Source organism: Pantanalinema rosaneae CENA516, from assembly GCF_050753385.1.
In the GTDB taxonomy this organism is placed as follows: Bacteria; Cyanobacteriota; Cyanobacteriia; order Leptolyngbyales; family Leptolyngbyaceae; genus Pantanalinema; species Pantanalinema rosaneae.
Genome location: NZ_JBLZFZ010000008.1, coordinates 1 through 57,671, shown reverse-complemented (window position 1 = coordinate 57,671; position 57,671 = coordinate 1). Strand labels below are relative to the sequence as shown.

Here is a 57,671-nt window from a genome sequence, read left to right as displayed (position 1 = left end):
CAAACACCTGTTGCAGCGTGGGGATGCAGGTTCCGGGAACGAGTTGCTGGTCGGGAAATTGCTGGGGATCGGGATTGAGGGAGCCACAATCAAACGATTGGATCTCTTCGACCATGAGATCTTTGAGGTACAACGGGGGAAAGTCAGGCAAGCGATCGCCGCAGCCATCGATACAAAGTTGGGGATGGATGATCGGGTTATGGCAAACCACCACCACACCATCGGCGGAAATGCCCGTATCCAATTCCAGGGTGGTCACGCCAACCTCGATCGCATACTCGAAGGCGGGTAGGGTATTTTCGGGTCGTCGTCCTCGCGCTCCCCGGTGTCCCTGCACATCAAATGGTTTCATGATCGGAGGATGGCTGGGGCGGTTCGGCTAACATCCCACTTTGTTGCATCAGGCGGGGATAGAGGAGCAAAAAGAAGCCCATCCAGGTGAGAACGGGGATGGCAACCAGGATTGTGAGCCAGATGATCTGGGTCAGCCACCAGATGCCGCCAATCAGACCACAGCCGGTTAACAGAATTGACCAGGGTTGACACCACCAGGGTTTATAGTGCCAAACGCTTGCGGGTTGGTTAGTAGCCATGACAATTGCTAGATCACAAATTATAGAGCGTTCTGGCTTTTAAAGATAAATCATTCTTGATGCTGTGGTGATGATCGCTCTAACCTTCGCTATCCGGGTTGAAAGGCAGATGAATCCGTCGATCGGCAACTCGCTTTTTTGCTAAGATTCCTCCTACAATAAAAACAGACTAAGTACATATACACATAACGGGTACAGAAGTATGGCTAGTAGTGAATCTCAGGTGCAGGGTCCCCTCTCCGAACGAGAACTGCAAGTGATTGAACTGGTAGCCGCTGGCTTAACCAATCAGGAGATTGCGGAAAAGCTGGAGATCAGTAAGCGCACAGTCGATAATCACATTAGTAACATCCTGACCAAGACAGAGACGGATAACCGGGTAGCGTTGGTGCGGTGGGCGCTCCAGTGGGGCAAGGTTTGTATTGATAATGTTAACTGCTGTCCCCTGCCAAACTCTGGGACTGAAGCTACATCTTGATCTTTGAGGATGAGGTGCAGGTGGAGTAGTGGCATGAGTAGCCGTAATTTACGGTGGGGAGCAGACGGTTGAAATATCGAGTTCGATGGGCAAAGATGCCTCTGGCAATCTATCGGGAGGTGGCGGCACATCTCTGCTTGGTGGTTGGGGTGCAGGCAGAGTTACTACCCCAGCAGTCTCAGTCGTTTGACTACTATTTGAGTCAAATTGATAGTTTGCAGATTGAATACCCTGAGCATGAGCCAACCTGTCAGGCACAAGTGCAGCAAATTTTGGCATACTATAGCGATCGCTATGGAGCTTGGGAAACCGTGGAGCCATCCACGATAGAGAGGCAGGGCTGAGGAAGTAGAGAAACGCATGGGATTGATTCAAGCCGTTAAGGGAACGCGGGATATTCTGCCCGATGAAATGGGCTATTGGCAATGGGTTGAAGCGGTGGCGCGGGAAATTTTTGCCAAGGCGGTCTATCAGGAAATTCGTACCCCGATCGTGGAGCATACCGATCTGTTTGAGCGGGGGATCGGGGAGGCAACCGATGTGGTGGGCAAGGAGATGTATACCTTTAAGGATCGGGGCGATCGCTCGATTACCTTGCGTCCAGAGGGAACGGCTGGCGTAGTGCGTTCCTATATTGAACATGGATTAGCCACGCAGGGAAGTGTACAGCGCCTCTGGTATGTAGGGCCGATGTTCCGGTATGAGCGACCCCAGGCAGGTCGCCAGCGCCAGTTTCACCAGATTGGGGTGGAGGTGTTAGGTAGTCCGTCTGCCCGAGCAGATGCGGAAGCGATCGCGATCGCGACGGAAATTCTGCAAACTCTGGGACTGAAGAATCTGGAATTGAATCTGAATTCGATCGGCAGTCCGGACGATCGCCGCACCTATCGGGAAGCCCTGGTGGCATACCTCACACCTTATAAAGATGACCTTGACCCAGACTCGCAGGATCGATTGACTCGCAACCCTCTGCGGATTCTGGATAGCAAAAATGCTAGAACGCAAGAAATTTTAGCATCGGCTCCCAGCATTCTAGAGCAATTGAGTCCTGAGTCTGCCCAACGGTTTGCCCAGGTGCAACAACTGATGACGGATTTAGGCATTCGTTACACCCTGAATCCCAAATTAGTCCGGGGATTAGATTACTACACCCATACGGTGTTTGAGATTCAGTCGAGTGATCTGGGTGCCCAGGCTACCGTGTGTGCAGGGGGACGTTATGACGGACTGGTAGCGGAATTGGGGGGAGCGGCGACTCCGGCAGTGGGTTGGGCGATCGGGCTGGAGCGCCTGATTATTTTGCTGCAACAACTGAGTCCGCGACCGACGGCAACGATCGATTTCTATATGGTATCCCGTGGCAATCATGCAGAAGCCCAAGCATTGATGCTGGCACAACAGTTGCGGCGGCTTGACTTTAAAGTGGAATTAGATCTGAGTGGCAGTGCCTTTGGTAAACAGTTTAAACGTGCCGATCGCAGTGGGGCGGCGGCTTGCTTGATTTTGGGCGATGCGGAAGCCGAAACTAAAACAGTGCAATTGAAGTGGTTAGCCTCTGGGGAACAACAGGCGATCGCACAAGCGGATCTAATCGCTAAGGTGGATGACCTGCGGCAGCAGATTGCGGGGATTCGGCAGGGAAATTAAGGCATGGTTTCAAAGTGGGGGCAGGAGAAGGGTAAGACTCTAAAAATGTTGCTAGTAAAGGTAGACATTGCCTTGTTGACTAACGGTAATCACGAGGGTATGGCTATCCTCGGCTGCTCCCTCTTTTAATGTGACTTCTAAAATTCCAGTGGCATTGTTGGCTTTCAACTCTGCTCGGAGCGATTTTTGTTCAAATGTTTGTTTACTTTGGTAATAACAATTTAGGGTGGTGGGTAGGTTTAAACCCTGAAGCAACACCGATTGATTCATTCCCAACGATCGCTCCGGTGTATCTCCGATCGCAATGTAGTTAATTGGCTCAGAGGTGCGATTTATGAGGCGAATCGCCACCTGTTTATTTGTTACTCGGATGGTGGTAACTGGGGTAGATCTGGGGGGTAACAGGGTTGACTCCGGAGGGGGCACTGGAGGCACTGAGGGGGCAGGAACGGCTACACCATAACTACTTACGCCTAAGCTGACCGCGATCGTCCATAACACGAGTGATGATTTCATCGAATCAGATCCTAATCACCAAGAAACAACCGATTGAGGCATTGAAGCTTTATTAGCATCGGGCAAGAGAATAAACTTGTCAATCGGTAACTTACCTGATTAAATTGGCTCTTTCCCAAGATGGAAAGTGGCGATACCGTAGTGTTTTAGATCTCTACTGTTGTATGGATACACCTTTACTACAAATTTCATATTGTAGGGCTATACGGCAACGGACAAGGAGAGATGTAATGACTCAGGGTAAACCTGATTTGGGGGAACAGGCGATTAGTAAAGTCGCTGAGGTTGGCATTGCTAGTCAACTCGATGATGTAGAAGAGTTGAATGTGGATATTCGTACTGATCCTGGCAAGGTGATTCAGGGTCAAGTTGACTCTGTGGCGATCGCCGGTAAAGGCATGGTGATGCAACAGGATTTGCGGGTAGAGTCGATCGAAATTAACACGGATCAAATTGCCATTAATCCATTAAGCGTTGTCTTTGGCGATATTGAATTAACGCGTCCTACAGAGGCAGAAACCCATGTGGTGTTAACTCAGGTGGATCTGAATCGGGCGCTCAATTCAGACTATCTTCGCAGTAAAATGCAGAACTTGCAGATTACCGTAGAGGGTCAACCCGTCACGATCAAACCGGAACAGATTACGTTGCAACTACCGGGTGATGGCAAGTTTGTGTTGGATGCCACGATGTTGATTCTGCAAACAGGAGAAAGCAAGCAAGTTCATGCCACAACCATTCCCCATATTAAAGATCGGGGAGAACGGATTTCTTTAGAAATTCTGTCCGCCGAAGGTCAGGGACTGAATTCTGAATTGGTGACCGCGTTGTTGAATGAATTAACTCAACTGTTGGATCTACGCAACTTTGAGCTTCAGGGGATGTCTTTACGCTTAAAAGGTTTGGATGTTCAACCCGGTCGGTTAGTGCTGGAAGCTGAAACACTGATTAGTGAGTTCCCTTCCTAAGAAGGTCATTAAATCGGGTGAGTATTGCTTGATTGCTGAAGGAGATTTCCAGAATAGAAATTACCGGATAATTAGCGATTTTTTGTACGGGCGAACAGCCGTTCGCCCGTACAAAGGTAAAAATTTTCCTAGAAATCTCCTAAGTTCTTTACCCTCACCCGATCGCCTCGATGTTTAGCCCCAGGATTGATGGATGGTGATGTTGCGGCTCTGCATAGTGCGTTCAAACAAGTCAGTGGGGAGCGCTTGCTCAACTGCCCAGACACCAGGTTGCTTTAATTCTCCAGATAGCAGTAGTTCGGCAATGCTGCCTGTGCCCATCCCCGTTGCGATCGCGGCATTATCATGCACAAAGGTTGAATAATAGTTGACCGATTTACCAGCTTTTTGCCCCTGGACGGCGGCTCGCATTGCCACCCCTGTGCCACTAAATTGGTCGGTGACGGAAGTCATGGAGTGGCTGACATGGGACAGAAATTCAATAAAGTTCGGTTGCCGAATCAACATGGGTGGAAATAGATTCGCTGCCATCCAGGTGAGATGATTATAAAAATCAGGGGCAGAACCAAACTTAGTAATCACTGTTTTCACTGGAAATGTTTCTGCCAGCGTGAATGCTTCTGGCATATCAAACCAATAAACTCCAGTCCGACCGAAGGGAGCCGGAAAGTCGATCGTCTCGCGTCCGGTGTAAGGTTTAACGGTTTTCCAGCGATCGTCCATCCAAACTTCAAATGGACTTTGCAGACTCAGAAAGGTAGTTCGCATGACCGTCACCCCTGCCCCACCTGACCCTGCCACCACATAACTGAGGTGAATCGTTTCCGCACTGTCGAGTTGTTCAACTCCCTGCCGCACCATGCTATTTGAGATGCCAGGAAATACGCCGGTATTGACGATCGCGGTCACACCAGCCGATTCTGCTGCCTCCCGATAGTTAAAAACGGTACGAGTAAAGGTGCGATCGTCACTCACATCCAGATAATCCACCCCATGAGTAATACAGGCTTTGAGTACCCCTTCATCGCGATACCGAAAGGGCCCAGCGCAATGAATGACGAGGTTACTGGCAGCGATCGCCGCATCCAAGTTATCAGGATTGGCTAAATCCAGGGCTAAAAACTGCACTCTCGGGCTCCGCTCATTGCTGAATTGAGCATCAGCAGCCGGAGTTCGCCCCGTAATTGTGATTTCAGCCTGGGTATTTGCCAGCAGATCAGCAACGACACCGCTACCAATCCGCCCTCGTCCTCCAATCACTAAAACCTGACTTGTCATGGTTTCTGCATCAATAATGTTACCAACTTACTTACTAGTCTAGAAGCTTTACCAGACTCAATCTTAAAGTCTACAGAGAAGGGGAAATAGAGATTTGTAAATTACAGCATCTCTCCTTCTCTGTAGTTTAATTGTCGCCTAAGAGGATGTTCGGAAAATCGACCCTACTGTGGATTTGAGTGATTCCCCAGCATCTTTAAACATCTGGGCAACAGGTTGTTGAGTCTGAAGAAAGACGCGGGCACAATTGCGTCCCGGCATACCAGAGATTGAGCCGCCGGGATGGGTTCCGGCTCCGGTCAAAAATAATCCCTCGATCGGAGTTTTATAGTTGGCTAATTCGGGCAGAGGTCGGAAAAAGATCATCTGCTCCAGGGTCATGTCTACATGGTAGTAATTGCCTTTATAAGCCCCTAATCGCTCTCCTAACTCGGCGGGACTTTCCACTTGACGGGCAATGATGGCATTCTTGAGATTCGGGGCATAGGTGGCTAATTTATCTAGCACCCGATCGGCCACCCGATTTTTCAAGTCATCCGTCCAGCCAGTACCATGCAAACCCGTTCCTTCAACGTTTTCTACCTGATAAGGCGCAAAATATTCGATCCATAGCGTATGCTTGCCATCGGGAGCCATCGAGGGATCGAGCATGGTTGGCATCACCACATACATGGAGGGGTCAGCATCCGGAATTTTGCCAATGCTAGGGTCAGAGTGCGCCTGTTCCACCTGCTTAACCGAATCAGCGATCAACACAGAACCAATCAAATAATCATCCTGATGCTGGTGATGCTCAAAGCGGAGGGGTTCGGACAGGGCACAGTCAATTTTGAGAATGGTTTCGTTGTTGTTAACGATGCGGCGTTCTAACCGCTCTCGGAGTTCTGGATCCGCATCATCAATATCTGCTTGATCGACCATTTGTAAGAACAGTCGTTTTGCATCGATATTGGAAATCACGCCGCGAGTTGCCCGGTATTCATGACCACCAGCCACTCGTACCCCAACCGCCCGACCATCATCAATCAGAATCTTTTCGACTGACTGATCGACTAAGACAGTGCCGCCCAGGCTTTGAACTAGATTTAACAGGGCTTTTGTTAATGCTCCTGTGCCACCCTTGGGTCTTGCCATCCCAGGATCATGGCGCATTGCCATCATAATTGCCCCGATCGACAAGGTTTTTTGGCTGGGAGGGGCACCTAATTCTGAGGCTAACCGCGCTAAGGGTGCTTTCAAGAACTCGGAATCAAAATACTCGTTTAGGATATCCTCAGCACTGGTTAACATGGTGCGAAGTAAATCCAGCGTTTTATCCGGTCCTCCTAAAACCGATAGCAAATCCTTTAATTTTTTAAAGTCATAGTTACCCGCAATATCGACGAGTGACTTGGGTGGCGCGTTAAAGATCGGAATAATCCCTTTCAATAACCGTTGCCAGAAATCAGTAAACTCAGCATATTTCTGAGCATCCCGAGAATTGAAGCGGGCAATTTCAGCACAGGTTTTCTCAATCGATCGATGTCCCAGAAAGTAACTCCCGTCGGGGTGGGGGCAAAAGACGACCGGATCGCAGAAAAGATACTCTAACCCATACTTTGTCAGTTCTAATTCTTCAACTACAGGACCGAGATGAATAAATTCGTGATCGATCGCGCAACGGTTAAACTGAAAGCCTGGAGCCTCCTGCGGCATAATCTCTTCGGTAGTTGCCGCTCCTCCAGGTACGGAACGCTTCTCTAGTAACAGGACACTGTAACCTGCCTTTAATAAATAAGCAGCACAGACGAGTCCATTGTGACCTGCCCCAATAATGACAACATCAAATTCTTGCATCCATGCAACTCCAGCAACTTGATTTTACCATCTTTAAAAATAAAGAGTTCTAGTTCTGGCCAACTTCTGTCTAAAGTATAGGATTCCTCAGTATGGGCGATCGATCGGAGTAGATCACCTATTCTCCAACCCGTTGTCTTTCGTTTATTCAAAGATAAATTATCATAGGAATGGGTTGATTTTACCTGTGGTTAACTATCTCCAATAACTATTAGAGATACTGTCTGATGTTAAGGAACGAGAATCCAGTAATTTTGATCTTTTCTGGTACGGACTTTAGTGCAACTAGGCTGGCAGGCTAGACACCGTTCGCCTATTCAAAGGATAAAATATTCGGTCTTATTTAAGCGGCGATTCTCAGGAGTAAAAGATAATCAAGCTCAAAAGATTCTGATTTGAGCCCAATTAGTAGTTATAAGATTTTAGGGGATAACTATTTTAATAATTTTAGTTAAAATAGGATAGAGAGATTTTTTGTTAGAACAATAAATTGAGTAAAGTTGATCGTATTTCCTGAAGAAATACCTAACAAATATGACTGGCTAACTACTTCAAAATGGCTTGATTGATTAGTCATCAAGTATCCCGAAAGTAGTTAGCCAGCCTAGCTAGGAGAGATTACCGAGTAGTGTAAGGCAGCAGGTGAAGTAGGTCACGAACGACACTATAACCAGCCAGATCCCATAGCAAATAAGCTAAAAAACCGATCATCGCAAAGCGACCATTCCAAATTTCGGCTTGTGGAGTAATCCCAAATAGAAAGGCATTACGGTCTTGACCGTTATACGCATTAGCGACAGGAGGCATATTCGTTGTATTGTTGCGAGTTTCCATGATGTTGTACTCCTGAGTAAAGAATTGCAACGTTATGTTTCAAACGTTAATTGCTAATTTCGTTCATACTATCCATCTACGGTTATAGATTGGCAGCATCTCGCCCCAAAAAAACGATGAATAAAAGGTTTGATCAAGAATTAACCTGTTCATAACTTTCGCTGTAGTAATTCACACGTGATCTAGTCAATTTCTGATCAGTCCTATGGAAGATGAGGCAATGTAATTTATATGGCATTCCTTAAGGTATTGCGTTCTAAAAAAACGAGGAGAACATCAAAATGGTTACGACTCTTGATGATGCTAAACGCACAGCGATCGGTGCGAAATTAGCAGATATGAAATTAGTACAAAATCTGCTGATTGCAAATGAACAGAAATTGATGTCTAGCTGTGCTGATGACGATATCCGTAACGAGCTACAGCAAATGCTGGAAGCTGACCAGAAGAATATAGGGATTCTGGACACGGTAATCGTGCAGTATGGCATCAAAGCAGAGGCTAACCAAACCACTCGGAAGATGGTTGAAGAGGTGCAACGGCTGATGCAAGGTTCAGAGTTAACTGTATTTGAGAAAGCGGCTCAACACGAATTGCTGAAGCATAAGCAAACCATGACGGGGCTGTTGATTCATAAAGCGGCTCAAGTTGTTGGTGCAGATATTGAAGCTGCCATTACTCCGCTCAATACCATTAACTTTGAGAACCGTGCCCATCAGGAAAAAATGAAGGGCATTCTAGAAATCCTGGGTGTCCGTGAACTGACGGGTCAGGAAGCGAAGCAAGGAATTTGGGCGCGTGTTCAAGATGCGATCGCAGCATTTAGTGGTGCGGCTGGCGCGGTGATCACCCGTACAGATGATGAAATGAATATTCAAGACGTCATCCGGATGGATCATAACAAAGCGAACATGTTGTTTGCTCAGATCGACGGTAGCAACGATCCCCAAAAGATCCAAGAATACTTCGGTCAGCTTTACAAAGACTTGAGTGTCCATGCTGAAGCTGAAGAAGAAGTGGTTTACCCGGCAGTTCGTTCCTTCTACGGTGAAGATAACGTCCAAGAGCTGTACAGTGAACAGGCTGAAATGAAGCAGATGCTAGAACAGCTCAAGTCGATGAATCCTGCGGCTGGCGAATTCAAGAGCTTGGTGAATCGTCTGAAAGATGTGGTGATGGATCACGTCCGTCAGGAAGAAAGCACCATGTTTGCTGCGATCCGCAACAACTGTACGGATGAACAGAAAGAGCAGTTGGCGACTCAGTTCAAGACCGCTAAGAGCAAACTGCAAGATAAAATGTCGGCGGCGGCTAAATAATTTTCGCAGCACTGGCAGCATTAGGGTTGTATACGCAATATAACCTGTAAGGTAAAGCATTACTCATAACAATTTTGCAACTATGGGTAATGCTTTATCTCCGTTAAAAATACAGATATGCACTTACTGATTTAATCCCTATTCTTTAGGTTAGTGTTCACCCATCCTAATTCCTCTGGAGCGTAACTTATGCCACAGTCTAATACTCAACAGTTGCAACCCCCCCAACATCAAGATCAACGACCAGGTCGCGAGTCGGAGATGTCACCCCCGCCCGAGTTTGAAAATGAGCAATATCGCGGTAGTGGTAAACTTCGGCAAAAGGTCGCTTTAATTACTGGAGGTGATAGTGGGATTGGACGGGCAGTAGCCGTTGCGTTTGCCAAGGAAGGGGCGGATGTCGCGATCGTTTACTTGAATGAACATGATGATGCTCAGAAAACTAAAGAGGAGGTTGAACAGGAGGGTCGGCGTTGCTTGCTGATCGCGGGTGATATTGGTGATGAAGCATTTTGTCAGCAAACCGTTCAGCAGACCGTAGGTGAACTGGGCAAATTAGATATTTTGGTGAATAATGCGGCGGAACAGCATCCCCAGGAAAGTATTGAAAATATTAGCGCCGAACAACTGGAGCGGACTTTCCGTACCAATATTTTCTCTATGTTCTATTTAACCAAGGCGGCATTACCTCACTTACATCAAGGCTCTACCATTATCAATACAACGTCCGTCACTGCCTACAAAGGCAATCCTCAACTATTGGACTACTCGACAACTAAAGGTGCGATCGTTGCCTTTACGCGATCGTTATCTCAGTCTTTAGTCCAGCAAGGAATTCGTGTGAATGGTGTTGCTCCTGGGCCCATTTGGACACCCCTGATTCCCTCAACTTTCCCTGAGGAGAAGGTAGCTAGCTTTGGTAAACAGGTTCCGATGCAGCGAGCTGGACAGCCTGAGGAAATTGCCCCGAGTTATGTTTTCCTCGCTTCCAGTGATTCCTCTTACATCTCAGGTCAAATCTTGCATCCTAATGGTGGCGAAGTTGTCAATGGATAGATGAGATAGTAGTTAGGCCGAGATCTTTCCCTATGCTGCTAAATTAACCTGTCCATCTGTGCCCTTTCATGGCTCCCACACGATCAGGGAGCCAAATTTTTGTAATTATCTAAATTAAGTTATCCAGTTCTTCTAACGGAGCAATTTTAACGTGGACGTTTATATTCTAGATTTGTTAGTAATTGGTTTACTTCTATTAACAGTTACTTTGGGATCTGGCTTAATTCAACGCTTGCCCCTCTCCTATTCACTGATCTATCTGTTAGTTGGTATTTTCTTAAGCCCCTATGGATTTAACTTAATTCAGCTACGACCTGATACCGAATTTTTAGAACGATTGACAGAATTCGTCGTTATCGTTTCTCTATTTAGCTGTGGTCTAAAAATGAATCGACCACTCAATTTATGGGCATGGAATTCTACTGTTCGCTTAATTGGATTATTGATGCCCATTTCAATTTTTGCGATCGCGGCGATCGGTCATTGGTTATTAGGCATAGGCTGGGCAGCCGCCATTCTATTAGGGGCAATTTTGGCTCCAACTGATCCAGTGCTGGCTTCTGAAGTCCAATTAAATCACCCTGGCGATCGCGATGAACTCCGCTTTGGTTTAACGTCTGAAGGCGGACTTAATGATGCTTTAGCCTTCCCATTTGTTTATTTTGGGTTGCACTGGTTAAAGGACAGTAATCTACAGAACTGGTTTAGAGACTGGGTCGTCGTTGATCTATTCTGGGCGATCGCCGCAGGCTTAGCCACGGGAGTGATTGTGGCTCGGGTCATAGTTTGGATCGACAAACGGGTGCGCAACTTTACGGTTGTTGATAGCTTAATGGAAAACTTTATCGTCCTCAGCATCATTTTGGTTACCTATTCTGTCACCGAGGTAATTAACGGTTATGGGTTTCTGGCGGTATTTGTGGCTGGAATTGTCACTCAACGGAGCTATCGTGATCCAGAGCGGCAATTCTCCCAACTTGAATTTACTGAAACGATCGAAAAGTTGCTGGAAGTTGGCACAATTTTACTATTAGGTTCACTCTTGAGACTGGAACCAGTTTTAAGATTTTTACCCCAGACCTTAATCATTGCAGGAGCCTTACTGTTTATCATCCGTCCGGTGGGGGCCTGGATTAGCACGATCGGAGAACCGTATAGTTCAATGCGGCGTTGGTTATTTGGTTGGTTTGGAATTCGGGGCGTTGGCTCTTTATATTACCTGTTTTATGCTTTAGGAGAAGGCTTGCAAGGCGAGGTGGGTGAACGAATTGCGTGGATCACCTTGATTACCATCGTTATCTCTGTTGTGATCCACGGTATTAGTTCAACTCCATTAATGAATTGGTATGAGCGAAGCATCGAGCGTCGTCAGCAAAGAATCAAACAATTAATTGGATAAATTTGCATCCTCGCTATCCCTTTAGAGAGAGCAACGATAATGTTTTATGCACTTTATCCCTCTAAGTATAGAAATCTAGTGCTATTAAAATCACCCTTATGGCAGGTTCCGAAAAACTTTAGAGAAAAGTATTTTTGAAGGGGTGAATTAGGTTAAAAATAAACAGTAATGGTAAAAGTAGGTGCTGCTTACCTGGGAAATAGGCGCTGTCAATTTAGGGTATGGGCACCGTTGCTTGACCAGGTTGCGGTCAAGATTACGTCCTCTCCCGATCGCGGATCGCTGCCTATGCAGCAGGATCTTGAAGGCTATTGGAGTACGATTGTTGAAGATGTGGAACCGGGCGATCGCTATGTCTATGTCTTAAATTCTGAGCTTCAACGACCTGATCCTGCTTCCCATTGCCAACCTGACGGGGTTCATGCCGCTTCTCAAATCATCGCGCATCAGAGCTTTACTTGGACGGATCAGCATTGGTCAGGCGTTCCCTTAGAGGAAATGATTATTTATGAGTTGCACATAGGAACCTTTACGACTGAGGGAACCTTTGCCGCTGTCATTCCTCGTCTACCACGCCTCAAAGAACTGGGAGTTACTGCGATCGAACTGATGCCTGTTGCTCAATTTCCCGGTAGTCGTAACTGGGGATATGACGGAGTTTATCCCTATGCTGTACAGAGTTCCTATGGTGGTCCGAATGGTTTAAAGCAGTTAGTTGATGCCTGTCATCAGCAAGGGATCGCTGTTATCCTCGATGTTGTTTACAACCATGTCGGACCAGAAGGAAATTATTTAGAAGATTTTGCTCCCTATTTTACAACTAAGTTTCGTCCAGAGTGGGGCAATGCTTTTAACTTTGATGATGCCTATTGTGATGGCGTTCGCAATTATTTTTTGGAGAATGCCTTATATTGGTATGAAAATTATCATATTGATGCCTTAAGGTTAGATGCTATTCAAGGGATCTATGACTTAGGAATTAAACATTTCTTAGAAGATTTAGTGGATGTCACCCATGACTTTTCACAGCAGCAGAGTCGAAAAATTTATTTGACGGCTGAGAGTGATTTGAATGATGTTAAAACTATTCGATCGAGAAATGTAGGGGGAATTGGCATTGATGCCCAATGGTGTGACGACTTCCATCACGCTTTACATGCATTAGTGACGGGTGAACGACAAGCCTACTACCAGGATTTTGGGCAACCTGCGGACTTAGCCAAAGCCTGGAAGGAAGGATTTGTTTATTCTGGGCAGTATGCGCCTCATCGCAAACGTCGGCATGGTAGTTCTGCGGCTGAGGAACCTGCGAATAAATTCATTGTCTTCTCTCAAAATCATGACCAAATTGGCAACCGGATTTTAGGAGATAGACTAACTCAGGTGATTAGTTTTGAAGGCTTGAAATTAGTTGCAGGAACGGTACTACTGTCTCCCTATATTCCTCTTTTATTTATGGGGGAAGAGTATGGGGAGAATGCTCCTTTCCTCTACTTTATTAGTCATTCCGAACCAGAATTAATTGAAATTATTCGACGATCGAAGGCAGAAGAGTTTCAAGCTAAGGGATTCGCTGGAGAGGTGTATGATCCGCAGGCGGTGGAAACGTTTCAACGATGTCAGTTGAATTGGGAGATGCAGCAGATCGGTCAATATCAGGTTCTTTGGCAGTTTTACCAACATTTGATCCATTTACGTCGGACTAATCCGGTATTAAAGCAATTGGATAAGAAGGGGTTGAGCGTTTCTAGCCACGAGGCAGATCAACTTCTGATGATGCATCGCTTTCATAAAAATCATCAACTCTTTTACATCTTAAATTTCAGCGATCGTCAACTTGATTTTGAAGCTGATTTTTCAACTGAAAACTGGCATAAGATTTTGGATTCTTCTGATACTCGATGGGCTGGCTCTGGAGCAACACTACCAGATACTTTAGCGCCACTCCAGCTCTTGAAAATTCCAGCAAGTAGTTTTGCATTGTACCAAGCATAGTAGTTAAAACCATGAGAATTCCTACAGCGACCTATCGCATTCAATTCCATAAAGACTTTCCCTTTGCAGCGGCTAGGGAAATCATTCACTATCTGGCTGATTTAGGTATTTCTGATTTATATGCATCGCCAATTTTTAAGGCTAGGGCTGGTAGTACACATGGGTATGATGTTGTTGACCATACTCAACTCAATCCGGAACTCGGAACCTCCGAGCAGTTTGAGGTGTTGGTAAGTGAACTGCAACAACTTCAGATGGGTTGGCTTCAAGATATTGTGCCTAATCACATGGCATACGATAGCGAGAATCCTTACTTAATGGATGTGTTAGAAAATGGAGCAAACTCTGAATCATCTGATTTCTTTGATATTGAATGGAACCATGCCTATGAGGTGTTCCGAGGTAAGGTACTTGCCCCTTTATTAGGTAATTTTTATGGGGAATGTTTAGAAAATGGTGAGATTAAAATTGCTTATGATGAGACTGGTTTAAGTATTAATTACTATGCACTTAAGTTACCTGTTAGGATTGAATCCTATAGTCAGTTCATTACCCAAAACTTAGGTCAACTGGCTCGATCGTTGGGCAGGAAACATCCCGACTTTATTAAGCTGTTAGGGGCATTATACCTAATTAAAAGTATCGGGACGGAAACGAAGGGACGGGAACGCTACGATCAAATTGCTTTTGTTAAAGGTTTGCTATGGGAACTCTATAATCAAAATCCTGAGATTAAAGAATTTTTCGACTCTAATATTGTCCTGTTTAATGGTCAGGTCGGTGATTCAGAAAGCTTTAACCTTTTAGATAGTTTATTAGTTGATCAATTCTATCGTCTTTCCTTTTGGAAGGTGGGAGCCGAAGAAATTAACTATCGGCGATTCTTCACGGTGAATGAGTTGATCTCGGTCAAAGTTGAAGAACTAAAGGTTTTCCATAAAACCCATAGCTTGATCGAAGCATTAGTCAGAGATCGCAAGATCACTGGTTTAAGAATTGATCACATTGATGGTTTATACAACCCAACTCAATATTTAGAGCGACTGCAAGAGAAGGTAGGAGATACTTATATCACAGTTGAGAAGATTTTGGAGCTTCAGGAGGAACTCCCATCCCAATGGCAAATTCAAGGAACCAGTGGGTATGAATCACTAAATTATATTAATGGGATCTTTTGCCAATCCGATCATGAACAACGCTTCCAATCTATCTACTCTCAATTTACTAATGTTCGTGCCCCCTACGAAGAATTGGTAGCCGATAAAAAGCGATTGATTATTGAACGAAACTTGGCAGGAGATGTCTATAACCTGGCGCAAAAGCTCAAAGCGATTTCAGGACGAATGCGGCAGGGGGGTGATTTCACTGCCTATGGGCTGAAAAAGGCTTTAACTGAAGTCTTAGCACTATTTCCAGTTTACCGAACTTATATTAGTTCCTCGGATGTTAGTGAGGTCGATCGCGCCTATATTCAAACTACGATCGAACAGGCAAAAGAGAGAGTACCGCTGCTGTTCAAAGAGCTACATTTTATCGAACAACTCTTATTACATGAAAACGCAGTTCATCTGACTGAAGAACAAAAGGCAGAGCAATTGCATTTTGTTATGAAGCTACAACAGCTTACGGGACCGCTGATGGCAAAAGGCGTTGAAGACACTTTGTTGTATATCTACAATCAACTATTGTCCTTAAATGAAGTTGGTGGCAATCCAGGACACTTTGGCATCTCTCTGGACGTTTTTCATGAGTTTAATCATCGGAAATGCGATCGCTGGTTACACTCCATGAATGCAACTGCCACCCATGATACGAAACGAGGAGAAGATGTTCGCGCTAGATTAAATGTAATTTCTGAAATTCCCGAACAATGGGAAGAACAGTTACAGAAATGGAGTGAACTAAATCGACATCACAAATTGCGGATTAATGGAAAGATTGTCCCCGATCGTAATGATGAGTATTTCCTATATCAAACGCTAATTGGTGCATTTCCCTTTGAACAGGCAGAATTTCCTCAATTTGTTGAACGGCTCAAAAACTATGTGATTAAGGCAATTCGAGAAGCAAAGGTGCATACAGCCTGGTTAAGACCTGATAGTGCCTATGAAGAGGGCTACTTAAAGTTTGTCGATCAGGTTTTGCTAGATGATAGCAGTAATGAATTTCTCCAAGCATTCCGCCCATTCCAACAGCGGGTTGCCGAATATGGAGTATTTAATTCGCTGTCTCAAGTTCTTTTGAAAAATACAATTCCGGGAGTGCCTGATCTCTATCAGGGCTGTGAATTGTGGGATCTCAGTCTGGTCGATCCGGATAACCGTCGTCCGGTTGATTACCAACGACGCATGGCATTCCTAGAAGAAATTAAGGCGAAAATAGCACAGAATCCGTTAGATCTCATCAAGGAATTGCTATTGACTAAGGAAGATGGCAGAGTTAAGCTATTTCTGACTGCTCAAGTGCTGCAAGCTAGAAAGAACTATTTAGATCTGTTCCAGCAGGGTAATTATCAACCGATTAAAGTATCTGGTCAATTAGCGAATCATGTTGTGGCATTTGCTAGAAGCTACCAGGGACAAGTTGCGATCGCTTTAATTCCCCGATTCTTAACCCAAATGATTCAACCTAGTGACTTTCCCTTAGGAACGGCAGTTTGGCAAGATACGCAAATTGAGTTGGAACAGGGAATGCCTACAACCTGGAAAAACGTCATTACATCCCAACCAATTCAAGGGAATACTACTCTTTCAGTTGGAGCCATCTTGGCACACTTTCCAGTTGCGTTGTTGTTAGGTTAGAGTCTAACTAATGTCACTGAAATAATCCATCCGAACTGTCTCTGAATCCCTAATGCTAGGGGCTAAGAGGCAGTTCAGTAACGATCGCGATTTTTTCCAAACAACCGCTTAAAAATCAGCATGTAAAAAGCCTCCATTTGTAGGATAGAGGCTCTTTTAGAAATATTTTGAAGGAGTTACCTTCCTAAGTTGATATCACTGTATTGGTAAGCCTATACCTTAGTAAGGTTCAGCCGTTCTAGGCACATCAGTAGTCCGGATATTACGGGCTCCGACATACGAACCGATCAAAGCCGCTAAAAGACCTAAAAGTGAACCCAGGGCAAATGACCAACCAACAGTAGCGGCATTTCCAGCTATATCGCGGGTCTGTTGAGCGGTGAGGTTGGGATCTTGAACATCACCTGGAGTCGCCCCCGCTTGCTGTGCCTGATTAATAATTTCTCCAGCATTAGAGGCAACAACCCCAAATGCTCCGGCAACACCACTAGACAGTAACCAGGCGCTGACCGCTAAAGTTGTAGCCCAAAGAATGGCACCATTCAATAGCGCTGTACTCCGCTTCATTGGACCACAAGCACGAGCCGTTACCCATCCGCCTAAAAACAGAGAAATTAACAGGCTAATAATTGACCAAATTCCAACAGCAGAACCAACACCACCCGCATCAGTACGGGGTGCATCTGATCCTGCGATCGTCGATAAACCAATTGCTGCTCCAATTCCACTTAAAACAAGTTGTGAACTAATTGCTACAACTAAACCGGCAAAAATTGGACCCCAACGTACTCGATCGTGATAATCCACGGTTGTAGAGTAAGCTGGACGCTCAATTACGCGCCCTCGGGGTTCGTCTGTGTATGCCATCGCCTGTTTCCTCCTAGATGAACAATCAGCTATCAAAAGCTAAACTCAATAGTGTCAGTTTCAAAGTATGGAAATATCGAGGTATGTTTCATCTACCGCAAGAGAGAAGTATTAATTAACCTCCTCCGAATGTCCCTAAACTTAGGTAGAAGCAGGGGTATGCTATCACTTTTTAGTTTTGCCTCCGATGGCATTCCCAATACATGAAGTTTTATAATGGAAATTGATCAAGCATGTTTAAAACCTATCTTCCTCCTATAACTTTTGTGACTAATCGTATTGAGCAGCCAGAATGGATCTGATTTCACGGGATGATGTTTCTAGCTTTTAGGAGTAAAGTCGCAATCGCGTGTCTTTTTTCTGCCAGCTTTAATCTGAAACTTTGTGAACTGGAAATTTAGTTCTCTGAGATCACTTCTCGAGTTGACTGCAATAAAACCTGAGCAAATCCCGTTCTGGCGATCGCTTTATTATCAGACTTGGGTTTTGGTTTTAAGTAGAGCCAACCTAGCCAAAAGAAACTAACCATGGCTAGTTGTCCAATATCTCCAAGTGATAGTGAAGCATCGGTTAGGGCAGCAATGCTTCTGTCAATTACTCCAAATACCCAAACTAAATTACCAAACAACCAGGCTCGGTATTTAGGGGTGATTGAAGAAGTCAATTGTTCTGAAATTTGCTCGTAATTCATTGGTATTCACTCCAATCCTTAGAGATAAGTTATGTGTAACTAGAAAGTATCCATCCATTTAAAACTCAATCTCTGTATTGAAGAATTGCCTACCTAATTGTTAGGTTTAGCCTAATGCTTCCATTGCCAGATTAGAGTGAGAGCTGTATAAGTCAACGAACCGTTTGAACAAACTCATGGTTTCATGACTAGAAGCTTTTGTGAGGGTAACAAAGCTTTTCTGAGATAGCCGAGCGAGGTAGGGTAAATCCTCATAAAGAGTCAGGTAAGAAGCGGCATGTAGGAGCACCTGCAATAGAGATTTAGGCCATTCTAAGTTGCTGTAGATATCAATCAACAGTTCATGTTCCTGCTCACTGATCGGGATGACATTAAAGATCACAATGATGCGTTTGTTCCCATACGCTGGAACGTTTAGTTCGATCGTGTAAGGAGTATGTAATACTAGTTCAACTTCCGCAGTAGGCTGTCTCCAGATCTTTAAGACATTCATGGGTGAATCGAGAATCGTCTTGAACTTGAGCGCACCACCTAAGTCAGTCGGACGAAGATTCCCAACCTCGATTACCTTCAAATCATTGAGACTAAAACTATGCACCATTTCTAAATGCTTCAGGTTTAGTAGGTGATAGATTTGGCAGAGATAAGGAAACGGTAGGATATGTTTTTGGTTAATCAGGTGGTAGTTTTTTAGCTCTAGCATCCGATCTTGAGCCGCCGACAAATAGAGTTTGTCTTGATGTTCAATCAGATTCGTTAAGTAGTCTCCTGTTTTATTGACTTCATGCGTTACCAATCTGTTAGGCTTGAGATATAGCCAGATCGAGAAGAGCAAGGATACTATGATGACTTGAGAAAATTCAGTGAAGGATACATAGTTATCCGCAAAAATAGAAAATCCTCTATCTACTGCGCCAAATATGCATAGTGGGATACCAAATAACCAAATAAAATTTCTCAACTTAGCCATAAAAATTAATCTCCGCAAATCACAATACCTTTAAGCCTTGCTTTAAATACCTGCTAGTGCTTTCTTAACTTATAGTAATAATTTATCGACTATGAATGCCCTCTATCTGTGGTTAAAGTTAGCTATAGATCGGCTATTGATTAGGGTATATATATGAAATAAGGGCTTTAACTGCCTCGATCGATTTTTTTGAGACATGAGTCTCCTAAGTTTGAAATCCAATAAATTCAGTGGCAGAAAGAATCTAGCTTGATCGGCTGTTGAGAGCAGTCCTGAACTACTAATGCGTTCTTTGATAAGACTATTTAGCCTGGAATTAGCTCTATTTTTCTAAAGAGATTAATGCCTTAATTTCTAAAATTAAGTATCGAGTCAGAGCAAAGTTTATAGCGATTAGTAGAGAAAACTACCCTTTATACTTTGGTTGCCAGCATCGATTAACAATTCAGCTAATGATTAGGTAGCTAACCTTCTTCTCTGATACCCATAGAAGCTTAAGTCCGTCATCCACCATTAGACAGACAACCAGATCTGGAAAGCTATAGCAATTCTCCTGATAAGAATATAGTTCTGTTGTTCGGTACGACTGGAGGATTTTGGCTTCTATCTCAAGCATGAGTTTATTTAAACTTAGTATGTGGTGATTAACACATAAAGGTTCTACTATTGAATATTAAGATTAAAATGGCGTTTACTTGCTTAATTAACTCTATGCCTTTAGAGAGTTTAAAAAAGCCGGATCTGGAAGAATAGTTTAAGCAGATCAATATCTTTAAGCTAAAACCTTAGATGGTTCAATCCTTACTGCCATTACAAACTTTCTATTTACCCAAAATTAAATTTGCCGCTCAATTAGAACCGCATGTTATGGGTAGACACGGTGATCGATTCCTTGCTGGTCAACGATCGCTACGTTTACCATTAATATTTTTTCGGAAAACTAATAAATTAAGGCGTTGAGTCAAGAAGTGATCTCTAACTCAAACCAACAGCGAGTACCAGGAAAGCTGCACATGAACACGATTAATTCATTGAGTCGGCGAGTTGCAATGATGCATGGGCGCTTGTCGGAGTTGTACCAAAATGTCAACGCCTCATCGTCTCCTTCACCCGATCTCTTACCAGTTGCCCTGAAAGAACTTGGTGTTGTCTCGGAAGAATTGCAAGTCGCGATCGATGAGCTTAGACGACAAAATGAGCGATTAATTTCGGCTCAAAACCAAATTGAACAGGAACGCCAACGGTATCAAAATCTATTTGAGTCTGTTTCTGATGCGTGTTTAGTTACCGATGCGCATAGCGTGATTCAGGAAGCCAATCAGGCAATGGCGGATTTAATCAATGGGCAGCCGTCTGCTTTGATTGGTAAATCCTTGCTCAATTTAGTTCCCTTAGAAGAACAGCCTTTATTACAGACAAAACTGGCTTTACTCGCACAAAATCAACAGGTTGAGTTTTCAGTGCGGTTACAGCAATATTCGTCAGAGTTTGTTAATGTTGCTCTCACAGTCCAAGCCATTCGTAACCAGGAGGGACAGTCCCCGCTACTATTATGGATGATGCGAGACATTACAGAGCGCAAACGAGCCGAAGCCGCTTTGGAGAATCCTGATTACAACCTCTGTCAGGATCGCCCCTACTATCACTATAACAAGGGCGAAATTATTCCTCTAGAAGCTCAATCGATTTGGTTAGTCTCTGAAGGAGTTGTGAAATTAACGACTCTATCAGAGCGAGGCGAGGAGATGTTAGTTGGATTAATTGGTGAAACCATGGTGTTCGGCTCCAATCTCACGACATTACAAACCTATCAAGCGATCGCGCTTTCAGACGTTAAACTGAGTTTAATTTCCCTGACTGAAGTAGCTCAATCCTCGCGATTAGCGCAATTACTTTTACCATCTGTGATTCGTCGTCTCCAGCAAACTGAGAATCTTTTAGCTATTTATGAACAGATTCGGGTAGAAGACCGCTTACATCGCTTACTCCGCCTATTAAAACAATCCATTGGTCAGCCGGTAGAACAGGGAACTCGCCTGCGTGCCCGTCTGACCCATCAGGACTTCGCTGGAGCCTGTTGCACGACCCGAGTGACCATTACTCGCTTATTGGGCAAGTTACAGCAGCAGGGCAAAGTTGTGCTGGATGCCCATAATCATCTTGTGCTAAAAGATTGACTTGACTGAGAGAGTAGGGGCAGTGCGGACAATACTTCAAACGATTTGCCAGTCAATCAGACTCCGTTGCGGCAGCGCATTGGTTTAATCGGAATTTCAATCCGGAATTCTGCTCCCCGTCCTGGTTCAGAGAAACAGGCAAAACTACCACCATGTTTTTCTACCACGATCTGGTAGCTAATCGATAATCCTAGACCTGTGCCTTTACCAACGGGTTTCGTCGTAAAGAATGGATCAAATAAATTTTTCCTCACCTCTTCTGTCATGCCAACCCCATTATCTTGGATGGAGATACGGACTCGATCGTCATCCAATTGGGTGGTTTGAATCCGAATTTTGGGATCAGTGAAGCCAGGTGTAGTCTCCTGGTGCGATCGAGCATTGTCTCGGGCATCATCCAGAGCTTCGATCGCGTTTGCCAACACATTCATAAATACCTGATTTAACTGTCCGGCGTAACATTCTACTTTTGGTAGGTTGCCGTACTCCTTAATAATCTGAACGGCTGAACCACTTCCCGTTGGTTTCAGACGACTTTGCAAAATCAGTAATGTGCTATCAATGCCTTCATGGACATCCACTGGTTTCATTTCCGCTTCGTCTAGTCGGGAGAAATTGCGTAATGACAGCACAATTTGTCGGATGCGTTCTGCCCCCAACATCATAGAAGACAACAGCTTAGGCAAGTCCTCAGCAATAAAATTAACATCAATGTCTTCTTCATACTCTCGAATCTGGGGAATTGTATCGGGAACATGCTCATGATAGAGATCAACCAGTTCTAGAAGATCGCGAATGTAATTGCTGGCGTGGGTTAAGTTGCCAGTAATAAAGTTAACTGGATTGTTGATTTCATGGGCAATACCAGCGACCATTTGCCCCAAACTAGACATCTTCTCACTTTGGATCAGTTGGCTCTGAGTTTGTTTCAGATTGTGTAATGCCTGACTTAACTGCTGGGCTTGGGTTTGGGCAGCAAAGGCAGCCGCTCGCGTTTGAGCATATAACTCTGCTTGATCGATCGCAATCGCAATTTGATCGACCACAGCTTGTAACAACTCCACCTCCCGATCGCTCCAGGAACGCATCCCACTACTATGGCTACACATAATCGCCCCTAGTTGACCAGACCGGGTTTCTACCGGCAGCAGGAGTTGAGAGGTAATGCCCAAATCCTGTAACACTGTGCGGATGGGTTGATTTAAATTGACATCGGTTGCGACATCATCAATCCGAACTAAATTCAAACTTAAGACCTGCTCACTTAATGGTTTAGCCTGGGTTTCTGGACATTCTCCGACTAAACTGGGGAGTTCGGGTAACTTGGCTTCATGGGTAATGGCTAACACCGATTGATTCGAATCAGCCCAGCACCAGAGAAAATGACAACGATCGATTTGTAATAATGCGCGAATTTCGTTGACGGCTTTGCCCAAAATCGTATCGAGATCCAGGGAGTTCCGAATCTGATTAGCTAACCGAAATAATAGTGCCTCCCGACTATCTAGCAATGCTTCCCGCGCCCAGGTGCGATCGATGGCGACAGCAATACTGTTGACCAATGATTCCATAACGGTTTGAATCGCAGAAGTCAACGGTTGCCGACTAAATAATGCCATCACGCCAATCAATTGATCTTCCAACACTAAAGGATAACCAGCAAAGGCAACAATACCTTCTTGTTGTAACCAGTCTTTAGCGCCAATGATAATATCATCAACAGCGGTATTGCTGAGATACGCTGTTCGGTTTTGTGCCACGAAGCCAATAATGGAAATGCCTAGTGGAATTCGACTATGAAAGTCATCGGTATAACTATGTTGTCCAGCGATCGCTTGCAATTCCAATAGATTCATTTTTTGGTTAAAGGTCCAGAGGCGCACCGAAGCCAGACCCGGATATTGGGCGATCGCCTGCACACAATGATCCAGAATTTCTGGCAAACTGCCAGCTTGTGATAGGGCAGCCACTACTTCGGTACTCAGGGTTGAGAGTTGCGTCCGTTGCACTAGCTCCGCTTCCATTCGCGCTAAGATGATGGAATTACGCCGGGACTCTAACAACGTTACGACCTGTTGGGCTAAAACCTGGAGCATTTGTTGTTGAGCGATCGTCAACTGGCGCGGTTGATCATCCAATACACATAACACTCCTAACGCGATGCCATCCCCATTGACTAATGGTATGCCAGCATAAAATCGCAGGTGAGGAGCCTCTGTCACTAACGGGTGATCAATGAACCGTGGGTCACTTAAGGCATCCGGGACAACAAACAGGTTGGGTTGCTGAATCGCATAGTCACAAAATGCCATCTCGCGCAGCGATTCTGTGATCTCTAATCCTACCTTTGCCTTAAACCATTGGCGACTGGCATCACTGAAACTGATCAACGCGATCGGGGTTTGGCAAACCTGGGCGGCTAACTGCGTAATCTCATCAAACGCTGGTTCTGGTTCTGTATCTAAAATTTGATACTGCTGCAATACTTGCAACCGCAAGGCTTCGTCAATCAACAAACAGGATGCTGGTGCAGACTGGATCGTTTCAACAGACTGATTAGGCTGGGGATTGACAGGTAATAATTCTTGGCGTTGCTGATAATGGGTCTTTTGCATACCGTTGACATCCACAGCGTTCATCCAACTTGATAGCTATAGAGTGCCCATTGCCTGTAGCTGGTATACAATTAGTTCACTTTTCGTTATTTAAAAAATATATTTCGATAAAATACTTCAAGTATTGCCTGATTGAAGTGCGGCTTGAGTGCTACTGAAGTGCGGTGATGAGAAGCAATGGCTGGTTTACGCGAAGCCCTACCCATCTGGAAGTATAAAAATTATTTAAGGGCTGTCTCTTCAGGGGGCAAGACGGGCATCTCTAGAGTGAAAGGGCTCAATTCATTCAGGGTATCTACAATCCGTCCTATGCCCAGTGAGCTGACTTTCTCTCATTATCCAGATTGTTTGCAGGTCACTATGTTGAAAGTTTTAGCAGTAGACGACAGCCCAGTGATGCAAGAACTGATTCGGCGGGCATTAGTGAGCCATTATCAAGTGCTGGTGGCAGATAATGCCGTTGATGCCCTCAGTACCTTGTCCCGTGAAGATATTATTGTCCTCCTTCTAGATGTCTCTATGCCCGATATTGATGGCTTGGAACTGTGCCGTACCATTCGGAATTTACCTCAGTTTCAGGCTTTACCGATCGTCATGTTGACCGCCCGCGATCGTGCCTTCGACAAAATTCAGGGTCGCCTCGCCGGAGCCACGGAATATCTCACCAAGCCCTTCGATGCCGAACAACTCTGTGCAGTGGTGGGTAAATATATTAAAACTGGGGTTTAACCCTTAACAATGCTTCAGCACCCAAGTCTGGATTAGCTCATTCACCTGATCTGGAACTTCATCATGGGGACAATGACCTGCCCGCAAATAGTGTTCTGTTAACTGGGCATAATGCTGGCGGAATTTTGCGCCGCGATCGCGAGAGTTCATCCAGGGATCGGCTTCTCCCCAAATCATCAGTAACGGACAAGTGAGTTGCTTCAGTAACGTATCCACTTTCTCCCCTTGCGGAGTCCGAAACACGGAGGCAAAGACTTTAGCCGCACCATAATCACAGGACGGACGATAGATCGCGTCCACTAATTCATCGGTGACTGCACTTTGATTTAAGTACACTCGCTCCAAGGTTTTGCGAATGGTGGATTTTTGCCGCACATACTGAAACAGCAGTGAACTGGCCCAATCTTGCTGAAATAGGGTTTGGATGGTTTGTCCTAAGACTTCCCGCAGGGGATTTGGGGATGGTGTGGGTTCGGGATCACTAAATGGCCCGGCACTGTTAATTAACACTAATCCGGCAACTGACTCAGACCGTTGCGCTGCCGTACAAAGGGATGTATATCCCCCCAACGAGTTGCCCGCTAATACCGCCGGTTGACCCATCACCTGAGTAATAAACTCATGCAGTTGATCGCGCCAAAGCTCTCCACTGTACTGCCGATCGGGTTTTGCCGATCGCCCAAAGCCCAATAAATCGATCGCCCAAACCTCGAACTCGGCACTCAGTCCAGCTAAATTTTTGCGCCAATGGTCGGTGGATGCCCCAAAGCCATGAACCAGTAGGAGCGGAGGACGATCGGGACGGCGTTCTCCCGCTTTCACGTAGTAGATTGATTGACCTTGCCATTGCCAGTGCTGACCCAGGGATGGAGCGACGATCGACGGTGACTGCATAGGAGACGCTGTATCAGAATGTTAAGAGGTGTAAAACCACTCTCATTATTCTAGAACAGCCTTTCCCTCATTGGGATTGCCGTAGTTGCCGAACTCGCTGCCGAAATGTCCTCAGTGTGGGACTTCTTCCTTCGATCGAACTCTGGGCCACAAACTCGGAAATTAGCTCAACGACTGGAACATCTGGAAATATCGGGCTAGTGAAAGATTCGACGTATTTTCCGTCGTGCAGCAGATAAATCTGGAAGCGATGCTCTGCATACCGCCATAATTCAGGCACTTGCAGGGCTTCGTAAGCCTCAATCTGAGTTTTTGAGGTGACATCAACTTCGATCGCTAAATCCGGGGGTGGATCAAGGCTTAAGTCTAGTCGGCGCTTGCCTCGCATCGCTAGATGGTTCTGAATGTAAAAACATTGGTCAGGTTCGATCCCACTTGCCATATCTTGCCGCTTAAATGTTGTGGAGCCAAAGCACTCACAATCTCGTTCTAACTCCTCTAGTAAAATCTTGACCATATCGCCAATGATCTCTTTATCAACCTCGTGTTCTGGTAGCGGCATTCTCAGCTCTAGCATCCCCTGACTATAGGCAATCCGGGTTGCCCGGTGATCTCCTAGTTCAGCCAAAATGGCTTCAAATTCTTGCCAGTTGACCTCTTCCAGAATCAGACGATGACCTGGCGGAACTCGCAGTTGTCTTAGTTGCAATGTCACCATCAGCAGTCAACTCCGGGATAAAGCGGGTTGGGGGGCAGAGCGGTGGCGGCGCATAACCATATCGATCCCGCCTGCGGGGGCGATCGTCACTCCACGGCGTTGCGGTAGGACGGGGCGATCGTGGGCTAACGCTAGGTCGTAGCGGGTCAGAATGGTGGCTAATACCAGCTTCATCTCATACATGGCAAAGGCGGCTCCAATGCAACGGCGATGCCCACCGCCAAACGGCATATATTCGTAAGGAGAAAATTGCCGCTCCAGGAAGCGATCGGGCTGGAACTGAAATGAATTGGGATACAGATCTTCGCGGTGATGGGTGAGGTAAATACAGGGGACGAGCAGTGTCTCCGGGGAAAACTCATACCCGCCGATCGTGCAGGGGGTTCTGACAATCCGTGGGGTAGCGACAAATCCCACGGGATAGATCCGCAATGTTTCCGAACAGACCGCATTCAGGTAGGGCAACCGCATGATCGCCCCCGCCTCCGATCGATCGCCCAAGCAGTCCAATTCTGCCATTAATCTAGATTTCACTTCAGGTAAGCGATGAATCCAATACAAGGCCCAACTCAGGGCTGTGGCAGTCGTTTCATGTCCAGCGACCAATAATGTCATGAGTTCGTCCCGCAATTCGATGTCGGTTAACGGTTCTCCGGCTTCATCGCGGGCGGCTAAAAGGAGGCTCAGAATATCGGTCTGGTTAGGGTCTGGGTGTTGGCGACGATCGGCGATTTCAGCATACAGCAATTCATCCACCTGCTGTTTGAGGTATTGAAAACGCCCCCCCGGACTCCATCGCCCCCAATCTTGCTGCATAAAGGAGAAAAAGCCCATTGCAAAGCCAAACCGGGATGAGGTCAGATGGAGTAAGGTATTCAGTCGCTCTTTCAGATCGTGATAGCGTTGGCCTGCTGTGATGCCAAATACTGCTTGCATAATCACTTGCAAGGAAATGGCTTGCATAAACGGACGGGCGGCAAACGGGCGATCGACTTCCCATTGCTGGGTTACAGTTTCAGTAATCTGACAAATCAAGTCGCCATAGGTCTTCATCCGCTCGCCATGTAGGGGCGGCATGAGTAATTGTCGATGGCGTTGGTGCCGATCGCCATCTAACAACAGTAACGAGTTGTTACCTAACATCATGCGTAGGATGAAGTTCGCCCGTCCTGAATCAAATTTTTCATAACCCGTAGTAAAAATTTGGGCGATCGCCTCTGGATGGCTGACGATAACCAAATTACGAAACTTCCCCAGTTGCGGCGCAAAACAATCTCCGTAGCGGCGTGAACAGTCATCCAAAAAATCTAATGGGCGCAAAATCCATTGGCTGAGTTGCCAGAGTCCGGGCGTACTGGGAGCTGGAGGATGTTTGGTTGCCATCATTCGGTTACTGCAAAGGTCGATGGTACGGTTTTGGGCAGATATCCCCATACCCACGATAGCCGAGGACACGCTAGATCTAGAGGTAGATGCAAAGTTTGTCTTAAATAGAGACAAATACAGTAGTGGGTAAAGGAGTGAGATTATGACTTCCTGGCGCGATCGGCTCAACCGCATGACGGGTAAAACCCGCTTTGTGGTCTGTCGGCTATTCCTGCATCTGGCAGGGAAGGAGGTGGCTCCCTTACTCGGAGTCCTGAATCAGGCGGGTCGTGATGCGATCGACTCCGATGGAGATCTCCAGGTGTTAGGAGAAGGGCTGGTTAGCATTTGCCAGAGCCTTTTAGAGCATGAAATCTATTGGCAGTCCGCTGCGAACGAAGGGGATGTGTTTTGGGATGAAGGGGAAGCCGGGGATTATGTCACCGAGCTATTTACCGATTCTGCTCAGCGGTACGGCAGCGCCCCCGAACTCGATGCCCTGGATCAACCGGATGATGCCGACTTTGCCCTGCCCGTGACCCATAATCTGGTGGTGATGATCACGGCAGCATTTGAAGGCGAAGTCCCAGAACTGGAAACCGATCTGGCGAACATGACGGCGATGAAAGCTGGACTGAAAGCATTGATCAATCTCCACTATGGCGAGAGACTAAGAGCTATTCAGGTGCATTTCTCTCCCGCTCGGTTGGGAGATGAACTCACCGCCGATCAAATCTTGACCAATTTTCCGGAGTTAGTACCGCTGTAACACAACCATGTTGATTTCATCCATTCAAACTATGTTTCGCAAATTTGTGCTGTTCTCAATGGCACTGACCCTCGTGTGGTCAAGCATTGGGTGTGGCAATAACTCATCGTTGGGGGAGCCCTATTCCAACCTGCCCCAAAGCCAATCTGAGGGACGCACGATCGCGATGGCGCAGCGTCTATCTGATGGTAAATATCCCATCCAACAAGCCACTTACAACGATGCCGAAGGCGAATATCGGGTCGCTTTGTTGAACACCAAGCCCGGTGAATCTTCGATGTTTAGCAGCACCAACTTACCCATGGCGCGGCTCACAGATGAAGAAGTTTCGGCTAAGGAAAAAAGCTATCTCAAGGTTGAAAATGGTCAACCGTCACTGCATCTGACCGAAGATTACAAAATTGAGTATGTCCATAATGTGACGGAAACCCAAACCAATCCGGCGACCGGACAACCTCAGACTGTTGTAGTCCGCCAAGAATCGAGTTTCTGGACTCCGTTTGCTGGCGCTTTAGCGGGTCAGGCGATCGGGAGCATGTTGTTTAGACCTCACTATTACATGCCGCCCGTGTACCAACCCGGAGTGATGATGGGCTATGGCAGCTACGGAACGACCTATAACCAGGCGGTATCCAGCTATCAGCAACGCTATAGCCGCCCACCTGCCGAGGTCAAAAACCGTCAAGCCTTCCGCACGACCGGACAATTGCGATCTCCGTCCTCTAGTCGATCGCGCCTGAATACGCCCCGGACTGCCACTCGCGATCGTTCCACGGGCTCCGGATTTGGCACAAACACCCTGCGTCGCAATAATGCCAACTATAACAATCAGCGATCGCGCGGAAGTTTTGGTAGCAGCGGTAGCCGGATGCGTCCTTCACGCGGATTTAGCCGCCGTCGGTAATCTTAAACCGAATGATAACTAATTGATGCAAGGGGCGATCGTACTTGGGCGATCGCCCCTTGTATGGTTTCTAGCCGCGTTGTTGCATGAAGAGGGGTTGGGGAAGGATAATTATCAAGACCGTATCCTGTATGCCGTGCAATCCTGCATGGAACGCTAGAAGCAGCAAGGCAAGGGTTACGAGCGACAGCGTTGCTGTGGAATTTCCATCCCTACAATCGCGAAGTTCAGGCGCTAGAGCCGCATTCCATGTCTCCCTTTGAGCACCTCAACGGCTTCTGTTATCCCGATCACTGGTTACGCAATTTCCTGATTGCGTCTTCCTGGAATGACTGTGGACTGGCAAAACCTAACAAACACAAACTTGATTAGAACTAGTAACTTTTAAGATGGAACAAACTATTACTATAGATGCCTATCGGGCGGTGGCACTTCAGTTGACCTGTTATGCGGTTAACCAAGCCGTCGATCGCGCTGAAGCTCGCACATTGATGCAACAGGCGATCGATCGCATCGGTGCCCAAATTGCTGCCAGCCTTGCCTTCATTGGTACTGACTGTCGGTTGGTCGTTTTACCAGAATATTTTCTGACAGGATTTCCTCTGGGGGAACCATTCGCCGTGTGGGCAGATAAAGCCTGTTTAGACATGGCGGGGGCTGAGTATGAAGCCCTGGGGCGAATTGCCCAAAAACATCGGATTTTTCTAGCGGGGAATGCCTACGAACTCGATCGCCATTTTCCTAAACTGTACTTTCAAACTTGCTTTGTGATTGCTCCCAATGGCAATGTGGTGTTGCGCTATCGTCGCCTCAACTCCATGTTTGCGCCCACTCCCCATGATGTCTGGGATCAATACCTGGATCACTACGGGCTAGAAGGCGTTTTTCCCGTAGCTAAGACCGAGATTGGCAATCTAGCCGCCCTTGCCTCCGATGAAATTCTGTTTCCCGAAGTTGCCCGGTGTCTGATGATGCGCGGTGCGGAAGTGTTTCTCCACTCGACTTCAGAAGTGTACGGTAGTAAGGAGCGATCGCCTAAAGACATTGCCAAAATCAGTCGCGCTGTGGAAAACATGGCATACGTTGTTTCGGCTAACACTGCCGGAATTGCCCAAATTCCCATCCCGATCGCGTCCGCCGATGGGGGGTCTAAAATCATTGATTATCGAGGATTAGTCTTAGCTGAAACTGCGACCGGGGAGAGTATGGCAGCCTTTGCCGAAATTGATCTGGCGGCATTGCGTCGCTATCGTCGTCGTCCCGGATTAACCAATTTGCTGTCTCGGCAGCGCTTTGAACTGTATGCCGAGAGCTACCGTCAGGCTCAGTTTTATCCAGCCAACACGATGCTGAATGGCGAAGTCGATCGCCAGCACTTCTTGCAAACTCAGCAGCAGACGATCGCGCACTTAACTGACTCAGACGTGATTTAGACTAAGACAATGACGATCTAGCCGCCAGTTATCGAGAGGCAGGACACCATGAATGCAGCGATCGCAGTTCGCAATCCTCGTACAGGTGAGGTCGATGATTGGATTACGCCACCCACGATCGCGGACTTAGCCGCACAATGCGATCGCTTACGCAAGGCTCAAATTGATTGGCAGCAGGGCGGTTTGGCGGCACGAATTAAGGCATTACAGCAGTGGCAGCAGGCTGTCCAAGCAAATCGAGATCAGTTAATTCAGGCATTGGTAACGGATACAGGACGGCTATCTGTTTCTGTGTTAGAAGTGGATTCATTTCTAGGTAGCCTCGATCGCTGGTGCAAACTGGCTCCTGACCTGTTACGGGGAGAAGAACGGAATACAGCGGTTCCCTTTATTCGCTTGCAGCAAACGGCTGTGCCCTATCCCTTAGTTGGTGTGATTAGCCCCTGGAATTTTCCGCTGTTGCTGGCAACGATCGACACGATTCCAGCGCTGTTAGCGGGCTGTGCTGTCGTGGTCAAGCCGAGTGAAATTGCCCCTCGGTTTATGGAGCCATTGATGCAAACGATCGCAACTGTTCCCTCATTACAAGCGGTACTGACTTACATTCCGGGAGCCGGAGAAACCGGAGCCAATTTAATTGAGCAGGTCGATCTGATTTGCTTTACAGGCAGTGTGGCAACAGGTCGTCAGGTAGCCACAGCAGCGGCTCAACGCTTTATTCCAGCTTTTTTAGAGTTAGGCGGTAAAGATCCGGCGATCGTGCTGGAATCCGCTGACTTAGAGTTAGCCACCTCCGCGATTTTGTGGGGTTCACTGGTCAATACGGGGCAATCCTGTTTATCGATCGAGCGAATTTATGTTGCCGACACGATCGTTGAACAATTTGTGGATCAGCTAGTGACAAAAGCTAAAGCACTCAAGCTTGCCTATCCCACGGTGGATGCTGGACAAATTGGACCGATCATTGCCGAACGGCAGGCAACCATCATTGCCGATCATCTACAAGACGCGACCGCGAAAGGTGCGATCGTTCACTGTGGAGGCAAGGTCGAAGTGCTGGAAGGGGGGCTATGGTGTCGTCCAACGGTGCTGACTAAGGTGAATCACTCAATGAAAGTGATGATGGAAGAGACGTTTGCCCCGATTATGCCTGTAATGTCATTTTCTACGGTAGCGGAAGCGATTGATTTAGCCAATGACACCATTTATGGGTTGAGTGCGGCTGTGTTTGCTGGGTCAGAAGTTGAAGCGATCGCGATCGCTGAACAGATCAATGCTGGTGCTATTAGCATCAATGATGCGGCTCTGACTGCCATCATGCATGAAGGTGAGAAAAATGCGTTTAAGTTCTCAGGTCTGGGGGGTTCCCGAATGGGGGCAGCGGCGCTGAAGCGATTTATGCGCAAAAAAGCCTTGTTGATTAAAACGCAGGCGATCGCAGACCCCTGGTGGTTTCCATCCTAGAACTGGAGATTAAATGTTGTAACTAACTGCTTCCTCTTCCCTCAATTAAAGCTATTCAGTGGTTAATTCCGCAGCAGGAAATGGCAATGTCTAATATTCGAGCAGAAATGCCTGTTCTCGCCCGTCATGAAGGGGAATGGACTGGAACCTATACTCTGGTCGATCCAGCGGCAAATATTCTCGACCAGCATGAAGCCCGCCTCTCCTGTCAGTTTCCACAGGCAGGGGAGTACGATTACTATCAAATCAACCGCTACACCTGGGCAAATGGCAAGCAAGAGGAACACCAGTTTCCCGGTATCTACCGAGATAAAAAACTGTGGTTTGATACGGAGCGGATTCAAGGACACGCTTGGGAAGTGGATGATGCCACGCTGATCCTGTGGTTTTCCTACAAAACCGTTCCAGACTTTTACCTCTATGAAATGATTCAAATCAGTCCTTGTAATAATCACCGCACTCGCACTTGGCATTGGTTTAAACATCATCAACTGTTTCAACGCACTCTGATTCAAGAACAACGGCTTAATTCATCCACTTAGCAGCGTCATCACACAATTATGTCTCCTCGAATTAAACGGGCTTTTCTCGATACTGAAGATGGTCAAATTCATTACCGCGTTGGAGGGGAAGGAAAACCGCTTTTACTGCTGCACATGAATCCTCGCAGTAGCGATGAATTCCGCGAGTTGATGCCACTATTCATCGAACAGGGACGACAGGCGATCGCTATGGATCTGATGGGATTTGGTGACTCTGATAAGCCATCTCGCCTGTATTCCGTTGCCGACTATGCCAAAACGGCGATCGCGCTTTTGGATCAATTAGGCATAGAACAGACGGATGTGTTGGGCAATCACACGGGGGCTTTTGTTGCGGGTGAAATTGCTGTTGCCTATCCCGATCGCGTCAAGAAACTAATTTTGTGCAATGTCGCTGGCTTTGGTGAATCGGGAAAAGCAGAGTTAATGCGGCGATTCAAGGAAGGTTTTGTAATTCAGCCAGATGGTTCGCATTTAATGGCACGTTGGCTGGCTCGCAGCCGCTATGTTGGCTCAGCAGAGTTGAATCATCGTTGGGTGTTGGATGATTTGAAGTGTTTCGGCTATCCGCTATATGCCGTTTGGGCAGTCGGCAACTATTGCATTGATGCTGCCGAACGCTTTCATGCTATTCAGTGTCCGACGCTGATTTTGTGGGGAATTGATGATGTCCAGGAGTTTGAGCATCTAGGATTAGCGTTGGCAAAGGACCGCTATTTTGTTTCTCAAGCGATTCCTCACGGTAAAGTTGTGGAGATTAACGGGGGAACGATTTGTATGATGAATCAAATGCCAACAGAAATCTCACAAATAGTGGGCGAGTTTCTGAATGAATAGAACAATCCCATCAGCAACTTACTGCAACAGGGTTGAGTAACACTTTTAGAAGCGCGATCGTCATTACCAAGCCTCCCACTCTAGCCTTAGCCTACAACGAAGTTGTGACCTATAATCACTATCGAGGATTCACGTTCCCAATTAGCGGCAACCCTAGCCTAAAACTCAACACCAGCCGCTCTCAATTGTCCGCTGCGTTGGGGGTGTTATGCTATGCTATGGATAGTGGCTGGTTGACTGATAAAACTCTTTTGCCCTCATCCCCAACCCTTCTCCCAGAGGGAGAAAGGAGCCGATCCAGTATTTTGTTCCCTCTCCTGTGGGAGAGGGCTAGGGTGTAGCTTGCTTCCCGCAGGGTGGGTGGTTCGGGCAATAGCTTAAGAGATTTGTCAGTCAATCAGGGATAGTGTTTTGGATTCTCAATCAATAGCCCTTCGTTAACAGTGGCTAGTGCTGCGTCAAAACTAGGAATTAGGGTTGGCAACTGCGTCTAGATCGGCGAAGGTGTATAAAGCGCGAGGGTGCTTTATGCAGAAGAAATACATTGTCCGATTAAGCGAAGACGAACGGTGTGAGCTACGTGAAGTGATTAAAAAACTCAAAGGCAGTAGCCAGAAGGTCAGACGTGCCCAGATCCTGCTAAAAGCAGATATCGAAGGAGCGAACTGGACAGATGAGCGGATTGCCGAAGCCTTCGGTTGTCGCACTAAAACAGTAGAAAATATTCGGCAACGATTAGTTGAGAAGGGTTTTGAGGAAACACTCAATGCTGCCCCTCGCCTGAAACCTCCCACTGAAAAACTTCTCGATGGAGAACAGGAAGCTCGGATCATTGCCTTGCGGTTGGGACCACCACCGAAAGGGTACGCGAACTGGTCACTGCGGCTATTGTCACGCAAAGTGGTTGAACTGGGCATCACCGATAGCATCAGCCATGAGACAGTCCGACGCACCCTTAAAAAAATGGGATGACCAATCGCAAGATTCAGTATTGGGTGATTCCGCCGACTGAAGATGGTGAGTTCGTTGCAAACATGGAAGCGGTTCTCGATACCTATGCCCAACCCTACAATCCAAAGTGTCCGGTGATCTGCATGGACGAACAACCTGTGCAGTTACAACGGGAGGTTCGCACACCCATTGCTGCAACAGCCAAACAGCCCAAGCGAGTCGATTACGAGTATGAGCGTGCCGGAACTGCCAGCATTTTTATGTTTACTGAACCCTTGGCAGGTTGGCGGGAAGTGAGTGTTCGGCAAAGACGAACGAAAGCGGATTGGGCAACCGAAATGGCTCAACTGTTGGAAGGGCGCTATGCCGACTGTGAAAAGGTCATTCTCGTTTGCGACCAATTGAACACTCACACCAAAGGTGCTTTCTACGAAGTCTTTGAGCCTCAAAGAGCACGTCAGTTGGTGCAGCGCATCGAATTTTGTTATACCCCTAAGCATGGTAGCTGGCTGAACATCGCTGAAAACGAATTGAGTTCAATGACGCGCCAGTGTATCGGTAACGAACGTTTTGGTGACATCGAAACCCTACAAGAGGCAACGGCGGCTTGGTCAACTGATGTTAACAACACTCAACGGGGTGTTGATTGGCAGATGAAGATCGATGATGCTCGATGTAAGCTCACCTCTGTCTACCCTAAAATTAAGCTGTGACGCAGCACTAGGTTTAACTCTTCTGCTACACAAGACAAAGCCCACTGGTTTAAGGGACACGGTAGGCGCTTAATTGCAACGCCAGCCCTGGACATCAACTCTTTGGAATTGAATGTCTAAACTTTTATTGCTTAATGCCAGATCTAACGGCATATTCTAATCTGAGGAACAACTACATACCAATCTTCTAAGATGTCTCCATTAACTTCATCGGTCTTCAAGTGCCTATATACATTTCTCACAGTCACTTCTTTATCTTGAAACTGAAACTTCCTCAACTCAATATTTCTTCTTGCAAGTTCTATAGTTGCGTTACTCGAAAGTTCACCGATTTCTATGTTGTCAGAGGTGTAAATTCCCCAGTTATTTTGAAAGCGATTTATCTTTATTTTTAATTGATTACCTTCCTGAAGCTGCTTAATCAGATCTTGATTTTCTCTAGTTGCTTTATAACCCAAATTTATATCTCCTCCGTCTTTCACCAGGCTCCCATAGGGAGATAAATCTACATAAAAGACAAACTGAGGTGGATCAATAGATATATTCTCAATAGGATATGGGGTTGCTTCTGATTCCTGGATAAATCGAGAGTTTTGAGAATGGGTTAAAATCAGCTTTTCTTTGGCACGAGTCATGGCTACATAAAACAGTCGTCTTTCAGATTCTATCTTGTCTTGTCTGTAGTCAAAACCATCAGCAATTAGAATCACATATTTGAACTCCAGCCCTTTTGCTCCATGACAACTGGTAACTAGCACGGCATCTGGATCGATTGATATATCAGGGCTTTCATTAAATTCATAGATTGAAGTGATAATCTCACTGATTGAAATTGGAGTAGATAGGTTTTCAGAACCATATCCCCTTTCTTTATCAATATCCTCAGCAATCTTAATTAACGTTTTCACTGTCGGCTCAGAAAGGCAGCGTTGATTTCTTTTAAAGAAATTCTCGAAACGATCTTTGACAGACTCTTCCTTAGAAAGAATCAGATCGGGTTTTTTCTCTAAAGCACTGATCAAAAGCTGAGTAACTCGATTACGAATTAGTTTAATATCTTCGCCCTTAAGAGAATAAGTGGGAATACCAACCCTGCGCTCAAGTAGTGCCCGTGCTTTATCCATGTGCTGCCAATTTCTTGCCAAGATGGCAATCTCTCCAGGTTTAACACCATCACGCTTGATCCATTTCTCTACCTGACACTTGATGTATTCTGCTTGATAATTATCATCCTCAAATTTCAGAGATTGTATATTTAGTCCGCCCTGACCTGTACGCTCATTGTCGATTCTAACTTGCTGATCTCCTCTATGTTTAAGGCGATCGCTGTTGTTTTGAATAAGCCGATTCGCCGCCGCAATAATTGCCTCAGTAGAGCGATAATTTTCAGTCAGCAGAAACTGTTTAGCTTGATATTCTGCCTGAAAAGAACGGATATATTGGGTGGAAGTACCTCGCCATTCATAGATATTTTGATCATCATCCCCAATCACACAAATACTGGTTTGCACAAAGGTGTTTTGATCGCTCACTTCCCTTTGTAAACCAGCAATTAATTTGACAAGTCGGTACTCCTGTTCAGCAACATCCTGATATTCATCTACAAAGATGAATTCACAATTACCCAAAATTCTTGAAATCCTTAACTGATTATCTTCATCTCCTGTATCTTCTTCGTCTTCGTTATTCGCAAGAAAATTACAGGCATCTTTGATCAGTTGAGTAAATTTTTGATTTGGGTCTCTAGCTTTCCTTTGTGTAGTTTGAGACTCATTGTTGGTTTGCTCTACTGTTCGACCCAAAATTGCCAGGGATAATCCATGAAAAGTGTAGACTCGTAGCCTTGATGCCAGTTCTCCCACCAGATATTGCAAACGCAGTCTTAGCTCTCTAACCGCATTACGGTTGTAGGCAAGGGCAATGATTCGAGCCGGATCGACTCGTTTGACCTTAACCAGATAAGCAATCCGATGAACGATCGTCCGAGTTTTGCCTGAACCTGGTCCCGCAATCACAGAAATAGTTGATGATTCGGAAAGAACTATTTCACGCTGAATTGAATTGAGGGGATGGATGATGCGATCGTAGTCTTCCTGGGTACTGGGACGTTTAGCCGCCTCGCCATCTGTATTAGGGTATTGAGTGGAAAATTGTGATTTAAGAAGGGAAAAGTAATCTTCAATATATTCCTGTAACTCAGAGCCTGATTTTTCATGCTGTTTTCCATACTCAAGCATGATATGAGTACGACGGGCTTGCTCTTCATAGTGGGGCTTAACTATTTTGGGATAAGCCTTAGTAATATCCTTTTCCATGCTTTTTAATAGCTTTCCCTTAGCTGTTAGACCCTCCTTGAGCAATCTTACTTTCATTGCCTGATAGAAGAGGTTAAGACCATCGGCTAATCGAATCAGTCGATGTCGGTGCATCCAAGCGATTGCTGTTTCTAAATCCTCTAATTCAAAACTCTGAGGATTAGAAAGCTGATTAACCTTGGCAAGCAAATCATGTATATCAATTTGTAGTCTCAGACGTGCTCCACTTGTTTTTTCAAGTGTTTTATCTACTCTGCCATATAAATCACTAATAATTTTTTCAATTAAAATCGAGTAGACATCAAAATTTTCCTTTGCTGTAAATTGCTTGACTACTACAATATCTCGATTGACTCGTCGGTATTCAATCCATCCAAGATATTTCCATCCTTCCAGAATATCTAAGATTTTAGCTGCACTTAATTTTTCCTTTCTACCTGGATCAAGACGAGTGGCTAGACCCCGGCAATTTATCTGTATCTCTTGACGATCGCTTAACAAGTTGGTAATCTCTTCAATGATTTTCTTCTCTATTTTTTTCAGTTTTTCATAATTGCCCTTAGCTGCGCCTTTACTACCGCTTGAACCTTTAGCAACCAGTAAAGTGATTGGCATTTTTGCTGTACACACTTCTGCCCTTTGCAATTCTTTGACATGCTGCCTTAGTTCTTTGATGGCAATTCCTGAATTATCGCTTAACCTTTCTAATGGGAATGGCTCATCTCGATCTTGAGAGTAGGCTTTGGCAGTGTGCATAGCCAAAATTAAATTGTGAAACTCGTCTTTACGATAATTCGGTAAATTATTTTTGTGAGCATACAGATCAAATGCGTTCAAAGACTCTTGTGGAGTGGGATACACAAGTTCAAACTCTATAAATGAAGACTGATTTTCTGCTCGCTCAATCAGACCAAAGATTTCTAAGTAATGTAATGCGACTTTGATTTTGGTATCTCTCTGTTCGGTTTCTGAGGCAAATTCCTCATCAAGATCACTGGCTTGGTAAATTTCGTTTGCTGTGATCCAAAACGATTCCTGAGTTGTATCTTTGCCCTGAATTTGCTTCTTGAGGCTAGCAATAGCAAAAAATAAATACAATAATTCTTTTTCAGATAGTTGATTCAAGCTTTGAAGAAAGAAAACAGTATCCGCATCTTGAGGATCAAACAATAACGTACAGGTGGAGGGTTCTCCATTTCTTCCGGCTCGCCCCGCTTCCTGCACATATCCCTCCAGGTTGCCACTCATAGTGTGGTGAATCACTGCCCTGACATCCGGGCGATCGATGCCCATGCCAAAGGCACAGGTTGCTACAACAACATTCAGTTCCCTGTCCTTAAATTGTTGTAGAATCTCGTGCTTGTCTTCTTTAGAAATTTTGCCGTGGTAGAACCTTGCTTCTACTTCATTCTCGTTGAGTAACTGAGCTAATCGTGCTGTGTTTTTACGTGTTGTCGTGTAAACCAGTACAGCCCCATCCCGGGTAAGTGCATGTTTAACTTCTGCAATTAACGTTTGATCCTTTGCCTGTTTAGAAGTGGGAATAATTCGATATTCTAGATTTTCTCGCTTACTACTGGAGCAAATTTCAGTGTGAATAAGAATTTGATGAGCAGCGAATAGCGACTTAATATCTTGACGTACAGCAACTGTAGCAGTGGCAGTCATAAATGCCATTAAGGGGAATCTATGCTGCTGCTTTTGATAAAGTTCACTAATAAATTTGGGAGCGTAGCGATAGTCAGGGCGAAAATCATGCCCCCATTGACTAATACAATGTGCCTCATCAAAAACAATCAACGATGGGAGGCGCTCCTGGAGTAATGCTCTGATGCTGGGCGATCGCAGTTGTTCAGCGCTGATATACAGCAAATCTTTTTCGCCATTGCGTAACTGCTCCAGTCTTTCCCGTCTTTCTGCTGGTGTAATATTGCCATTAATAAACGTGGCAAAATCCAGCCCTTTTTCCATTAATCCATTGACCTGATCCGCCATCAGTGCTTGTAGTGGCGAGATCACGACCGTCAATCCTCTCTGCCTTTGAGATAGCATCAATGCAGGAAGTTGATAGCAAAGCGATTTGCCAACGCCCGTTGCCATCAGAATTAGAGGGTTTTGGACGGCAAGAATGCTTTGGATGGCTGCTTCTTGCTCGCTACGAAACTCTGAAACGCCAAATTCCTGTAAGTAAGGCTGATAGGTAAATTCCCGTGGAAATTGTATCGGTTTCAACTGATTTAGAATTGATGGAAAATCAGGAAATCGGCTAAGCCATGCGCTTAGAGGTGGCTTTGTATTGCTACTATTGGATTCATAGTTCCAGGCTACTATGCCAGCTACACAAAGTCTTTGATCAAAATTCTTTGTAGGTGCTTGAGTAATAAATTCATGCAAATAGGTAGTATCTATCCCATCAATTGCTGTTTCAGATAGCATATTGATGTCAGGACATGTGCATCTTTTTGGTGCAAAAAACTGGCGGTATGCTTGGCTTGCTTCATCTTCTCCACAACTGAGCAAATAAGCATAGAAATTTAGGAGTTCTTGTGATTTGGCATTGAATGTGTGAAGAATTTTCTCTAACAGTTTTCTAGTGGCAAGGGCATCTTCCAAAGGGTTATTACCCTCATATTCACTGAGTTTGTACTCTTTATTGAGCTTATGCGATCGCTCTAGAGGAAAAGCTAGGACTGATAATTCTAAGGTGTCGATCACTAACCAATGCTTCAAAGTTGAGAAACTCTTGATTAGATAGCGATAATCAAATCGTCGAAAGTTGTGCCCACAAATTTGTAAACCCTGTTTGTGAAAAAACTCCAAGCTTTCTTGAGCAGTTTCAGCTACTTTAGTATCAAGTTCTAAATCCCTAGATACTAAACCAAATCTGTAAATATTTTTTTCCTGGTCTACTTCAAGATCAATATACGTATAGTTGGTTAGTATCGATGTTGGGTGCATATTCTAGTCCAGAAAATTTAAATTTTGACAGGATTTGACCTGCTAGAAAGCCTGATTTTTCAGAAATGCACCTTTCCCAAACTTATGCCTTGAGATATTAGCTATAAGAGGATGCTTTAAAAGTATCAAAACGATGGCACTAGCCCCCTTTTCTGGTATGCCCATAGGGCTTTAAGCTCCCAATTCTGGGAGACTTTGAATCCGGTTCCTCCCAGAATATAGCCTGACGGCATCGTAAAAGGGGGACCAGGGGGGCAGTTTAGGTAACAATTGTGCCTTTTCAAACGCCATCTCAAGCCAACTAACTTTTATTTGGACTGATCCTAGCTTCCCTCATTTAGATAACCACCCTATTTGGGGTAACTAGGTAGATTTGAATCTAGATAACACCCTATGTGGAGCAGATAGGTTGAAATTTATCTGTATAACGACCCAAAGTGGGATCTTATGCGACTTGAGATCTACATAATTACCTGAAATGGGATCTTATCTAGATTCAAGTCTGTATAACTATGCAGATCTTGCTTTATATAGTAGCCTCAAGAAGGACATTACGCGGACAGCTTCACAAAAATCTTTACCAATAAAAATACCTGTAAAATCTGATATTGAGTACGAGTGTTCTCTAAGCCTTTACCATTGACGCAGGAACGCCACCAGTTTGATTGAACTGTTACAAGTACATTCTTAGCCGATTAAACCACGGCATCATCGGGATTTAGATCAGGGGTATGGATAGGTGTATTTACCACTTTCGTTAGAGCGCTAACTATCTCAACATTGATTGAAATTCTAGGATTCCAGAACAGCAGTGCATTTAATTTCAACCATCAATCCTGGTGTGGATAATGTTGTTACCCCTACCCCCGTCCAGGTAGGATATAGATTTGTAAAATAGCGCTCTTTCACTTGGATAAACAAGGGCAGATAAGGAATCGTCAAGGGGGGCTGATTAGACGCTGTATATAAATCGGGAGTGGTCACATGGTAAGTGACCATCTCAACTACATTGTCAAACGTTGCTCCAGCCGCATGAAGCACTTTTTTAACATTTTCAAATGTTTGGATAAATTGTGCCTCTGGTTCCGTTACTATTTGCATATTTTCATCACGACCGACTTGTCCAGCGATATACAAAGTGTTACCAATTTTGATTCCAGGGCAATAATGATACTTTTCATATAAAATTTCCATTCCGCTGGGAATAATCACTTCACGAGTTGGCATGGTTGACTCCTATTCACGCATCTTCTTAATTGTTGCTAATACAATCACTCCAATGTCCAGCGATCGCTTTTGGTTGAAAGCTAGGGAACTTTTTGATCTTGTTGTCTTGTTTGATGCCTCACTGCCTCACTCTAATTGTAATGGTAGGATACAATGCGCTAGGCTTTGCTATCTTCTGCTACCCTTTTCAAGGGCTTAACTTTCCGGTTGATGGAATATGCCAATAAACATGTAGGATTGAGGCATGACGATCGCCGTGAATTAAACCTCCCCTTGCAAAATTGGATGCGCTGCAATGCCCTCCGAAACCTACAAAAAGCTCGTTGCTAAACAATTTAGCTCAGATTTTCAGTCCGCGATCGCGATTGTCGAAGTCCCCATTCCCACTCCTAACTCTGGCGAAATCCTGATTCGCAACAAGTTTGCGGGAATTAATGCCGGATTTGATACCTTGATTTGCCAGGGAAATATTCCCTATGTCGATCTCACTCTTCCCTTTGATCTGGGGGTTGAAGCGGTGGGAGAAGTAGTGGCGATCGGTGATGCTGTAAAAGATTTTCAAGTGGGAGATGCGGTGGCTACAATCGGGCGTGGCGGCGGCTATCGAGAGTATCAACTCATTCCTGCCCAGCTTGCCTTTAAGGTGGCTGAAGCCATTCCCGAAATTCTCACTTTGATGCCAACGGGGATATCGGCACTGGTAGCGCTAGAGCAGGCAGGCGAGATGCGGAGCCAAGAGACGGTATTAGTCACGGCTGCCGCTGGTGGCACTGGGCATATTGCGGTGCAGTTAGCCAAACTCGCTGGAAATCATCTGATTGGTACCTGCGGTTCGGTGGTTAAAGCACAACTGTTGCAGGAATTAGGGTGCGATCGTGTGATTAACTATCACCAGGAAGATCTAAATTCCGTATTGCAAGCAGAATATCCGAATGGTGTAAATCTGATATTTGACTGTGTCGGTGGTAGGGTGTTTGATACCTGTCTGGAGCATTTAGCGGTACGAGGACGGTTGGTGACTGTGGGGTTTATTTCAGACTATGCCCAAGTGCCGCAAGTCGTCTCCCAGCCCCGAATTTATCACCAATTATTTTGGAAAGCGGCTTCCGTCCGAGCCTTTCTCATGCCTCACTATGCCGAATATATGGCTACAGCCCGCGATCGTCTGCTCAACCTGTTTTACACCCATAAACTTCGCGTTGCGATCAATCCAACTCCGTTTAATGGCATCGAATCGATTCCGATCGCCGTTAACTATCTGCTAACTGGCAAGAATGTTGGTAAGGTTGTGGTTCAGTTTTATTAGCCGATTCCGTTGGAAGGGATTAATCGAGTAGATTTCTTAGCCTTGAAAAGTTAGCGATCGCTAAAGGGATCTTAGAGATACTGAATGAACTCTAAAATCCCTGTTGTTAGCAATTTAGAGAATGGTTAATTCGGTGATTAATCTAACTCTTCTTCACCAATGTCTGCCAATGCTACAGGAGCGTGTTCTGGTGTGCGTAGATCATCGACCAGATTTTGGATTTCCTCGGGTGGGGGTGGGGTAAAGCGAGATACGACCAGGGTGACAATGAAGTTCAGAATCATCCCGACGGTGCCAAAGCCTTCAGCGGAAATGCCAAACCAGGGAGCCATGCCACCGAATTTGACACTAACCACGTAAATGCTCGTGACAACTAATCCCGTGATCATACCCGCGATCGCGCCTTCCCGGTTTGTGCGTTTATCAAATACCCCCAGAATAATGATTGGGAAGAAGCTAGAAGCCGCTAGACCGAAGGCAAGGGCAACCACCTCTGCCACAAATCCGGGAGGATTAATGCCAAAGTATCCGGCAACCACGATCGCAATCCCAACCATAATCCGACCAATAAATAACCGCCTTGCCTCCGAGGCATGGGGATTAATCATGCGGTAGTAAACATCATGGGCAATGGAACTGGAAATCACCAGCAATAAACCCGAAGCGGTAGACAGGGCGGCGGCTAACCCTCCGGCAGCAACCAGAGCAATCACCCAGGGCGGTAGTTTTGCCACTTCGGGAGTTGATAGCACGACAATGTCACGATCGATGGTAATTTCGTTGGTAGCTTTATCGGGAGTTAGTTGGAGTCGTCCATCCCCATTGATATCATCAAACGCCAGCAATTTAGTTTTTTCCCACTTGGTTGCCCAATCAAGTTCTTGAACTTGTGCAATGGTCTGATTATGTAAGCTACCAATCAAGTTATAACGGGCAAACGCAGCCAGGGCGGGAGCCGTGGTGTAGAGAATCGCAATCATTAGCAGTGCCCAACCTGCCGATCGCCGCGCCGCTTTAACATCGGGAACGGTATAGAACCGGACAATGATATGGGGTAATCCCGCCGTTCCCACCATCAGCGCGATCGTGAAAAACAGCACATCGATCATCGGTTTCGTCGCAAACGGCTGGGTATAAGCCTGGAACCCTAGCTCTGTCTGGATGCCATTTAGCCGCTCCACAATGTCACTAAAGGCAAAACTCAGTTGAGGAATGGGATTACCCGTTAGCAGCACTGAAATAGCGATCGCCGGAATCAGGTAAGCAATGATCAGCACACCGTACTGCGCCACTTGTGTCCAGGTGATGCCCTTCATACCACCCAGAATGGCAAAAAATGCCACAATCACCATGCCGATGACGACTCCAGTATTAATGTCTACCTGGAGAAAGCGACTGAAGACAATGCCAACACCGCGCATTTGCCCTGCCACATAGGTGAGGGAAACAAAGATTGCGGCAATTACTGCCACCAACCGGGCCACCCCAGAATAGTAGCGATCGCCAACAAAATCGGGGACAGTGTACTTGCCAAATTTACGCAGATAGGGAGCGAGTAACAGGGCGAGCAACACATAGCCACCCGTCCAACCCATCAGGTAGATCGAACCGTCATACCCCAAAAACGAAATAATGCCAGCCATGGAAATAAATGACGCGGCTGACATCCAATCTGCTGCGGTTGCCGCACCGTTTGCCAGGGCAGGAACCCCCTGATCGGCAACAAAAAATCCTTTGGTATCTCGCACCCGAGAGTGCCAACCGATGTAGATATAAACGATGAACGAAAGAATGACTAAAACAATAGTCCAGGCTTCTGCTGACATTGCTGATCCTTAAAATGAGCGAAAATTGCAAGAAGTTTTAAGAGGTTGTTTGAAAAGTCACGATCGCTACCTGAACTGCCCCCTAGCCCCCCCATCCTGAGGGGAGCCGGATTCATAGTCTTCCAGAATATAGCCTGATGCCATTGTAAACAGGGGGCTTAAAGTCCTATGGGCATATCAGAGAAGGGGACGAGTGCAATCGCTTTTGATACCTTTAAAGCATCCTCTTACGGCTTGAAGTTGGAAATATCGGTTTCAAAGCACAACGATTTAACAGTCACCGAAATAACGTGCTGTTTCTGTCAAAGGCGGCTAGATTTGCACCTATTTAGTTAGAGGGATCTGTGCTCTCCGGATCTTTTTGTAGTGCTGCTTGCCCATTTCTCAAATATTTGCGCTCAATTTTTTCCATCTGATGGGCATAGACAAAAATCAAGATAACAAATACATAAATGGAGCCTTGCTGTGCCATCCAAAATCCCAGAGGTACGCTACCCAGCCTGATCGCGTTAAGCGGCTGTACGAAGAGGATGCTCATCCCGATCGAGACAACTGCCCAAATAATTAACAAATTGCGAATTAAAGTGGTATTCGCTCGCCAATAAGCTTGTCTTTCGTTTTGATTCATGGTTTTACAGTCAATAAGCTTCGATACCCTGAAACAGAAATCTCATCACACAAAAAGACCATCCAGAGCATCAAGTGCTTGGAACGATTCTTGCTCAGATGTTAATTAGGGTGTTAGAAGCGATGGGAATTCAATATGCAAAGTTTATCGCGCTCTGTGGATCCAATGATTAAACTTTTGTAAAAAATAACATCAGTAGAAAAATCTGTAAGAACCCTGTGGACTGGATTTTACCCACCTTGTAAAGTCCTATCATCTAGGGCTAATTCGCTGAAATTCTCAATAGCAATTTTGGACTGACGTTGATAACAGCAAGTTGATGCTCAAGGGTTCAAGTGATTGCAGTGCTAACAACTGTTTTAGTAGTAGAGGTACTGAAAAAGAAAATCACTAAGCTAACAGTCTGCTGTGGAACTGTTACAATCGTCGAATGTCATTTCACAGCAGGTTTAAGGTGGTTGAGCAAGCTTAATGATTAATTGTTCTGAACCTGCCTGAGCTACCGCATCATCACTGATCTTAGAAGATGGGCGATCTCCAGGAAGTGCTAAAACGACAAAAAATCGTTAACGACGACATCAATCTGATAAGGACGACATCAATTCGTTAACGACGACAGATAAACTGTTATTCGACAATTCGACAAATCGGGATGACTGGATTCGAACCAGCGACCCCTTCGTCCCGAACGAAGTGCGCTACCAAGCTGCGCTACATCCCGTTGCAGCAATCCTGTACTAGGGTAACACATTCTTATCCAGGTTTAGAGTTTTAGGGCAGCAAAAGTTTGATCTTAGATGGGTGATGCCACGATCGCCTTGATGCTTCTCGGCTAGACCTGTCCCTTGATAGACTGAACATATAGATGTTCATGGGATACGCGTGTGGTTGTCAAGCCAGAATGGTTACGGGTGAAAGCCCCCCAATGGGAGCGGGTGGGTAGCGTCAAGGAAATCCTGCGGGACTTGAGGCTAAATACCGTTTGCGAGGAAGCGTCTTGCCCCAATATTGGCGAATGCTTCAACAATGGCACTGCCACCTTTTTGATCATGGGACCTGCCTGTACCCGTGCCTGTCCCTACTGTGATATTGATTTTGAGAAAAAGCCGCAGCCTCTGGATCCGACCGAACCGGAACGGTTGGCGGAAGCGGTGCGGCGGATGCGGTTAAATCACGTTGTCGTGACTTCGGTTAACCGGGATGATTTGCCCGATGGGGGAGCCGCCCAATTCGATCGCTGCATTCGTGCCATCCGATCCGCCTCACCGGGAACGACGATCGAGGTGCTGATTCCTGACCTGTGTGCCAATTGGCAGGCGTTAGAACTCATTACCCAAGCTAACCCAGAAGTTCTGAACCACAATACGGAAACCGTCTCCCGGTTGTATCGGCGGGTGCGTCCTCAGGGTAACTACCAGCGATCGCTGGAATTGTTGCGCCGAACTCGTGAACTTGCTCCCCAGATTTATACCAAAAGCGGCATTATGGTGGGTTTGGGAGAGACGGACGAGGAGGTGAGACAGGTGATGCGGGATCTGCGATCGGTCGATTGTGACATTCTGACGATCGGGCAATATCTCCAACCCAGCCAAAAGCATTTGGGAGTGGTGGATTTTATTACCCCAGAACAATTTGCAGCTTGGACAAGCTATGGGGAATCGATTGGGTTCTTGCAGGTGGTGGCTTCCCCGCTCACCCGTAGTTCTTACCACGCAGAACAGGTGCGATCGTTAATGGAACGGTATCCTCGCTAATGTCATCTCAAACGATCGCAGTGATTGGGGCAGGAGCCTGGGGATCGACACTGGCAACGCTGGCAGTCCACCGGGGACATACGGTACGGGTCTGGTCACGTCGTAGCCCTGAAAGTTTATCGGTGGTGCTGGATGGAGTCGATATGGTGATTTCGGCTGTATCGATGAAGGGAGTGCGATCGGTAATTGAGCAAATTCAGCCAGCGGCGCTCCGTCCAGACACGATCATTGTTACGGCAACGAAAGGGTTGGATCCAGAATCCGTGAGTGCCAACTCGTTACCCTTGCTCCCCTCGCAACTCTGGCAGGCTGCCTTGCCCCACCAGGCGATCGCCGTGTTATCCGGCCCAAATCTTTCCAAGGAGATTGCTCAGGGTTTACCGGCGGCGACGGTGGTTGGCAGTGATCATCTGGCAGCGGCGGAAGCCGTACAAACCGCGTTATCGTCTGCCAGTTTTCGCATCTATACCAATCCCGATCGTCTGGGGGTGGAGTTAGGCGGCACTTTAAAGAATGTGATTGCGATCGCAGTGGGCACCTGTGACGGCTTACAACTGGGGACGAATGCCAAAGCTGCCCTGGTGACACGCGGATTGGCAGAGATTATTCGGATTGGGACGGTCTGGGGGGCGAAGCCGGAGACCTTTTATGGGTTGTCGGGATTAGGCGATCTACTGGCAACCTGTAATAGTGCCCTCAGTCGCAATTATCAAGTGGGATTTGGCTTGGCTCAGGGGCGATCGCTGGCTCAGGTGCTGGCAGATTTACAAGGGACAGCCGAAGGGGTGAATACAACGGGAGTCTTGATCCAACTGGCGGCGCAGCAGAATATCGTCATGCCCATCTCGCAACAGGTCGCTCAACTACTGGATGGGAGTATTACTCCCCACGCCGCCGTGGAAGCCTTAATGCAACGAGAACATAAGCCGGAAATTAACTAAGGCTTACAGAGCAATCAAATTGGTAATTGCTTCGATAGAGGCGAAGTATGAGGGCTTCAAATATTTGTTGCAAAGAGATTAAATCCGCTCAGAGAACTGGCTTTATTAACCTGTGATTGAACGGAGTCTACGAACAAAGACTTGATGAAGTTGGCGGCAGTGTGTGCAAAAACGTCAGGAAATTGCCTTAGAAGTGATGTAGGTTAACCTAGCACCTTGATGTAAGTCACCGACCCCCTTTTACCTTGTCTTTACAATGGCTGCAATTCCCAAAATCAGGAGTTTCTAAAGGCAACCTAATTTCGCAGGCTCAATTTGTCCGGGTGCGTCATTCTACTGCGGGTCAAAAGGTTGCTAGTAGACCTCGAAATGTCATGGGTTCCGAAACTAAACCATATTACGGAACTGTAAATGATGTTCTTTAGTCCTGATTAATTGGGAACACTATCAGCAAGCAGCCGACGAAGCCATTCTTACCTGGAGCAACTGAGACGAGCACTATGCCAGCATCATCTTTTTACGCTGAAGCAGGATACGACGAAGCCCTGTATGCCCAGGGTTTACCCGCAGATCTATCGAACAATCAAGGGCAGATGGTAGACGACTTAATCAGTCTCGACATGGAAGATGGTGATCCAGCCATGCTCCAACGTAGCACAAGTCGTCGGACAACTGACCTGGTGCGGTTGTACCTCCAGGAAATTGGTCGGGTGCGGTTACTCGGACGCGACGAAGAAGTAGCAGAAGCTCAACAGGTACAGCGCTACATGGCATTACTAGAACAACGTCAGCAAGCGGCGATCGACGTTGGTGGTGCGATCCAGCGCTATGTAGAAGTGATGGAAACCAAAGCTCGTCTGACGGCACAGATGGGATATAGTCCCTCGCTCGATCGCTGGCTGGCTGAAGTTGGGCTGACCCGCGAAGAATTGAAACAAGTTCGGACTGAGGGTAAACAGCATTGGGCACAGATTGCCGGATTAGCCGTTGAAGAACTGGAAAAAATTCAGCGAGAAGGGATTCGTGCCAAAGAACACATGATTAAGGCAAATCTGCGCCTGGTGGTGTCCGTTGCCAAAAAATATCAAAATCGCGGTTTGGAACTGCTGGATTTGATTCAGGAAGGCACTTTGGGTCTGGAACGCGCCGTCGAGAAATTTGACCCAACCAAAGGCTATCGCTTCTCTACCTATGCGTACTGGTGGATTCGTCAGGGCATTACCCGCGCGATCGCCACTCAAAGCCGCACGATTCGCCTGCCGGTTCACATCACCGAAAAACTGAACAAAATTAAAAAGGCGCAACGCAAAATTTCCCAGGAAAAAGGTCGAACCGCGTCGATCGAAGACATTGCGATTGAACTGGAAATGACCGCTCCCCAGGTGCGGGAAGTGTTGCTGCGAGTGCCGCGATCGGTGTCCTTAGAAACGAAAGTGGGTAAGGAGAAAGACACGGAACTGGGTGATCTGCTGGAAACCGAAGAAGTGTCTCCCGAAGATACCCTAATGCGGGAAGCCCTGCGGCGGGATTTACAACAACTGCTGGCAGACCTGACCAGTCGCGAACGGGATGTGATCCAGATGCGGTTTGGCTTAGGGGACGGGCAACCCTACTCGCTGGCAGAAATCGGTCGGGCATTGGATCTGTCGCGGGAACGGGTTCGGCAGATTGAAGCGAAAGCGCTGCAAAAACTACGGCAACCCAAGCGGCGGAATCGGGTGCGGGATTATCTGGAGTCGCTCAGCTAATCATAGGGTTGGCTAACGCCTGAGCAGAAGTCGGCTCAACTTTCAGGCTAACTAAAGTAACGATCGTTGAGAGTTCTTTCCAGATACCAGGAGAGAACTCTTTTAATTTGAGGTGGTCGATCGCATTAGGAGATTCTGAAAAAAACATTACCCCTGTACGGGTTTAGCATTCGGTAGAGCATCTTTGACTGATCTCGAAGGTTGTTGACCGAATGCCAAACCCCTACAATTTATGGGGATAAATCCTTCTGGAAACGACCTTAGGGGTGGGTTTTGCCGTGATCTGAATCGTTGAACCGATGACAGATTGGCTAAACCCGCCTCTATAGGGTGATTGTGAACGTTACGCCATTGGCACTTTCGCCAGACTGCGACCCACACCTGCCACGGCTCCCGGTGCATAGAGGTGAGTAACATAATCGGCGATCATGCGATGGGTGTTGAAGGCAAGGGAATTGGTTTTAATCGATGCCTTCATCATCTTGATCCAACCGTGGGGAATGCCGTTGGCATCCTGGTCGTAGTAGAGGGGTGCGATCGTCTCCTCCAACAATTGATAGAGCGAGTCAGAATCAATTTTGTCCTGAAGCTCTTGATCGCTGGTATGGGCATCTTTGCCGATCGCCCAACCATTCGTGCCCTTGCCCGTGGCATCAATTTGGTAGCCTTCACACCACCAGCCATCCAGCACACTACAGTTAATGCCGCCGTTAAAGCAGACCTTCTGCCCACTGGTGCCCGAGGCTTCCAATGGACGGCGGGGATTGTTTAACCAAACATCGACCCCCTGAACGAGCTTGCGGGCGGTGTGCATGTCGTAGTCTTCGATGAAGGCGACACGATTGACGATCGCCGACTGCTTACACCATTCCATCAAGCGTTGGATGATCCGTTTACCTTCTTCATCGGCGGGGTGCGCTTTACCCGAGAAAATGATTTGAACGGGGCGATTCGGATTACCAAAGATCTTGAGAGCTCGCTCTGCATCTCGCAGCAACAACGCTCCCCGCTTGTAGGGGCTGAAACGACGGGCAAAGCCGATCGTCAGCGCTTTAGGATCGAGCATATAATCCACGGCTTGAATACTGCTGGCATCCTCACCCCGATCGTGGCGAGACTGCCGGAGTTTGAACCGGGTATGGGCAATTAACCGCTCCTTGAGAACCTGATGCCGCCACCAAATCTCTTCATCCGGGATTTGCTCTACCTTTTCCCATAGTTGGGGATCGAGCACTTTATTCTGCCAATTCTCGCCCAGGTATTGACAGAACAAATCATCGAATAATGCCGATGTCCAGGTGGCCGCATGAACGCCATTGGTAATGTAGCCGATCGGGACTTTTTCTTCCGATCGCTCTGGGTACAACACATTCCACATCTGGCGGGAGACTTGTCCATGCAATTCGCTGACTCCATTGGCCGCCCGACACAGACGCAGGGCTAACACGGTCATGCCGAAGGGTTCCCAGGGATCCCCTAGCCGCCGCGCTCCCAGTGCCAGGAATTGTTCACGGGAGAGTCCCAATTGGGGCCAGTATTGGGCGAAGAAGGAGTCCATTAGATCGGCTGAGAACACATCATGTCCGGCTGGAACGGGCGTATGGGTGGTGAATACGCAACGATCGCGGACAGAGGCTTCGATGTCGTAGAACGATTTCCCGGTGCGTTGAATTTCTAGCCGCGTTACTTCGAGCAGGCAGAAGGCGGCATGTCCTTCATTCAGGTGATAAATTCCGGGTTCAATACCAAGCGCTTGCAGGGTTCGTACTCCGCCGATGCCCAAAATAATTTCCTGGGCAATGCGGGTTTCCTGGTTGCCGCCATACAGGTGTCCGGTTAACCAGCGATCGATCGGATCATTGTCTTCCCGATCGGTGTCCATGAGATACAAACTGACCCGACCGACCTGCACCCGCCAGATTTGAACTTTGACATTGCGTTGGCGGACATGCACCTCGATCGTGATCGGTTCACCCTCCGCATTCCGCATCAGTTCCAGGGGCATCCGTTCAAACGGATTGTCGATGTAGTAGTCTTCTTGCCAACCCTGGCGGTTCAGGCGTTGGTGGAAATAGCCCTGGCGGTACAGCAGCCCCACCCCGACCATCGGCACACCTAAATCGGAGGCAGATTTCAGGTGGTCGCCTGCCAAAATCCCTAAGCCACCGGAATAAACGGGTAGCGATTCGTGTAAACCAAATTCGGCACAGAAGTAAGCCACCGGGTGTTGCTGCGAAATTTGGGGAGCAACTTTGCTAGCCCAGGTGTTTTCACCGGCCATGTAGCGATCGAACTTTTCCGCTACTTTTTTCAAGCGCTTAGCAAACAGGGGATCAATGGAAAGCTGGGTCAGACGCTCAAAGGAGACTGACTCCAATAGCATGACCGGGTTATGCCCGCACCGTTCCCACTCATCCGGATTAATGTTCTGGAATAGCGAAATCAGGTCAGGAGTCCAGCACCACCAATAGTTATAGGCCAGATCTGCCAACCGTTTCAGCGATTGGGGCAGTCGGGCACTCAAGCGATCGGCAGGCTTTACAGAAAGGGTATTCACCATATCACGTCAAATGCGTTTGGAATCACTGCAATAGAGTCTAGACAGACCAGAAAATTCACGCAATATTTCACACCAGTAGACTGTCTGCGCTCTGAATTCTTTGAACCTATCCCTGAGTGGCGATCGCCCGAAGATTCGAATAATTCGAGCGAACCAAAGTCAGCGACATCTGCACTATAGCTTGCCAGGATTCAGCCCATGATCAGGCTTTCTTTAGATTATTTGCAGTTTCACGGATTCAGTGATCACTGTAAAACGGCTGAATCCCCAAACCATGCTCGGTTCTGGGGCAATGTTCTGACAGCCCAAAAAACTTTGCAACATTTTGTCTTGATTGATACGCCCGATCGCCGTCGGTGGTGAACAGCTAGAGCGGCTGAGTCCGAGCTATTCTGCGATCGCTGGCTCTGGGGCAGAGACGGAGACGGAAACCTGAGCAGATGGAATAACCGGATTCGCACTGGTAGGAGTCAACGGTTGCATAACGGCGATCACTTGGCGAGGGTAATCCACAAACCCAAAGGTTGGCGCAGGACTGTCGGTATCCCCATTACTGGTGCGCCACTCTTGCTGATAGGCAGACTGACTGAGGCGCAGAATTTTGAACTGTCCCAAGCGATCGCGGGTGGCTACTTCCTGCGATTCCTGTTGCGTCAATGGCATCACTGCCACCTGAATTCCCGTCACTTCGGCATTGGGCTGGAGTAGGTGACGCACTGCCGGAGAGACATCCTGGGGCAGTTCGCTCAGGGCAACTGGCAAATTATTGGGTGTAGCACTGGGGCTAACCGTTGGTGCTAGTTGCCTGGGAACAGCTTCTAGTAAGCGATCCCCTGGCATGGTGACGGTGGATGGATTGGGATTGAGTGCTAATTCGGCATTACCGGGATCGGGATTCGTTACCGTTTGCACCGTTGGCATCGGGAAATTACTGGCGATCGGGGTAACGCTGGGCTGGGTAGCATTCGGAACCAACGACTGACCGGCATTCGCAATCTCGGCAGCGAGCGGTTGAACTGGGTTAGGATTGGCAGCGTTCGAGGCTGACAGGGGAGCGGTCAAGCTTTCTGGTGGCGAAATTGGGTTAGCCGCGATCGCGCCATTAGTCACTAGATTGCTGGGATTGGGCTCCGTAGGCTGGAGTAAACCCGATGGCGGTGCATTCAGAACATGGCTGACAGTGCCCATGTTTTGGTTAGACACTGGACTGTTCTGAACCGGAGTTAATGCCTGTTGTGTGTTTGAGTCCAGAGCCGCGATCGTGGGTGCAGTAGGGAACTGCGGTTCAGGTAAGGAAAAAGCTGCCTGGGTCGCTTCCAACTGGGAGCCGGATAACTCGGGTAGAACTGGGATTGGGGCTGTGGGTTGGGCAAGTTGAGCCGTGGATTGTTCGAGTTGAGCGATCGCCGGGGAGGGGGACAGCGAAAATTGTAAGGGTGATGATGTCCCCGCGATCGTTTCGGGCGTGGTTGGCTGAGGTGTTGCTTGGGTGCCGCCAGCATTGTGCGGCTCAGGGATTTGAGAGAGGGGGGGCGGGGGGAGGGGGGGCTTCTTGGTATCTGGCTGGTTTGGGCTGAAGGCATCTATGGCAGCCATACCAGAAGCCAGAGTCGCTAACAATCCGGCTCCGACCAATCCAGTACGCACCAATTTTTGCTGAAGCGATCGGGGGGCTTGCTCTGAGCGGTAGGCAAACTCGTCCGCATCTGCCAAATAATAGCGGAAGTAAGTCAGAGGTCCTTCAATACACCCGTCATCAGGAATCACTGTGATATCGGTAGGCAATGCCGATATAGAGTCTGAACCGTTTTGTTCAGGATTCCCGATTGGGTTGGAGTGGCTCAGGCTGGCTACCTCAGCTTTGACAATTGCCCTTTCCTCAGAGTTCAACGGTGCAATCATGCGGTTCAAGTTCCCAGGTTACAAGGTCAGTACTCATCATCGGACTGTGCTAATCCGTGACTCGGTAAGAGTTCAGGTGAGAAGTGATTAAACTGACGTACTTCCAGGTAATGTGGCTAAACAGAGGGATTCTGTCTGACTAGTTATTCAAATCGTCTGGTTCAGGTCAGGACAATTTTGCGAGATATCACTGAGAATTCAGATCTTCTACCCTCAGATAGAGGATCAGGATCGTTGGGGATTTAATTTCCGGTCTTTTTGCTTTCAAGTCCGCCAGGTGAGAGGATGTTTTAAAAGTATCAAAACGATTGCACTAGCCCCCTAAATCCCCCAATTCTGGGGGACTTTGAATCCGGTTCCCCCCAGAATTGGGGGGTTAGGGGGGCAGTTCAGGTAACAATTGTGACTTTTCAAACGCCCTCTGAGCGCTTCCTGAAAAACTCGGATTTTATTTCCGGCTGATTCCGGCATAATCGGTTGCAGGTGCAGTAAGGAATGAGCCGATGACCCTAGAACTCCCCGTTCTCCGCTTTGGCGATGGTATTGACTACCCCGAATATCGGGACGCTGTGAGGAAGCTGCAAACTGCATTAGGTGTGCCTGCGGATCAAATTGATGGGTTATTTGGGCGGGGAACGGAAACTGCGGTGAAGCTGTTTCAACGTCATAATGGCTTGATTGCCGATGGCATTGTAGGTGACAAAACCTGGGCGGCGTTACTGAAGCAACCCGTTCAACCACCTGATCCCTCTATACCGCAACCTAACACACCGATCGTCAGAACAGCGATCGGCGCATTTAATCTGGACAAGATCGTGGCATCAATTCCCTATGCTGATGTGCGAACGATCGCCCGCGCCACCTTGCCAATCATTCTGCACCAATGTCAGTCAGATAGCGTGACGGATCCGGCGCATATTGCTTACATCCTGGCAACGGCGGAACATGAATCGCGGTTAGGGTTGTGGATGGAAGAGTTTGCCAGTGGTTGGGAGTATGAAGGTAGTTGGGATTTGGGCAATACCGAATCCGGCGATGGCCCCCGCTTCAAAGGACGAGGATTTGTCCAACTCACCGGACGAAAAAATTATGTCACCTGGAGCGATCGCCTCAAGATGGATTTAGTCCGGTATCCGGAGCGAGTCATGCAACCGGAAATTGCGGCTCAAATTCTGGTTCAGGGCATGCGGGATGGGCTGTTTACTGGCAGTAAGCTGAGTGACTACATTCGCTCTGGGAACCGAGATTTCTACAGTGCCCGTCGGATTATTAATGGCTTAGATCGAGCCAGCCAAATTGCCGCGATCGCCGAAGAGTATCTCAAGATCTTGCCATAGGGAGGTCGAGCAATCACTGTAAGCTAAAAGCTGACCGCCGATTGTCGATCGTCATGCCGATTTGGGAAATTGATTTTTACCGTCGTCCTCTCCAGGATGAACAGGGTAACGAGTTGTGGGAACTGCTAGTCTGTAACCCCGAAGGAACGTTGCAGCAGGTTGTCAATTGTCCCCAGTCTCAAGTAAATGCAGATTGGGTAGCGGCTCAATTACAACACTGGCTGGAGGCAGGGTGCGATCGTCCAGATGTCATCCGTGTCTTTCGTCCCCAAACTCTGCATTTATTAGAGCCTGCCTGTGAACGCCTGGGGATCTCCGTAGAACCGACCCGCCGCACTCCCACCCTAAAACGTTGGTTAGTTGAGCGATCGCAGCTTTACCCTACCTTTCCTGGCTACAATCATCAACCTTACCAACCATTGCATCTGGATCAACCCCCGCCTGTTCCCTTAAGCGAAAATCTCTGGGGCGATCGCTGGCGATTTGCGACGCTGCCTGCCGGAGAGTTAATCGACTTTGGAACGGGGTATCCAATTCCGATCCTAGAAATGCCAGAATTTCTATTGCCGTTAAACCTGGGGTTAGCTTCTACGGCCGCTATTCCCGGCATTGTGATTGATGGGGGTCGTCGATCGCTGCCCTTAGCCCAATGGTTACAACAAGCCCAGCCGATTGCCCTCAACTATGTACCGGGTGCGCCCGATGGCTTGATTCTGGAAGCCGGACTGGTCGATCGTTGGGTAGTGGCGACTTTTGAGGATGCTGATGTGAAAGCCGCCGCGCAATTATTTGAACAGCGGAAACAAGCCAGCCAGGGTTTGCATTTCCTGTTAGTCCAACCGGATGACTCAGGCATGACCTATACCGGATTCTGGCTCTTGAAGGCGGAAGGTTGATGCGATCGGGGTCTAGTTTCACTGATAGAGTAGCTGAAAGTTGATCAACGGCTTCCTATGACTGACCCTCTGCTTTCTGTGAATAATCTGCGAGTTGCCTATCCGCGTCAACGCCAGGGTAGTGAGCAGTCAGGACAGTCGAGTCAATGGGCAGTCGATGATGTTTCCTTTACTCTCCAAGCTGGGGAACGGTTAGGGCTAGTGGGTGAGTCAGGCTGCGGTAAATCGACGTTGGGACGGGCGATCATGCGATTGTTGCCGGACGCTGCCCGGATCGAAGGACAAATCATGTTTGACGGTCAACCTGTATTAAATCTAAGTCCAACGGCGTTACGGCGATTTCGGGGAGAAGCGATCGCCTTGATCTTCCAAGATCCCATGACCCGCCTGAATCCCTTAATGACGATCGGGGATCACTGCCTGGAAACCCTAAGATCGCACCATGCCCATCTCTCCAAACGCCAAGCCAAGGAACGAGCCATCGCGGTACTGGAAGCCGTCAAAATTCCTCCGAATCGCTGGTCACAATATCCCCATGAATTCAGTGGTGGAATGCGGCAACGGGTGGCGATCGCTCTGGCATTGCTACTGGATCCCAAAATGATCATTGCCGATGAGCCAACCACCAGTTTGGATGTCACCGTTGCCGCCGAAATTCTGCGAGAATTAACTCGGCTTTGCGTCGATCGCCAAATGGCACTCCTGATCATTTCCCATGATCTGGCAATGATTGGCGAATACTGTGATCGCATTGCGGTCATGTACGATGGCAAGTTTGTCGAAACAGGCACTACCGACTTTGTATTACGTCAGCCGCAGCATCCCTATACGCGATCGTTGTTGGAAGCCGCGTTGCATATTCAGGCGGTGGGTCGGGATGGGGGAGGTAGGGAAGCTGTCTCTTATACACATCT

At 47.0% G+C, this 57,671-nt stretch carries 48 protein-coding genes and 1 tRNA gene (1 of these 49 running past the window's edge); 28 read left to right on the top strand and 21 right to left on the bottom strand.

The annotated features are described in order from the left end of the window. On the bottom strand, window positions 1-352 hold the 5' portion of the coding sequence (locus ACN4EK_RS06270) for a glycerophosphodiester phosphodiesterase family protein (protein WP_431656717.1). It extends 566 nt beyond the left edge of the window; 352 of the gene's 918 nt are visible here — the first part of the coding sequence; its start codon is at window positions 350-352; its stop codon lies beyond the left edge, outside the window. Continuing rightward, window positions 339-593 carry a DUF6737 family protein gene (locus ACN4EK_RS06265; RefSeq protein ID WP_431656715.1) on the bottom strand — a complete coding sequence of 85 codons (255 nt, stop codon included), beginning with the start codon at window positions 591-593 and terminating at the stop codon, window positions 339-341. Before ACN4EK_RS06265 ends, ACN4EK_RS06270 begins: the two co-directional genes overlap by 14 nt. 202 nt (window positions 594-795) lie before the next feature. Here ACN4EK_RS06265 and pedR point away from each other — a divergent pair, with 202 nt between their 5' ends. The 3 genes from pedR to hisS all read left to right on the top strand — a co-directional run bounded on the left by pedR (window position 796) and on the right by hisS (window position 2,718). Continuing rightward, window positions 796-1,071, top strand: coding sequence for a photosynthetic electron transport-dependent transcriptional regulator PedR (gene pedR / locus ACN4EK_RS06260; protein WP_431656713.1), 276 nt, complete (start codon window positions 796-798; stop codon window positions 1,069-1,071). 68 nt (window positions 1,072-1,139) lie between these two features. Next, window positions 1,140-1,415, top strand: a complete 276-nt coding sequence (locus ACN4EK_RS06255) for a hypothetical protein (RefSeq protein WP_431656711.1) — start codon at window positions 1,140-1,142, stop codon at window positions 1,413-1,415. 16 nt (window positions 1,416-1,431) lie between these two features. Further along, window positions 1,432-2,718: a histidine--tRNA ligase gene (gene hisS, locus ACN4EK_RS06250; protein WP_431656709.1), complete on the top strand. Its 1,287-nt coding sequence runs from the start codon at window positions 1,432-1,434 to the stop codon at window positions 2,716-2,718. A 51-nt stretch (window positions 2,719-2,769) separates the two neighbouring features. Here hisS and ACN4EK_RS06245 read toward each other — a convergent pair whose 3' ends face one another. After that, the gene (locus tag ACN4EK_RS06245; protein ID WP_431656707.1) at window positions 2,770-3,234 is read right to left on the bottom strand and encodes a hypothetical protein; all 465 of its coding nucleotides are present in this window, start codon (window positions 3,232-3,234) and stop codon (window positions 2,770-2,772) included. Between the two features lie 230 nt (window positions 3,235-3,464). Between ACN4EK_RS06245 and ACN4EK_RS06240 the strand changes: the two genes are divergently transcribed. After that, window positions 3,465-4,202 (top strand): LmeA family phospholipid-binding protein, encoded by a 738-nt coding sequence (locus ACN4EK_RS06240; protein ID WP_431656705.1) that lies wholly within the window; start codon window positions 3,465-3,467, stop codon window positions 4,200-4,202. Window positions 4,203-4,376: 174 nt separating this feature from the next. Here the strand turns inward: ACN4EK_RS06240 and ACN4EK_RS06235 are convergent, their stop codons facing one another. From ACN4EK_RS06235 to ACN4EK_RS06225, 3 genes are all read right to left on the bottom strand, one after another. Beyond that, window positions 4,377-5,480 carry a saccharopine dehydrogenase family protein gene (locus ACN4EK_RS06235; RefSeq protein WP_431656703.1) on the bottom strand — a complete coding sequence of 368 codons (1,104 nt, stop codon included), beginning with the start codon at window positions 5,478-5,480 and terminating at the stop codon, window positions 4,377-4,379. Between the two features lie 138 nt (window positions 5,481-5,618). Further along, entirely contained in the window at window positions 5,619-7,316 is a 1,698-nt protein-coding gene (crtO, locus tag ACN4EK_RS06230) for a beta-carotene ketolase CrtO (protein ID WP_431656701.1), read from the bottom strand. A 618-nt stretch (window positions 7,317-7,934) separates the two neighbouring features. Next, the gene (locus tag ACN4EK_RS06225; protein WP_431656699.1) at window positions 7,935-8,150 is read right to left on the bottom strand and encodes a high light inducible protein; all 216 of its coding nucleotides are present in this window, start codon (window positions 8,148-8,150) and stop codon (window positions 7,935-7,937) included. A 281-nt stretch (window positions 8,151-8,431) separates the two neighbouring features. On the opposite strand from ACN4EK_RS06225, the gene ACN4EK_RS06220 reads away from it, so the two are divergent. The 5 genes from ACN4EK_RS06220 (at window position 8,432) to treY (ending at window position 16,720) form a co-directional block, all read left to right on the top strand. After that, a complete protein-coding gene (locus ACN4EK_RS06220) occupies window positions 8,432-9,469 on the top strand; it encodes a hemerythrin domain-containing protein (protein ID WP_431656697.1) in 1,038 nt (345 codons plus the stop codon). Window positions 9,470-9,658: 189 nt separating this feature from the next. Further along, complete coding sequence (locus tag ACN4EK_RS06215; RefSeq protein ID WP_431656695.1) at window positions 9,659-10,525, top strand: SDR family oxidoreductase; 867 nt, start codon at window positions 9,659-9,661, stop codon at window positions 10,523-10,525. A 151-nt stretch (window positions 10,526-10,676) separates the two neighbouring features. Next, on the top strand, window positions 10,677-11,924 hold the full coding sequence (locus ACN4EK_RS06210; RefSeq protein WP_431656693.1) for a cation:proton antiporter: 1,248 nt from the start codon (window positions 10,677-10,679) through the stop codon (window positions 11,922-11,924). A gap of 168 nt (window positions 11,925-12,092) precedes the next feature. Beyond that, a complete protein-coding gene (treZ, locus tag ACN4EK_RS06205) occupies window positions 12,093-13,919 on the top strand; it encodes a malto-oligosyltrehalose trehalohydrolase (RefSeq protein ID WP_431656691.1) in 1,827 nt (608 codons plus the stop codon). Between the two features lie 11 nt (window positions 13,920-13,930). Further along, window positions 13,931-16,720, top strand: coding sequence for a malto-oligosyltrehalose synthase (treY, locus tag ACN4EK_RS06200; protein ID WP_431656689.1), 2,790 nt, complete (start codon window positions 13,931-13,933; stop codon window positions 16,718-16,720). 219 nt (window positions 16,721-16,939) lie between these two features. On the opposite strand, the gene ACN4EK_RS06195 is transcribed toward treY, so the two are convergent. The 3 genes from ACN4EK_RS06195 to ACN4EK_RS06185 form a co-directional block, all read right to left on the bottom strand. Then, entirely contained in the window at window positions 16,940-17,587 is a 648-nt protein-coding gene (locus ACN4EK_RS06195; RefSeq protein ID WP_431656687.1) for a hypothetical protein, read from the bottom strand. 397 nt (window positions 17,588-17,984) lie between these two features. Beyond that, a complete protein-coding gene (locus ACN4EK_RS06190; RefSeq protein WP_431656685.1) occupies window positions 17,985-18,278 on the bottom strand; it encodes a hypothetical protein in 294 nt (97 codons plus the stop codon). Between the two features lie 106 nt (window positions 18,279-18,384). Continuing rightward, window positions 18,385-19,074, bottom strand: a complete 690-nt coding sequence (locus ACN4EK_RS06185) for a hypothetical protein (RefSeq protein WP_431656683.1) — start codon at window positions 19,072-19,074, stop codon at window positions 18,385-18,387. A gap of 1,187 nt (window positions 19,075-20,261) precedes the next feature. On the opposite strand from ACN4EK_RS06185, the gene ACN4EK_RS06180 reads away from it, so the two are divergent. Continuing rightward, window positions 20,262-21,425 (top strand): PAS domain S-box protein, encoded by a 1,164-nt coding sequence (locus tag ACN4EK_RS06180; RefSeq protein WP_431656681.1) that lies wholly within the window; start codon window positions 20,262-20,264, stop codon window positions 21,423-21,425. Window positions 21,426-21,481: 56 nt separating this feature from the next. Here the strand turns inward: ACN4EK_RS06180 and ACN4EK_RS06175 are convergent, their stop codons facing one another. Continuing rightward, window positions 21,482-24,064 carry a GAF domain-containing sensor histidine kinase gene (locus ACN4EK_RS06175; protein WP_431656679.1) on the bottom strand — a complete coding sequence of 861 codons (2,583 nt, stop codon included), beginning with the start codon at window positions 24,062-24,064 and terminating at the stop codon, window positions 21,482-21,484. Window positions 24,065-24,400: 336 nt separating this feature from the next. Here ACN4EK_RS06175 and ACN4EK_RS06170 point away from each other — a divergent pair, with 336 nt between their 5' ends. Then, window positions 24,401-24,769, top strand: a complete 369-nt coding sequence (locus ACN4EK_RS06170) for a response regulator (RefSeq protein ID WP_431656677.1) — start codon at window positions 24,401-24,403, stop codon at window positions 24,767-24,769. Window positions 24,770-24,772: 3 nt separating this feature from the next. Here ACN4EK_RS06170 and ACN4EK_RS06165 read toward each other — a convergent pair whose 3' ends face one another. The 3 genes from ACN4EK_RS06165 to ACN4EK_RS06155 all read right to left on the bottom strand — a co-directional run bounded on the left by ACN4EK_RS06165 (window position 24,773) and on the right by ACN4EK_RS06155 (window position 27,764). Next, the gene (locus ACN4EK_RS06165; RefSeq protein WP_431656675.1) at window positions 24,773-25,663 is read right to left on the bottom strand and encodes an alpha/beta fold hydrolase; all 891 of its coding nucleotides are present in this window, start codon (window positions 25,661-25,663) and stop codon (window positions 24,773-24,775) included. 67 nt (window positions 25,664-25,730) lie between these two features. Continuing rightward, window positions 25,731-26,381 (bottom strand): Uma2 family endonuclease, encoded by a 651-nt coding sequence (locus ACN4EK_RS06160; protein WP_431656673.1) that lies wholly within the window; start codon window positions 26,379-26,381, stop codon window positions 25,731-25,733. Between the two features lie 6 nt (window positions 26,382-26,387). After that, window positions 26,388-27,764, bottom strand: coding sequence for a cytochrome P450 (locus ACN4EK_RS06155; RefSeq protein WP_431656671.1), 1,377 nt, complete (start codon window positions 27,762-27,764; stop codon window positions 26,388-26,390). A gap of 145 nt (window positions 27,765-27,909) precedes the next feature. Between ACN4EK_RS06155 and ACN4EK_RS06150 the strand changes: the two genes are divergently transcribed. The 9 genes from ACN4EK_RS06150 to ACN4EK_RS06110 all read left to right on the top strand — a co-directional run bounded on the left by ACN4EK_RS06150 (window position 27,910) and on the right by ACN4EK_RS06110 (window position 35,359). Further along, the gene (locus ACN4EK_RS06150) at window positions 27,910-28,515 is read left to right on the top strand and encodes a DUF1517 domain-containing protein (protein ID WP_431656669.1); all 606 of its coding nucleotides are present in this window, start codon (window positions 27,910-27,912) and stop codon (window positions 28,513-28,515) included. Between the two features lie 7 nt (window positions 28,516-28,522). Continuing rightward, window positions 28,523-29,419 carry a hypothetical protein gene (locus tag ACN4EK_RS06145; RefSeq protein WP_431656667.1) on the top strand — a complete coding sequence of 299 codons (897 nt, stop codon included), beginning with the start codon at window positions 28,523-28,525 and terminating at the stop codon, window positions 29,417-29,419. A gap of 192 nt (window positions 29,420-29,611) precedes the next feature. Continuing rightward, on the top strand, window positions 29,612-29,791 hold the full coding sequence (locus tag ACN4EK_RS06140; RefSeq protein WP_431656665.1) for a hypothetical protein: 180 nt from the start codon (window positions 29,612-29,614) through the stop codon (window positions 29,789-29,791). Between the two features lie 17 nt (window positions 29,792-29,808). Then, complete coding sequence (locus tag ACN4EK_RS06135; protein WP_431656663.1) at window positions 29,809-30,852, top strand: nitrilase-related carbon-nitrogen hydrolase; 1,044 nt, start codon at window positions 29,809-29,811, stop codon at window positions 30,850-30,852. A gap of 48 nt (window positions 30,853-30,900) precedes the next feature. Beyond that, complete coding sequence (locus ACN4EK_RS06130; RefSeq protein ID WP_431656661.1) at window positions 30,901-32,316, top strand: aldehyde dehydrogenase family protein; 1,416 nt, start codon at window positions 30,901-30,903, stop codon at window positions 32,314-32,316. Between the two features lie 86 nt (window positions 32,317-32,402). Beyond that, on the top strand, window positions 32,403-32,858 hold the full coding sequence (locus ACN4EK_RS06125; RefSeq protein ID WP_431656659.1) for a DUF3598 family protein: 456 nt from the start codon (window positions 32,403-32,405) through the stop codon (window positions 32,856-32,858). An 18-nt stretch (window positions 32,859-32,876) separates the two neighbouring features. Beyond that, window positions 32,877-33,695 carry an alpha/beta fold hydrolase gene (locus tag ACN4EK_RS06120; RefSeq protein ID WP_431656657.1) on the top strand — a complete coding sequence of 273 codons (819 nt, stop codon included), beginning with the start codon at window positions 32,877-32,879 and terminating at the stop codon, window positions 33,693-33,695. A gap of 528 nt (window positions 33,696-34,223) precedes the next feature. Continuing rightward, entirely contained in the window at window positions 34,224-34,667 is a 444-nt protein-coding gene (locus ACN4EK_RS06115) for a helix-turn-helix domain-containing protein (protein WP_431656655.1), read from the top strand. Further along, window positions 34,664-35,359 carry an IS630 family transposase gene (locus ACN4EK_RS06110; RefSeq protein WP_431656653.1) on the top strand — a complete coding sequence of 232 codons (696 nt, stop codon included), beginning with the start codon at window positions 34,664-34,666 and terminating at the stop codon, window positions 35,357-35,359. Before ACN4EK_RS06115 ends, ACN4EK_RS06110 begins: the two co-directional genes overlap by 4 nt. A gap of 143 nt (window positions 35,360-35,502) precedes the next feature. Here the strand turns inward: ACN4EK_RS06110 and ACN4EK_RS06105 are convergent, their stop codons facing one another. Both ACN4EK_RS06105 and ACN4EK_RS06100 read right to left on the bottom strand, forming a co-directional pair. Next, window positions 35,503-40,632, bottom strand: a complete 5,130-nt coding sequence (locus ACN4EK_RS06105) for a RecQ family ATP-dependent DNA helicase (protein ID WP_431656651.1) — start codon at window positions 40,630-40,632, stop codon at window positions 35,503-35,505. 792 nt (window positions 40,633-41,424) lie between these two features. Then, window positions 41,425-41,859, bottom strand: a complete 435-nt coding sequence (locus ACN4EK_RS06100; protein WP_431656649.1) for a RidA family protein — start codon at window positions 41,857-41,859, stop codon at window positions 41,425-41,427. Between the two features lie 295 nt (window positions 41,860-42,154). Between ACN4EK_RS06100 and ACN4EK_RS06095 the strand changes: the two genes are divergently transcribed. After that, window positions 42,155-43,165, top strand: coding sequence for a zinc-binding dehydrogenase (locus ACN4EK_RS06095; RefSeq protein ID WP_431656647.1), 1,011 nt, complete (start codon window positions 42,155-42,157; stop codon window positions 43,163-43,165). A 137-nt stretch (window positions 43,166-43,302) separates the two neighbouring features. Here ACN4EK_RS06095 and ACN4EK_RS06090 read toward each other — a convergent pair whose 3' ends face one another. From ACN4EK_RS06090 to ACN4EK_RS06080, 3 genes are all read right to left on the bottom strand, one after another. Continuing rightward, complete coding sequence (locus tag ACN4EK_RS06090) at window positions 43,303-44,991, bottom strand: sodium:solute symporter family protein (RefSeq protein WP_431656645.1); 1,689 nt, start codon at window positions 44,989-44,991, stop codon at window positions 43,303-43,305. A gap of 328 nt (window positions 44,992-45,319) precedes the next feature. Further along, window positions 45,320-45,619, bottom strand: a complete 300-nt coding sequence (locus ACN4EK_RS06085) for a DUF4212 domain-containing protein (protein WP_431656643.1) — start codon at window positions 45,617-45,619, stop codon at window positions 45,320-45,322. Window positions 45,620-46,266: 647 nt separating this feature from the next. Next, window positions 46,267-46,340, bottom strand: a tRNA-Pro gene (locus tag ACN4EK_RS06080). A 163-nt stretch (window positions 46,341-46,503) separates the two neighbouring features. On the opposite strand from ACN4EK_RS06080, the gene lipA reads away from it, so the two are divergent. The 3 genes from lipA (at window position 46,504) to sigC (ending at window position 50,062) form a co-directional block, all read left to right on the top strand. Next, window positions 46,504-47,373 carry a lipoyl synthase gene (gene lipA, locus ACN4EK_RS06075; protein WP_431656641.1) on the top strand — a complete coding sequence of 290 codons (870 nt, stop codon included), beginning with the start codon at window positions 46,504-46,506 and terminating at the stop codon, window positions 47,371-47,373. Next, window positions 47,373-48,314, top strand: a complete 942-nt coding sequence (locus ACN4EK_RS06070) for an NAD(P)H-dependent glycerol-3-phosphate dehydrogenase (protein WP_431656639.1) — start codon at window positions 47,373-47,375, stop codon at window positions 48,312-48,314. The genes lipA and ACN4EK_RS06070 overlap by 1 nt, the downstream gene beginning before the upstream one ends. 500 nt (window positions 48,315-48,814) lie before the next feature. Continuing rightward, window positions 48,815-50,062, top strand: a complete 1,248-nt coding sequence (gene sigC, locus ACN4EK_RS06065) for an RNA polymerase sigma factor SigC (protein WP_431656637.1) — start codon at window positions 48,815-48,817, stop codon at window positions 50,060-50,062. On the opposite strand, the gene ACN4EK_RS06060 is transcribed toward sigC, so the two are convergent. Both ACN4EK_RS06060 and glgP read right to left on the bottom strand, forming a co-directional pair. Continuing rightward, window positions 50,055-50,210, bottom strand: a complete 156-nt coding sequence (locus ACN4EK_RS06060) for a hypothetical protein (RefSeq protein WP_431656635.1) — start codon at window positions 50,208-50,210, stop codon at window positions 50,055-50,057. The genes sigC and ACN4EK_RS06060 overlap by 8 nt on opposite strands. A 195-nt stretch (window positions 50,211-50,405) precedes the next feature. Then, on the bottom strand, window positions 50,406-52,622 hold the full coding sequence (gene glgP / locus ACN4EK_RS06055; protein WP_431656633.1) for an alpha-glucan family phosphorylase: 2,217 nt from the start codon (window positions 52,620-52,622) through the stop codon (window positions 50,406-50,408). A gap of 198 nt (window positions 52,623-52,820) precedes the next feature. On the opposite strand from glgP, the gene ACN4EK_RS06050 reads away from it, so the two are divergent. Then, window positions 52,821-52,985 (top strand): hypothetical protein, encoded by a 165-nt coding sequence (locus tag ACN4EK_RS06050; RefSeq protein WP_431656631.1) that lies wholly within the window; start codon window positions 52,821-52,823, stop codon window positions 52,983-52,985. A gap of 24 nt (window positions 52,986-53,009) precedes the next feature. Here the strand turns inward: ACN4EK_RS06050 and ACN4EK_RS06045 are convergent, their stop codons facing one another. Next, on the bottom strand, window positions 53,010-54,524 hold the full coding sequence (locus ACN4EK_RS06045; protein ID WP_431656629.1) for a hypothetical protein: 1,515 nt from the start codon (window positions 54,522-54,524) through the stop codon (window positions 53,010-53,012). Between the two features lie 503 nt (window positions 54,525-55,027). Here ACN4EK_RS06045 and ACN4EK_RS06040 point away from each other — a divergent pair. The 3 genes from ACN4EK_RS06040 to ACN4EK_RS06030 form a co-directional block, all read left to right on the top strand. After that, complete coding sequence (locus tag ACN4EK_RS06040; protein WP_431656627.1) at window positions 55,028-55,861, top strand: peptidoglycan-binding protein; 834 nt, start codon at window positions 55,028-55,030, stop codon at window positions 55,859-55,861. Window positions 55,862-55,914: 53 nt separating this feature from the next. Then, entirely contained in the window at window positions 55,915-56,757 is an 843-nt protein-coding gene (locus ACN4EK_RS06035; protein ID WP_431656625.1) for a Tab2/Atab2 family RNA-binding protein, read from the top strand. 57 nt (window positions 56,758-56,814) lie between these two features. Next, window positions 56,815-57,671: ABC transporter ATP-binding protein (locus ACN4EK_RS06030; protein ID WP_431656623.1), on the top strand; the 857-nt coding region annotated here is incomplete at its 3' end.

Coding starts and splice junctions, on each gene's coding strand:
- ACN4EK_RS06265 (WP_431656715.1), bottom strand. CDS start 593: ATGGCTACTAACCAACCCGCAAGCGTTTGGCACTATAAACCCTGGTGG.
- pedR (WP_431656713.1), top strand. CDS start 796: ATGGCTAGTAGTGAATCTCAGGTGCAGGGTCCCCTCTCCGAACGAGAA.
- hisS (WP_431656709.1), top strand. CDS start 1,432: ATGGGATTGATTCAAGCCGTTAAGGGAACGCGGGATATTCTGCCCGAT.
- ACN4EK_RS06245 (WP_431656707.1), bottom strand. CDS start 3,234: ATGAAATCATCACTCGTGTTATGGACGATCGCGGTCAGCTTAGGCGTA.
- ACN4EK_RS06240 (WP_431656705.1), top strand. CDS start 3,465: ATGACTCAGGGTAAACCTGATTTGGGGGAACAGGCGATTAGTAAAGTC.
- ACN4EK_RS06235 (WP_431656703.1), bottom strand. CDS start 5,480: ATGACAAGTCAGGTTTTAGTGATTGGAGGACGAGGGCGGATTGGTAGC.
- crtO (WP_431656701.1), bottom strand. CDS start 7,316: ATGCAAGAATTTGATGTTGTCATTATTGGGGCAGGTCACAATGGACTC.
- ACN4EK_RS06225 (WP_431656699.1), bottom strand. CDS start 8,150: ATGGAAACTCGCAACAATACAACGAATATGCCTCCTGTCGCTAATGCG.
- ACN4EK_RS06220 (WP_431656697.1), top strand. CDS start 8,432: ATGGTTACGACTCTTGATGATGCTAAACGCACAGCGATCGGTGCGAAA.
- ACN4EK_RS06215 (WP_431656695.1), top strand. CDS start 9,659: ATGCCACAGTCTAATACTCAACAGTTGCAACCCCCCCAACATCAAGAT.
- treZ (WP_431656691.1), top strand. CDS start 12,093: ATGGTAAAAGTAGGTGCTGCTTACCTGGGAAATAGGCGCTGTCAATTT.
- treY (WP_431656689.1), top strand. CDS start 13,931: ATGAGAATTCCTACAGCGACCTATCGCATTCAATTCCATAAAGACTTT.
- ACN4EK_RS06195 (WP_431656687.1), bottom strand. CDS start 17,587: ATGGCATACACAGACGAACCCCGAGGGCGCGTAATTGAGCGTCCAGCT.
- ACN4EK_RS06190 (WP_431656685.1), bottom strand. CDS start 18,278: ATGAATTACGAGCAAATTTCAGAACAATTGACTTCTTCAATCACCCCT.
- ACN4EK_RS06180 (WP_431656681.1), top strand. CDS start 20,262: ATGAACACGATTAATTCATTGAGTCGGCGAGTTGCAATGATGCATGGG.
- ACN4EK_RS06175 (WP_431656679.1), bottom strand. CDS start 24,064: ATGAACGCTGTGGATGTCAACGGTATGCAAAAGACCCATTATCAGCAA.
- ACN4EK_RS06170 (WP_431656677.1), top strand. CDS start 24,401: ATGTTGAAAGTTTTAGCAGTAGACGACAGCCCAGTGATGCAAGAACTG.
- ACN4EK_RS06165 (WP_431656675.1), bottom strand. CDS start 25,663: ATGCAGTCACCGTCGATCGTCGCTCCATCCCTGGGTCAGCACTGGCAA.
- ACN4EK_RS06160 (WP_431656673.1), bottom strand. CDS start 26,381: ATGGTGACATTGCAACTAAGACAACTGCGAGTTCCGCCAGGTCATCGT.
- ACN4EK_RS06155 (WP_431656671.1), bottom strand. CDS start 27,764: ATGGCAACCAAACATCCTCCAGCTCCCAGTACGCCCGGACTCTGGCAA.
- ACN4EK_RS06150 (WP_431656669.1), top strand. CDS start 27,910: ATGACTTCCTGGCGCGATCGGCTCAACCGCATGACGGGTAAAACCCGC.
- ACN4EK_RS06145 (WP_431656667.1), top strand. CDS start 28,523: ATGTTGATTTCATCCATTCAAACTATGTTTCGCAAATTTGTGCTGTTC.
- ACN4EK_RS06135 (WP_431656663.1), top strand. CDS start 29,809: ATGGAACAAACTATTACTATAGATGCCTATCGGGCGGTGGCACTTCAG.
- ACN4EK_RS06130 (WP_431656661.1), top strand. CDS start 30,901: ATGAATGCAGCGATCGCAGTTCGCAATCCTCGTACAGGTGAGGTCGAT.
- ACN4EK_RS06125 (WP_431656659.1), top strand. CDS start 32,403: ATGTCTAATATTCGAGCAGAAATGCCTGTTCTCGCCCGTCATGAAGGG.
- ACN4EK_RS06120 (WP_431656657.1), top strand. CDS start 32,877: ATGTCTCCTCGAATTAAACGGGCTTTTCTCGATACTGAAGATGGTCAA.
- ACN4EK_RS06115 (WP_431656655.1), top strand. CDS start 34,224: ATGCAGAAGAAATACATTGTCCGATTAAGCGAAGACGAACGGTGTGAG.
- ACN4EK_RS06110 (WP_431656653.1), top strand. CDS start 34,664: ATGACCAATCGCAAGATTCAGTATTGGGTGATTCCGCCGACTGAAGAT.
- ACN4EK_RS06105 (WP_431656651.1), bottom strand. CDS start 40,632: ATGCACCCAACATCGATACTAACCAACTATACGTATATTGATCTTGAA.
- ACN4EK_RS06100 (WP_431656649.1), bottom strand. CDS start 41,859: ATGCCAACTCGTGAAGTGATTATTCCCAGCGGAATGGAAATTTTATAT.
- ACN4EK_RS06095 (WP_431656647.1), top strand. CDS start 42,155: ATGCCCTCCGAAACCTACAAAAAGCTCGTTGCTAAACAATTTAGCTCA.
- ACN4EK_RS06090 (WP_431656645.1), bottom strand. CDS start 44,991: ATGTCAGCAGAAGCCTGGACTATTGTTTTAGTCATTCTTTCGTTCATC.
- ACN4EK_RS06085 (WP_431656643.1), bottom strand. CDS start 45,619: ATGAATCAAAACGAAAGACAAGCTTATTGGCGAGCGAATACCACTTTA.
- ACN4EK_RS06070 (WP_431656639.1), top strand. CDS start 47,373: ATGTCATCTCAAACGATCGCAGTGATTGGGGCAGGAGCCTGGGGATCG.
- sigC (WP_431656637.1), top strand. CDS start 48,815: ATGCCAGCATCATCTTTTTACGCTGAAGCAGGATACGACGAAGCCCTG.
- ACN4EK_RS06060 (WP_431656635.1), bottom strand. CDS start 50,210: ATGTTTTTTTCAGAATCTCCTAATGCGATCGACCACCTCAAATTAAAA.
- glgP (WP_431656633.1), bottom strand. CDS start 52,622: ATGGTGAATACCCTTTCTGTAAAGCCTGCCGATCGCTTGAGTGCCCGA.
- ACN4EK_RS06050 (WP_431656631.1), top strand. CDS start 52,821: ATGATCAGGCTTTCTTTAGATTATTTGCAGTTTCACGGATTCAGTGAT.
- ACN4EK_RS06045 (WP_431656629.1), bottom strand. CDS start 54,524: ATGATTGCACCGTTGAACTCTGAGGAAAGGGCAATTGTCAAAGCTGAG.
- ACN4EK_RS06040 (WP_431656627.1), top strand. CDS start 55,028: ATGACCCTAGAACTCCCCGTTCTCCGCTTTGGCGATGGTATTGACTAC.
- ACN4EK_RS06035 (WP_431656625.1), top strand. CDS start 55,915: ATGCCGATTTGGGAAATTGATTTTTACCGTCGTCCTCTCCAGGATGAA.